Here is a 47381-nt window from a genome sequence, read left to right as displayed (position 1 = left end):
CTGCCCTTGGGTCGAGCGGATCGCCTGACAGAGGTTGGTCTTGGGATGCAGGCAATAGTCGCATTCGCGGCATTCAGGCGTATAGAGCGGAATGACGTGATCACCCACCTCGAGGCTCGTCACCCCCTCGCCGACCTCGATCACCACACCGGCCCCCTCATGGCCCAGAATGGCCGGGAAAATCCCCTCCGGGTCGTCGCCCGAGCGGGTGAACTCGTCGGTATGACACAGCCCCGTCGCCTTGATCTCCACCAGAACCTCACCCGCCTTCGGGCCGTCCAGCTCAACCTCCATGATCTCCAACGGTTTCCCGGCCTCAACGGCCACGGCAGCACGTGTGCGCATGATCTGTCCTCTCGATTGATTTTCCCTGATTTTGGGCGAAATGCCGCGAGGTTTCAACACAATGTGCGACACCTGCTTGCGCGTGGCCGACGAATGCCGTTCTCTCCGGTCGGGGGCCAGATCGGAGGGCTGGATATGCGTTATATTGTTGTCTTCATGGTCGGAACACTGGCGCTCGCCGCCTGCAAAGCTGACCAGTCACCACCCCCGGACCAAGCTGAAAGCTGCGGCGCAGAGGCCCTGCAGCACCTTGTCGGTCAGCCGCAAGCCGCGCTCGAGGACGAGACGATCAGTGCACCAACCCGCATTCTGCCGCCCGGTGCGATGAGGACAATGGATCACCGCCCCGAGCGCCTGAATGTGGATATCGACGACACCGGCACGATCCTGCGCCTCTGGTGCGGCTGACATCGGGACCGGGCTCAGGGCAGGACTCGACTCCACATAGCTGCCGTTCTAATTTAGAACAAATCATGAACATGTGCTGCCATGCCTGCCCGCCGCATTCTCTCTGTCTGGTTTCCCCGGCTCGGGGCCGAACGTCTCCTGCGTCGCCAGGGCGATGCGGGCGCGCGGCCCTTTGCCGTGGTCGCCGATGACGGTCAGCGGCAGGTGCTCTCCTCGCTCTCGCTTGAGGCCGAGGCGGCAGGGCTGACCCAAGGCCAGCCCCTGCGCGAGGCGCTGGCCCTCTGCCCCGATCTGGCCACCCAAACCCAGCACCGCGCCGCCGAATCCGCCTTCCTGCGCGCGCTCGCCCGCTGGGCGGATCGCTTCTCGCCGCTGGTCGGCGTCGACGGCACCGACGGGCTGCGCCTCGATATCACCGGCTGCGCCCATCTCTTCGGCGGCGAGGCGGCGCTCGTGGACAGCCTGACAGACGAGGCCACGGCCCTCGGCCTGACCACCCGCTGCGGGCTCGCCGATACGCTCGGCGCAGCCTGGGCGCTCGCGCGGTTCGCGGGTCACCGCACCGCACCGGGCCGCTCCGGCGACGCCATCGCGCAAGAGGCCCGCGCCACCCGCTCGCGCGCGGCCAAGCGGCGGCCATGGCAACACACCCGCCCCCAGACCCTAAGCACCTCAAAAATCGCCCCGCCCGGACAGATGCACGCCGCCCTCGCCCCCCTGCCCGTCGCGGCCCTGCGCCTGCCCGAGGCCACGCTGCACGATCTCGGCCGCCTCGGGCTGCGCCGCATCGGTGATCTCATCGGCCAGCCCCGCGCCGGGCTGGGGCGGCGCTTCGGCCCGCATCTCATGCAGCGGCTCGATCAGGCGCTCGGGCTGGTGCCCGAACCGCTCTCGCCCGCCGCCCCGCCGCCGCAGTTCGCCACCCGGCTGAGCCTGCCCGACCCGATCGGCCTGACCGAGGATATCCGCGCCGGGCTCGCGCGGCTGACCGACCGGCTCTGCGCCCGGCTGCGCGAGCAGGGACAGGGCGCGCGCCACCTGCGATTCGAGACGTTCCGCAGCGATGGCAGCCTGCAGGTGCTCGACCTGCGCCTCGCCCGCCCCAGCCACTCAGCTGAGACGATTCTGCCGCTGATGGAGGGCCAGCTTGACCGGCTCGACGCGGGTTTCGGCATCGACGTGATGCGGCTCGAGGCGCGGGTGACAGAACCCGTCGCCGCCCGCCAGCTACGCAGCCCCGAACACGACCCCGAGGCCGGGCACAGCGCGCAGGCGGCACTTGATGACCTCATCACCCGGCTGGGCGGGCGCATCGGGCTCGACGCGATCACCCGCCGCCACCCCGCCGAGAGCCGCATCCCCGAGAAAACCGCCGCCACCCTCGCCGCCGCCTGGTCCGAGCCCGCCTCCGGCCCCTGGCCCGCGCCCGAACATCCCCGCCCGCTGTTGATTTGGCGGCCCGAAGCCCTGCGCGTGCTGGAACCCGCCCGCCCCTGCGCCGCCTTCCACTGGCGCGGGCGCGCGCATCACGTCACCGCCGCCATCGGCCCCGAACGCATCGCCCCGGAATGGTGGTTCGACGACTCCGACTGGCGCAGCGGGCTGCGCGATTACTGGCAGGTCGTCACCACCCGCGGCGAGCGGCTCTGGCTCTTTCAGGCGCATGGCGGCCAGGTCTCTGGCGGCTGGTTCTGTCAGGGGCGGTTTGCGTGAGAGATATGAAATCGCTTGATTCGCGCCGTATTTGACGCAAGTCTGAGAGCATGAGCCTGCATCCCCTCGGCCCCCTCCCCGGCAATCAGCCCCAACCCGAACAGGTGGCATTCCAGCGCGACGAGTTGGGCGTGATCCTGTCGCTTTACGGGCGCATGGTGGCGGCAGGGGAATGGCGCGATTACGGCATTTCCTGCCTGCGCGAGGTGGCGGTCTTCTCGATCTTCCGCCGCACCGCCGAACAACCGCTCTACCGGGTCGAGAAACGCCCCAAGCTGCGCGACAAGCAGGGCCAATACAGCGTCATCGGCATGGATGGCCGGATCCTGAAACGCGGCCATGACCTGCGCACCGTGCTGCGCGTGCTGGAGCGAAAGCTGATCCGCGCGGTCGACTGATCCCCGGAGCCGCCCGCGCCTTATCCCACATCCGTGCGCCCGCGCCGGTCCGGGCGCAGCGCGGCATAAAGAACGTGGGTCCGCCAGCGCCCGTTGATCTGCAAATAGCTTTGCGCGACCCCCTCATACTTGAAGCCGCATTTTTCCAGCAACCCGCGCGAGGCGTGGTTCTCCGGCAGGCAGGCCGCCTCGATCCGGCTCAGGTCCAGCCGGTCAAAGGCGTAATGCACCACCCCCGCAATCGCCTCGCCCATGTAACCCTGCCGCGCATGCGCCTGCCCGATCCAATAGCCCAGCGTGCCCGCCTGCGCCGGGCCACGCCGGATATGATCCAGCGTGATCGCCCCCAACAGCACCTGATCCTCGCGCCGGATCAGGAACAGCGGCAGCGCCGAGCCGCTCGTGATCGACCGCTGCGCCCAGAACACCCGGTTGGAAAACCCCTTGCGCGCCAGATGATCGGCGGCCCAGGCCGGCTCCCACGGCATCAGGAAATCGGCGCTCTGCGCGCGCAGGCTGCTCCACTCCCGGAAATCGCTCATCGCCGGTTGCCGCAGGGTCAGACGCTCGGTCTCGATCCTGAGCTTCCGGCGTGGCAAGAGCAGCATCAGGCCGCACGCCTCGCATTGAGGCTGTCGAGCGTCGGCGATTTCGACACCGGCCCGTAAAGCGCCAGCGCCGAAGGCGCGCGCGTCACCGTGTGTTCGGCCAGACGCCGCACATCCGCCAGCGTCACGCTGTCGATCCGCTCCACCACCTCCGGCAGATCGGGCACCCGGCCCCAGATCTGCAGCATCCGCGCCAGCCGTTCGGCGCGGTTGCTCGGGCTCTCCAGCCCCATCAAGAGCCCCGCCTTCATCTGCGCCCGCGCCCGCTCGACCTCCGCGTCACTCATATCCTCGGCGGCGCGCTTCATCTCGTCCACGGTGATGCCCGCCAGATCGCCCATCTGATCCTCGGAGGTGCCCGCATAGATCGTCATCATGCCGGTATCGGCATAGGCCCCCGCCTGCGCAAAGATCGTGTAGCACAGCCCCCGCCGCTCGCGGATCTCCTGAAACAGGCGCGACGACATCGACCCGCCCAGCGCAGAGGCGTAGATCTGCGCGGTGTAGATATCGGGATGCCCGTATTCGGGGCTCTCGAACGCCAGCGCGAAATGCGCCTGCTCCAGATCCTTGACATGCCGCGTCTCGCCGCCCGCAAACCGCGCCTTGGGCGGCTCTATCGTGTCGCTCGGGATCATGTCGCCATAGGTCGCCTCGGCCATCTTCACCAAGGCGTCATGGTCCACAGCACCTGCCGCCGCCAGCACCATCTGCCCGGGCCGGTAATACTGATCGACGAACCCTTCCAGATCGGGGCGGCCAAAGCCGCGCACCCGCGCCTCGGCGCCCAGAATGGTGCGGCCCAGCGGATGGTTAGGGTAGGCCTGCTCCTGCAACCAGTCAAAGATGATGTCATCGGGCGTATCGGCGGCCTGCCCGATCTCCTGCAGGATCACGCCCCGCTCCACCTCGATCTCGCGCGGATCGAACACCGGGTTGCGCAGGATATCGGCGACCACATCCATCGCCAGCGGCACATCGTCCTTCAACACGCGGGCATAATAGGCGGTCACCTCGCGGCTGGTATAGGCGTTGATATAGCCGCCCACATCCTCGATCGCCTCGGCGATCTGCAAGGCACTGCGCCGCTTGGTGCCCTTGAAGGCCATGTGCTCGAGAAAATGCGCGATGCCGTTCTGCTCGGCCCGCTCATGGCGCGCCCCGGCCATGACCCAGACACCGATAGCCGCCGATTCCAGTCCGGGCATATACTCGCTCGCGATGCGAAATCCGTTCGGCAGCGTGGTCAGTTCTACACTCAATGCGTGATCCGTTCCTTGATCAATGTTTCGATAGCGCCAAGGTCATTGGCAATGCGCGTCACGCGCTCGTCCCGCTCATACAGGTCCGCCATACGCTCGGGCAAGGGGGGGTGAATGCCACTCGCCTCTTCCACCGCTGCCGGAAACTTGGCCGGATGCGCCGTGGCCAGCGTGATCATCGGCACGCCGGGGTTGCGATGCGCCTCGGCCACGTGCACGCCCACGGCGCTATGCGGACAGAGCAACTCGCCGGTGCGGTCCCATGTCTGCCGGATCGTGGCGCGCGTGGCATCCTCGTCGCTGCGCCCGCTCTCAAACGCCTCACGCAGAGCCTGCAACGCGCCCTGACTGACGGAGAATCCCCCGGCCTTCAGCTCGTCCATCACCTGCGCCACGGCCCCGCCATCCTGCCCATAGGCATAATAGAGCGCGCGCTCGAAGTTGGAACTGACCTGAATATCCATCGACGGGCTGATCGACGGGATCACCCCGTCGGGCCGATAGTCCCCGGTGCTCAGGCAGCGATGCAGGATATCATTCTGATTGGTCGCCACCACCAGCCTGTCGATGGGCAACCCCATGCGCCGCGCGATATAGCCCGCGAAGATATCCCCGAAATTGCCGGTAGGCACGGTGAAACTCACCTTGCGGTCCGGCGCGCCGAGGCTGACGGCAGAGGTGAAATAATACACCACCTGCGCCAGCACCCGCGCCCAGTTGATGCTGTTCACACCCGCCAGCCGCACCCCGTCGCGGAACTCGAAATCGTTGAACATGTCCTTCACGCGCGCCTGCGCATCGTCGAAATGCCCGTCGATGGCGAGCGCATGGACGTTGCTCTCACCCGGCGTCGTCATCTGCCGCCGCTGCACCTCGGACACACGGCCATGCGGATAGAGGATGAACACATCCACCGCATCCAGACCCCGAAACGCCTCGATCGCCGCCGACCCGGTATCGCCGGAGGTCGCGCCGACGATGCTCACCCGGCTCCCTGACCGCTTCAGCGAGAATTCGAACATCTGCCCGATCAGCTGCATGGCGAAATCCTTGAACGCCAGCGTCGGGCCGTGGAACAGTTCCAACAGGAAATGCCCGCTATCCAGCTGCTTCAACGGTGCCCGGGCCGCATGGCCGAACCCCGCATAGGCCCGAGCGATGATCCCGCGAAACTCCTCGTCGGTAAAGGCATCGCCGATGAACGGCCGCATCACCCGGAACGCGGCCTCCTCATAGCTCACCCCCTCCAGCGCGCGGATATCCCCGGCGCTCATCACCGGAATGCTCTCCGGCAGATAGAGCCCGCCATCGCGCGCCAGCCCGGTCAGCATCGCCTCTTCAAAGCTCAAGCTTGGCGCACGGCCCCTCGTCGAGATGTATTTCACCGCTGCTGCCCTTTCCCGGATTGGCGCATCCGCCAGATGAAAAAACCGGTCATCGCGGCCCATATGGCGGCCAGCGAAAACCACGTGATCGCGTAACTCAGGTGATCGTTCGGAATCCCGCTCGTGTCTACCGGCAGCGGCGTCACGCCCTGTTCCGGCGGCGACACGTCCCGCGCGATGATCATCAACGGCTCGGTCTCCAGCACCTCCGCCATCTGCGAGATATCCCGGGCGAACCACATGTTGCCCGGCACATCGTTCTCGGGCGTCGAACTCAGCCGGTCATCGGGCCAGTGCAGGTTGCCGACAACACGTCGCTCGCCTTCGGTCTCGGGGATCTCTCCCGCCACCTTGACGAAGCCGCGATCCAGCAGCACCCGCCGCCCCCCGGTCTCGAAGGCCGAGATCACCCGGTATCCCGCGCCCACCTGCTTCTGACTGACCAAGACCCGCAACGCCCGCGCGCCGATCTCACCCGTGGCCTGAACCGGCAGATAGCGGTCGGCCTCGGGGTCCGCTGCCTCGGGCAGCGGCACCGGCGCGGCGGAAATCCGGCCCTCAATCTCGGCCAGCACGCCCTCTTTCCAGGCCAGCCGCTCGACCTGCCACTTGCCCAGCGACACCAGCACCACCACACCGGCAATGCCAAAGATCAGCGGCACCAGAACACTCTTTCGCATGGGTCCCTCTCAAAAGGAAAATGCGGGAGGGCCAAATCCCCCCGCATCTTCATCTTGCCGAAAATACTCGCGCCTGCCGGGCCCGATTTTTCGCCGAAAAATCGTCACCCGCCCCAGACGTAAACCGCAGCGAACAGGAACAGCCAGACCACGTCGACAAAGTGCCAGTACCACGCCGCCGCTTCAAAGCCGACATGCTGCTCGGGCGTGAAATGGCCCTTCATCACCCGGATCAGGCAGACAAACAGAAAGATCGTGCCGATCACCACATGCGCGCCGTGAAAGCCGGTGGCCATGAAGAAGTTGGCCCCGTAGATATTACCCGAAAAGCCGAACGCCGCGTGGCTGTATTCATAGGCCTGGAACACGGTAAAGATCGCACCCAGCGCAATCGAAATGATCAGGCCCCACTTCACGTCGTTGCGGTTGTTCTCATGCACCAGCGCGTGGTGCGCCCATGTCGCCGCACAGCCCGAACACAGCAGGATCAGCGTGTTGATCAGCGGCAGGTGCCAGGGGTCAAAGGTCTCGATCCCCGCCGGCGGCCAGACCGCATCGACCATCGGGGAATTCTCGCCCATCGGATACATGGCATGCTTGAAAAAGCTCCAGAACCACGCCGCAAAGAACATCACCTCGGACATGATGAACATGATGAAGCCATAGCGCAGGCCGATCCGCACCACCGGGGTGTGATCGCCGGTCTCACCCTCATGCACGACATCGGCCCACCAGCCGAACATCACGTAAAGCACACCGATCAGGCCCGCCAAAAGCATCCAGGGCCCGTGATCATGGAAAAACAGAACCGCCCCGAAGAGCATGACGAACCCCGCCAAAGAGCCAAGCAGCGGCCAGATGGAGGGGGGCAGAATGTGGTAATCGTGGTTTTTCGCGTGTGCCATCTTGGTTTTTCCCTCGTCGAAGGCTCAGTTCAGGGTTTTATCGGTTTTCTTGGCAGGCTCAAGCGCCGCCTGCTGGTCGGTCTCGGGCAGGTCGATCTCGTGGAACGTGTAGGACAGGGTGATCGTGTGGATATACTGTCCTTCGCGATCCTCGACAATCTCGGGATCGACATAAAAGGTGACCGGCATCTGTACCCGCTCACCCGGTTGCAGTACCTGCTCGGTAAAGCAGAAGCAGTCGATCTTGGTGAAAAAGCCACCCGCATCATAGGGTGTCACGTTGTAATTGGCGCGCCCCGCCACGACGCGGTCGGTCGGGTTGTAGGCCTCATAGAACGCCAGCCCGGTCTCGCCGATGCGCAATTCCATCTCGCGCTCGACCGGCTTGAACTCCCACGGCATGCCACGCTCACGGCTGGCATCGAACCGGACCTTGATGGTCTGATCGAGGATATCATCGCTCGCCACGTCCGACACGCCGGTCACGCCGCCAAAGCCGGTAACGCGGCAGAACCAGTCATAAAACGGCACCGACGCCCAGGCGAGGCCGCCCATCAGCACCACCACACCCACGGTCTGGGTCAATGTCTTGATCTTCGGATCAAGCGCCATCACTTCCCCTCCTGCTGCTGTGTCGGCACCATGAAATCGTCATCGGTCACCTTGGCCACGGTCAGGCCAAAGATCAGCGCCACAAACCCCGCCAGCACCAGCCCAAGGCCAAGATTGCGGCCAAAGCGGCGCTTGTGCAGCTCATGTTCCTCGCGAAAGCTCATGCCCAACCCCCAAGGCCAAAGCCCGACAGCGCCGCCTCGGCCAGAATGGCGGTGAAATGCGCGAAAAGATACCACAGCGACAGCCGGAAGGCGCGCTTCTCAACCCGGTAATTGTCGGCCTCCGCCTGATCCTCGTCGCGCCGCCAGATCGCCACCGCGTCGCGCAGGAAGAGCGCGTTGAAGACCAGCGCCACGCCCAGATAAACCGGCCCGCCGATACCGGTGAACGCGGCCCCGATCGCCATGATCGCCAGCAACACCGTGTAGACGAGGATATGCATCCGGGTCGACTTGCGGCCATGCGTGACCGTCAACATCGGCACACCCGCCGTGTCATAATCACCCCGCATGAAGAGCGCGAGCGCCCAGAAATGCGGCGGCGTCCACATGAAAATGAGCGCAAACATCAGCACCGACTCGATGCTGACCGTGCCGGTCGCGGCGGCCCAGCCGATCATCGGCGGAAACGCCCCTGCAGCGCCGCCGATCACGATATTCTGCGGCGTCCAGCGTTTGAGGCCGATGGTGTAGATCACCACATAGAAAAAGATGGTAAACGCCAGAATCGCGGCCGCCAGCGCATTCGTGGCCAGCCACAGCATGACAACCGAAAACACCGCCAGCGTGATGCCAAAGGCAAACGCCTCGTCGCGGCTCACCTTGCCCGCCGGAATCGGCCGCTTCGCGGTGCGCTTCATCACCGCGTCGATGTCCGATTCCCACCACATGTTGAGCGCGCCCGCCGCACCGCCGCCCACGGCAATGAACAGGATCGCAGCCAGCCCGACCACCGGATGCACCGCCACCGGGGCAGCAAGCAGCCCGACCAGCGCGGTGAACACCACCAGCGTCATCACCCGCGGCTTCAGGAGCGCGAAGAAATCGCGAAACCCGGCCTCGCCGGTCTGCGCGGCGGCGGCTTGGCTGGCTGTGTTCAGGCTGGCATCGCTCATTTCGGTCTCCTGTCAGGCGGCGCATCGGCGCGCCCGCCCGGCGGGGTCATTTCGGGCGCGCCGCTGCGGCGCGCCCGGCTCACGTCACTCGGCAGCAGCCACCTCAACGGCGCGCGGCGTACCGGCATATTCCTCGATCGCCCCGTCGAGCCATTGGTCATACTCGTCCTGGCTCACCACCTTGACGGTGATCGGCATATAGGCATGCGCCTGCCCGCAAAGCTCCGAACACTGGCCGAAATAGACGCCTTCCTTCTCGGCCTCGAACCACAGTTGCGCCAGACGCCCCGGCACCGCATCCTGCTTCACGCCAAAGGCGGGGATCGTCCAGCTATGGATCACGTCCGCGCCGGTCACGGTCATCACCACGGTCTTGCCCACCGGCACGACCACGGCAGTATCGGTCGCCAGCAGGAACTCGTCGCGGCTATAGCCCGCCTCGACCAGCTGTTCCTCGACCTCGGGCGTCAGGCGATTGTCGCCCCCGGTCGCCGGAGAGCCGATCATGTAGCTGTCAAAGGCAAACTCGTGATCGGTATACTCATAGCCCCAGTACCACTGATAGCCGGTCACCTTGATGTTGATGTCACCCTCAGGAATTTCCTGCTGCTTGAACAGGATCGGCAGCGAGAACGCCCCGATGAACACCAGGATGACAATCGGGATGATCGTCCAGGCAATCTCCAGCGGCGAATTGTGGGTGAACTTCGCCGGGGTCGCATTGGCGCGGCGGTTGTACCGCACCGCCGCAAGCGCCAGCAGCGCGGTCACGAACAGCACGATGGCGATGATGATCACGTTGATCATCCCGTCCAGCCATTGCAGATCGCGCGCCAGTTCGGTCGCGGCCGGCTGAAAGCCCATCTTGCCCTGCTCGGGCTTGCCGACGATCTCAAGACCTTCCTGCGCGGCGGCAGGAAGGGTGGAAAGGGCGGCCAGAACGGCCAGAAGGCTGGAAGTTAGTCGCATTTTACACCCTGATCGGTTGAAGCGGTTCATGTCTTTATGGCAGGTCTTGCGCCGCATGCGGCGGAATCCCGTTGTCTTGGTGCTGTCTAAAACCATATTCTGCCGCAAACGACAAGAAAGAGCATTGCGGCAAACGGACGCTTTTTTTGATCTGGATCAAATCGGCACGGCCCCCGCTCTGCGCCATCATATAGGACCCGCCCCCATGAATGACACCGCCTTTCGCCCCTTCGACAGCCTGCTTGACCGGGATGCGGCGCTGTCGCACCTGCAAGAGGCCACGCGCGGCGCCGATGACGGAGAGCTCTTTCTCGAACGCCGCCGCGCCGAGGGGCTGAGTTTCGACGATGGCCGGGTCAAGACCGCCTCCTACGACGCCTCCGAGGGTTTCGGCCTGCGCGCCGTGCGCGGCGAGGTCACCGGCTACGCCCATTCCTCAGAGGTCAACGACGCCGCCCTCAAGCGCGCCGTCGAGACCGCCCGCCTCGCCGTGGGCGACGGCGGCGGCACTCTCGCCGCCGCCCCCGCCCGCACCAACCGCCACCTCTACACCGATGACGACCCGATTGCCGGGGCGTCCTTCCCGGTCAAGCTCGACACTCTGCGCGAGATCGACGCCTTCGCCCGCGATCTCGACCCCCGCGTCGTGCAGGTCACCGCCTCCATCGCCGCCTCGTTGCAAGAGGTGGTGATCCTGCGCCCCGACGGCACAGAGGTGGGCGACATTCGCCCAATGACCCGCGTCAACGTCTCGGTGATCGTCGAACAGGACGGCCGCCGCGAGAACGGCAGCGCCGGGGGTGGCGGGCGCATTGGCCTCGACGGCCTGCTGATGCCCGCCGACTGGCAGGCCAAGACCCGCGAGGCGCTGCGCATCGCGCTGGTGAACCTTTCCGCCGAGGCCGCCCCCGCAGGCGTGATGGACGTGGTCCTCGGCCCCGGCTGGCCCGGCATCCTGCTGCACGAGGCGATCGGCCACGGCCTTGAGGGCGATTTCAACCGCAAGGGCTCCTCGGCCTTCGCCGGTCTTATGGGGAGCCGCATCGCCGCCCCCGGCGTCACCGTGCTTGATGACGGCACAATCCCCGACCGGCGCGGCTCGCTCACCATCGACGATGAGGGCACCCCCTCGGCCCGCAATGTCCTGATCGAGGACGGCATCCTTGTGGGCTACATGCAGGACCGCCAGAACGCCCGCCTGATGGGGGTCAACCCCACCGGCAACGGCCGCCGCGAGAGCTACGCCCACGCCCCCATGCCGCGCATGACCAACACCTACATGCTGGGCGGCGACGCCACGCCGGGCGATCTTGTGGCGGAAATGAAGGACGGCATCTACGCCGTCGGCTTCGGCGGCGGGCAGGTCGACATCACCAACGGCAAGTTCGTCTTTTCGTGCACCGAGGCCTACCGCGTCAAAAACGGCCAGATCGGCGCGCCCGTCAAAGGCGCCACCCTGATCGGCGACGGCGCCACCGCCCTGCAACAGATCCGGGGCCTCGGCAACGACATGGCCCTCGACCCCGGCATGGGCAATTGCGGCAAGGCCGGGCAATGGGTGCCGGTGGGCGTGGGTCAACCCACGGTGCTGATCGGCGGGCTGACGGTGGGAGGATCTGCGGCGTAGGGGGGAAGTGACACGGTACCGCAGCTCACTTTATTATCGGCATTGCCTGCGATGAGCGGGGAGAACGGAGCAGTGGTAGCAAAGTTCACTCTTTGCCGTAGGCGCGGTTGATCAGGTCCTTAGCCTCAGGCAGCTCAAACTTCATAAAAGTTCTTCCGGCATCGATCAAAATTGGTGGACCCGGTAAACTTGGACAAACACTGAGTAACAGGTGCCCAAGAGCTTCTGACGAAAAAACAATTGCCATCATGATCCAATTCGTTGTTTCAGCAAGTCCTTTTTCGGGTGTGCCGTCTCGTGGCTGATCAGAGTAAAGAATCGTCGAAAGGTAACTACCATGAACAATTTCGGATGATAATGAATACCCCGCTTGCTCTACCGACTGAAAATGTAGTCCCGCTCTCTTGCTGACATTACCGATGATCTCGCAGCGTTCAGATCGATCGTGCTCAAATTCTCGGACTCTCTTGGCTTTCTTGAAGTATTCCAACGCCTCAACAACTTCTTTGGCTTCTCGTGAAACCTTCAAACTGCCGGGAATTACCTCTTGGTAACCGCCAGCGGAGAACAGTCTCTTCTGGTTTTTGAAAACACTGTAGACGGCATAATGGATCGCTTGCTTTGCCGCAGCACCATCATCCGACAAGACATATGCAGCCGAGAGCAGTCTCTCATAGTACATCCTTGTTAAGGGGAGCGCGTAAGGCAGCCTTATTGATTGTTCCTTTATGAGCTCAGGTAAGATTGTACCAACTCCACAGGCTGAATGGATCAACCGAACAGCCACTCGGAATTGATCTTCACTTATCGACCTATTGCGCTGGCTCTCTAATGTAAGCTCAACAGAAACGCGGTTTAGGACAAAGAGTATGATGTCGATAAGTTGAGAACACTCTTCCGACTCGTTGGTGGGATTTGTTTGAAAATGAACTTTTTCCACGCATCTTCTCCAGTAGCGAATAAACAGGCGACATTGGCTTCGGTCTCGCGGGTTGCTTCAAAAGTCCCATTCGTCACTACCATCTACCATGCCTTTCATACCATCCGCCGAGGGGCGGAGAACATCCAGTATTACGAACCGCAGGTCCATCCCACCAACCGGGCCACCCAAGCCCCCCCTTTCACCTTTCCCAAAATACTCACATCCCCCCACCCAAGCCGGGCCACCCCGCCCGCCTTCATCTTGCCAAAAATATCCAAATCCCGCTCGGGGCCGCCCGGCACACCCCTTGCCATCCCGTGCCCGCACCGCGCGCCCCGGTCACACCCGGCCCCTGTCAGCCCCGCCCGCATCCGCCACCGACGCGATACCGACAGGATACCGACGCGATACAGACACCAGCCATCTCCCAACCACAAAAATAATTAACCCCATATCTCAACAACTTAGACGAAAAACCCGAAAAACCTGCGACTCACCCGATTTCGGTTTACCGGGCATTAACCTTGCCCGCGCTATCCATGATCCTGCAAGCAGGCGAGGTCACGGATGCCCGAGGATACACATCCTTCCACTCACCCCCCACTCCCACCCACCACGGAAGATGATTGGGTGTCATGGCTTCGCCTCTTGCGCTCCCGCCGGGTCGGCCCGGCAACCTTTCACCGGCTGATCTCCGAACACGGCACCGCCCAGGCGGCGCTCAACGCCCTCCCCGAGGTCGCCCGCGCCGCCGGTGTCACCGACTACACCCCCTGCCCTGTGGGCGTCGCCGAGGCCGAATTGCGCGCCGGAAAAACGGCGGGCGCGACCATGCTCACGCACGCAGATGCCAACTATCCCAAGGCCTTACGCGATCTGCCCGACGCCCCGCCCGTCCTCTGGGTGATGGGCGATCTTACAGTTCTCGACCGCCCGATGATCGCCCTCGTCGGCGCGCGCAACGCCTCCTCGCTCGGCACCCGCATGGCCCGCGCATTGGCCGCAGAACTCTCCGAACAGGGCTATACCATCGTCTCCGGCCTCGCCCGCGGCGTCGATACCGCCGCCCATCTGGCCAGCCTCAAGGGCGGCACCGTGGCCGTCATGGCCGGCGGCGTCGACGTGATCTATCCCGCCGAAAACACCCCCCTTGCCGCCGATATCCTCAAGACCGGCCTGCGGCTCTCCGAACAGCCCCTCGGCCTCATCCCCCAGGCCCGCCACTTCCCCAGCCGCAACCGCCTGATCAGTGGATTGGCACATGCTGTGGTCGTGGTCGAGGCCGCAACTAAATCCGGGTCCCTGATCACCGCTCGCACCGCTCTCGATCAGGGCCGCGAGGTGCTCGCCGTGCCCGGCCACCCCATCGACGCCCGCGCCAGCGGGTGCAACATGCTGATCCGCGACGGCGCCACACTGGTGCGCAGCGCCGCCGATGTGATCGAGGCACTGCCATCTGACAAGCCACAGGAAACACAGGCGGAAATGCCTCTGGAAGCCAAACCGGAACCCGCCCCTCGCAGCCTGCGCAACACCGCCGCCCTGCATCAGCAGATCCTGCAACGCCTCGGCCCCTCGCCCCTGGCCGAGGATCAACTGATCCGCGACCTCGGTGCACCGGCACGCAGCGTAGCCCCGGTACTGGTCGATCTCGAACTCGACGGTCGCATCACCCGCCAACCCGGCGGCTTGCTCTGCCTCGCCCGCTGACCCCGCGTCGGCAGGTCACAAGGGCCACATTGACAATTCCCCTTGCCAGCCCACATGTTGCGCCGCCATAAGCCTCGACCTGAGTCGGAAGGAGTGTCCATGCCCGTTGTCGTTGTCGAATCGCCCGCCAAAGCCAAGACGATCAACAAGTATCTGGGCGACGGCTACACGGTTCTGGCAAGCTATGGTCACGTCCGCGACCTGCCCCCCAAGGACGGCTCGGTCGATCCCGAAAACGGCTTTGACATGACATGGGAGGTGGGGGCCGACAGCCGAAAGCACGTCAAGGCCATCGCCGACGCGCTCAAGGATGACAACGCCCTCATTCTCGCCACCGACCCCGACCGCGAGGGCGAGGCGATCAGCTGGCATCTCGAGGAAACCCTGCGCAAGCGCAAGGCGATCAAGAAGGACACGCCGGTCAGCCGCGTGGTGTTCAACGCGATCACCAAGACGGCCGTCACCGAGGCGATGAAGAACCCCCGGCAGGTCGATGCGCCGCTGGTCGAGGCGTATCTCGCGCGCCGCGCGCTCGATTATCTCGTTGGCTTCAACCTCTCCCCGGTGCTCTGGCGCAAGCTGCCCGGCGCGCGCTCGGCGGGCCGTGTGCAGTCGGTCTGCCTGCGCCTCATCGTCGAGCGCGAGATGGAGATCGAGGCGTTCAATGCGCGCGAATACTGGTCCGTGAAGGCGCTGCTCGCCACGCCGCGCGGTCAGGAGTTCGAGGCGCGGCTGGTGACACTCGCTGGCAAAAAGCTCGACAAGTTCGATCTGGAGAACGCGACACAGGCCGAAATGGCCGTACAGGCCGTGGCCTCACGCGCTCTGACAGTAACCTCGGTCGAGGCCAAGCCCGGCACCCGCAACCCCTCGGCCCCGTTCATGACATCGACCCTGCAACAGGAGGCGAGCCGCAAGTTCGGCATGGGCGCCAAGCAATGCATGAGTGCCGCGCAGCGTCTCTATGAGGCGGGCTACATCACCTATATGCGGACCGACGGCATCGACATGGCCCCCGAGGCTGTGATGTCCGCGCGCGACGCGATCAAGGACCGCTACGGCGAAGACTACCTTCCCAAAAGCCCGCGGATGTACAAGAACAAGGCCAAGAACGCGCAGGAAGCACATGAATGCATCCGCCCCACCGAGATGACGCGTGACGCGGGCAAGATCAAGAGCACCGACGCAGATCAGCGCAAGCTCTACGATCTGATCTGGAAGCGCACGCTCGCCTGCCAGATGGCCGCCGCGCGGCTGGAGCGCACGACGGTCGAGATCGGCAGCGAAGACGGTCAGGTTGGCTTGCGCGCCACCGGGCAGGTCATGCTCTTCGACGGCTTCCTCAAGGTCTATGAAGAGGGGCGCGACGATGTCGTGGGCGACGAGGACGACCGCCGCCTGCCGCAGATCATGCAGGGCGACAAGGCGGTCTTCGCCAAGTCCTCGCTGCGTGCCGAATTCGCCAAGGCGCAGGACGGGGCCGAGAACCCAGCTGCCGTGATGTCAGACAATGAATCCGTCCTCAGCCTGCAACATTTCACCCAGCCCCCGCCCCGCTATACCGAGGCGACGCTGGTCAAGAAGATGGAAGAGCTGGGCATCGGTCGCCCCTCGACCTATGCCAGCGTGCTGGGCACGATCCAGGATCGCGAATATGTCCGCAAGGAGCAGAACCGCCTCTACCCAGAGGACAAGGGGCGGATCGTCACGATCTTCCTGATCAACTTCTTCCGCAAATATGTGGGTTATGAATTCACCGCCAATCTTGAAGAAGACCTCGACCGCGTGAGCGCGGGCGAGGCGGATTATAAGGACATCCTCTCACGCTTCTGGCGCGATTTCTCGGCGGCCATCGCCGAAACCTCGGAGCTCAGGATCTCAGAAGTGCTCGATGTGCTCGACGACGCGCTCGCCCCGACGCTCTACCCAGCTCGCGAAGATGGCGGCGACCCGCGCCAATGCCCGCTCTGTGGTACTGGGCAGTTGCATTTGAAAACGTCCCGCTCGGGCGGCTTCGTGGGCTGTGGCAATTACCCCGAATGCCGCTACACCCGTCCCATCGGCGGGGACGCGGCGGAAAACGGCGACCGGATCCTGGGCGAAGACGAAGACGGCAATGAGATTTCCCTGCGCTCGGGCCGGTTCGGCCCCTATGTGCAACGCGGTGAGGCCACCGAAGAGAACAAGAAGCCCGACCGCGCCAGCCTGCCCAAAGGGTGGAAGGCCGAGGAAATGACGCTGGAAAAGGCGCTGACCCTGTTGAGCCTGCCGCGCGAGGTGGGCGAGCACCCCGAGGGCGGTACGATCAAATCGAATTTCGGTCGGTTCGGCCCCTATATCATGCATCAGGGCCCCGAGGATGCGAAGCCGGTCTATGCCAATCTCAAGGATCCGGCGGATGTGTTCGAGATCGGCATGAACCGCGCGGTGGAACTCTTGGCCGAAAAGCGCGCCAATCCCGGCGGGCGCGGGCGGGCGGCGGCCAAGCCGCTGCGCGATCTCGGCGAGCATCCCGGCGAGGGTGGCCCGATCCACATCATGGACGGGCGCTTTGGCCCTTATGTCAAATGGGGCAAGGTCAATGCGACGCTGCCCAAGGACGTGCAGCCCGATGATGTGACCTCAGAGATGGCGGTCGAACTCATCGCCGAGAAGTCGGCGAAAAAAGGCAAGCCCCGCAAGACGGCGAAAAAGCCTGCCGCCAAGAAGCCCGCCACTCGCAAGAAAACCGGCTGACGCAGGGCGAGCCCGGAATCTTGGAAAGATTTCTGTCCGCGTTCTTTGCAAGAACGCGATTTCTTCCAGCGTCTACGTAGTAATCCCTATTTCGTGGCATTTGGCCGCCGCCCCGCGTTGACTCCACCCCGCGATCCGCCTGATACCGGGGACGATCAAGCTTCAGGAGGAGTTTCGCAATGAACAAGGTCTATGGCTCGGCCGCCGAGGCGCTGGACGGGCTGCTATTCGACGGGATGACGATTGCGGCGGGGGGCTTTGGCCTCTGCGGCATACCCGAATTGCTGTTGCAGGCGATCAAGGAGGCGGGCACGCAGAATCTGACCTTTGCCTCCAACAATGCGGGCGTTGACGATTTCGGCATCGGCATCCTGTTGCAGACCAAGCAGGTCAAGAAGATGATGTCGTCCTATGTCGGTGAAAATGCCGAATTCATGCGACAGTATCTGAGCGAAGAGCTCGAGCTCGAATTCAACCCGCAAGGCACACTGGCCGAGCGCATGCGCGCCGGCGGCGCGGGCATCCCGGGATTCTACACCAAGACCGGGGTCGGCACTCAGATTGCCGAGGGCAAGGAGCACAAGGACTTTGACGGCGAGACCTATATTCTGGAGCGCGGCATCTTTGCCAACCTCTCGATCGTCAAGGCGTGGAAGGCCGACACCACCGGCAACTGCATCTTCCGCAAGACCGCGCGCAACTTCAACCCGCCCGCCGCGATGTGCGGCAAGACCTGCATCATGGAAGTCGAGGAAATTGTCGAGCCCGGCGCGCTCGACCCCGACAACATCCATCTGCCCGGCATCTACGTGCATCGCCTGGTTCAGGGCGAACACGAGACGCGCATCGCACACCGCACTGTGACGGAGGCCTGATCATGCCCTGGGATCGCAAACAGCTGGCCGCGCGCGCGGCGCGGGAACTCGAGGACGGTACCTATGTCAATCTCGGGATCGGCATCCCGACGCTGGTGCCCAATTACATCCCCGAGGGCGTGCATGTCACGCTGCAATCGGAAAACGGGATGCTGGGCATGGGGCCGTTTCCGGTCTCGGGCACCGAGGATCCGGATCTCATCAACGCGGGCAAGCAGACCATCACCGAACTGCCCCATACCAGCTATTTCGACAGCGCCATGTCCTTCGGCATGATCCGTGGCGGCAAGATCGCGATGGCGATCCTCGGTGCGATGGAAGTGGCCGAGAACGGTGATCTGGCGAACTGGATGATCCCCGGCAAGCTGGTGAAGGGCATGGGCGGCGCGATGGATCTGGTCGCGGGCGTGCGCCGCGTGGTGGTGGTGATGGACCACACCAACAAGCATGGCGACAGCAAGCTGCTGAAAGAATGCACGCTGCCGCTGACCGGCACCGGGGTGGTCAACCGGATCATCACAAACCTGGGTGTGTTGGATGTGGTCGAAGGTGGGCTCAGGATCGTCGAGACCGCCGAGGGCGTGAGCGAGGATGACATTCGCGCCGCCACCGAGGCGACCATCGTCAACTGACGGGGCGGCCCGGCCCTCGCGGGGCCGGGCCATCTAATCCGACGCGAGGGTCAGGGCGCAGGCGTCGGTGATCAACTCCGGCCGCGTCTTGCACAAACCGCGTGCCACCTCGTAGGCCGCAAGCACCTTTGGGATGTAATCCCGCGTCTCGGCGAACGGCGGCACGCCCGCATGCGATTTCACCGCGTTCTCGCCCGCATTGTAGCCAGCAAGTGCAAGCAGCACGTCTCCACCGAATTCCCCGATCAGCCAGTCGAGATAGGCAACCCCACCCCTGATGTTGTCTCCGGCCTCGAACACATCGGTAACACCGAACCGTGCTGCGGTGTCGGGCATGAGTTGCATGAGACCCTGCGCGCCTGCGCTGCTAACGGCTTCGGAGGTGCCCGAGGATTCGATCGCAATCACTGCTAGGACGAGGGCAGGAGAGACGCGGGTGCCAATGGTCGCGCGCAGGATATGCGCACCGTTGTCGCGCGCCACCCGCTGGATAGCCTGCAACCGTGGGGCCGCGACCCCTTTACCCTCAGGCGGGCGAGACAGGTGCTTCGTGGCGGCGGCGAGGCGCGTTGCGGCGTCGGTCTCAATCTGCCACGGTACCGCCTCCCAGAACCAGGCGTGCCGCGCCTGTTGAAGTGGCGCGTCCGCCTTGGGTGCCGGCCGGACCGTACCCGCGTTATCCTCAGGCGTGATCTGCACGAGTGGTTTGCGCCGCTCGCCTGGCTTCGGGGCCTTTTCGCGCTTGAAGGTAAAGTCCGGGAAAGCTGGCGCACCCTCGCCCCGTGCATCATGGCCCGCCACAAGGCATATCGCCACCACAGTCAGGATAAGGCTCTTCATCTGGGCTCTGCTCTGCCTCTCATTGATTGGTGAAAGGATCGCAAAAATCGATGCGCAACGCCAGTATTGTCTTTGATTGCGAGGAATGGTCTGGCGATTTGACGCCACATTTTGCACCCTATGCGTGTTCATCGTTGCATCTATGCTTTTTTATTTGTTAAATTTCATATGGTTGCCGGAACTCTAACAAAAATCTTAATATTCACGAAAATGGCTTTAATGCCGCCAAAATCCCGCCTGATTTGCTTGGCTATATGCAATCACACCACGACGGCAGCGGGCCATTAAAAATGAACGGGTCCAAAACCGGGGTGATGTGAAAACTGAGCAAATGATCCTTTGGAGGGACCAAAATGAACACCTTTATCCAGAACTTCCTGAAAGACGAAGACGGCGCCGTTACGGTTGACTGGGTCGTGCTGACCGCAGCAGTCGTGGGCCTGGGCATCGCCGGCGTGACCGCCGTGAACAACGGCATCGGCACGCTCGCCGGTTCGATCGGTAACGAAGTGGGCGGCATCACTGTTGACGCCCCCGACAACCTCGGCTTCACCGGTGCCGCAGCGACGACAGGCGGCTAATAGCCCCTTGGTGCATCAGGGTGGATATCGCGTCGCGTGACACGCCCCCGATGACCACGGTCTGACAAGACCACAGATGACCGCAGTTGCCTTGGGCTCTGCGGTCATTTGCGTTTGCAATACCGGGTGCTCGGCACGATTAGGCCAATGCACCTCCCTCATTTCGCCACATTGGGACGTTAACAAAGCTTGATGAGGGCACGCTGTCAGGGCATGCGCTTCTTTTGGACGAGAGGGATACACCATGCGTATGGTATTCGGATTGGTACTGGTTCTGGGCCTCGGGCTCGCGGGCTTTGCCGCATACATGGCGAAAACCTATATAGAAGGGTATCAGCGTCAGCTGGCCATCGAACGGCAGCAGCGCGCGCCCAACATCGAAACGGTGGATGTCTATGTCGCCGCGCGCCCGCTCGCCTTTGGCGAGAAATTGCGCGAGAAGGATGTGCGCCTGGTTGCCTATCCCAAGACCGCCCTGCCAGAGGGCGTATTCACCAAGCCCGAGCAATTGTTCATCCCCGGGGCCGGGATGGAGCGCGAAGTCTTGCGCAGCATGATCGAGCGCGAGGTGGTCCTTCCGATGAAGGTGACAAAACCCGGTGAGGACGCAGGCATCACCTCGCGCCTCGATGCGGGTATGCGCGCCTTTGCCATCAAGGTGGATGCGACAACCGGCGTATCTGGCTTCTTGCGACCAGGGGATCTGGTTGACGTCTACTGGACCGGTTCGGTCGGCAAGGGAAATGTACGAACCGAAGGGGATTCCTCGGGCGAGGTGACCAAACTGATCGAAACCCGAATGAAGATCATCGCCGTGGATCAGAACGCCGATATGGACAGCGCAGAGGCCCGCGTTGCCCGCACAGTGACCGTGTCCGCCACACCGCAAGAGGTTGCAGCGCTTGCTCAGGCACAATCGACCGGACGCCTTGCCCTGTCGCTCGTGGGCGCGCTGGACGAGTCCCTTTCCGAAGTGATCGAGGTCGATCAGCGGCGCCTGCTTGGGCTGCAGGCACAGGTCGTGGAAGAACCGGAACCCGAAGCAGCCCGCTGCACAGTACGTACAAGACGCGGCGCAGAGGTCATCGAAACACCCATCCCCTGTACGAACTGATAGGTTTGCTGCATGTCCGGAGAAGGGCGGCCGGACGGCCGCCCTTTCTCATTGCGACGTCAATACGCAACACAAGCGACAAAAAACGTGAAAATCGTATTGATTCTTGCAAAATTCGCGAAACTGCCTCAGAGTGCATGCAAATTCAGGCGTCAAGACCTGAGAAAATGAGGCGTGATCGGAAAGGCAGGTCACATGAAAATGAGAAATTACGCAATCGCCGCCCTATTCGGGCTGGCAGTAGGCGCGAGTCCGCTTGCGACCGTAGCGCAGGCGCAAGACGTGCGTGTCCTGCGCGGCGGCGCAACAAGCAACCTCAGTGTTTCAATGAGCCGCGCAGTTGTCGTCGAAAGCGAAGTCCCGTTCGCGGAACTCAGCATCGCCAATCCGGCGATCGCCGATTTCTCAACCCTGTCGGATCGCACCATCTATGTTCTCGGCAAGGCACCTGGGCGCACCACGCTGAGCCTGTTCGACGGAACGGGACAACTTATCACGAACATAGAAGTTCATGTCAGCACTGATATTTCCGAATTCAAGGAACGCCTGCGGCAAATCCTTCCCGGAGAGCAGATCGAAGTGCGCACCGCCAATGACGGCATCGTCCTGTCAGGCACGGTGTCAAGTGCAGGCCGTTTGGAACGCGCTTTGGAACTGGCCGAGCGCTACGCGCCCGAACGGGTATCGAACCTGATGTCGGTCTCCGGCAAGCAGCAGGTAATGCTCAAGGTGCGCTTTGCGGAGATGCAGCGCAACGTCGCCAAATCTCTGAGCGCCGCCCTTTCGGTGAGCAATCTCACCAACAGCGGCGTTTTTGGAGCAATCGAGTCCGGCAACCTTATTGCCAACAGCACGCCGCCCATAACATTGCAATCCTCGTCTCAGGCCGGTCTTTTCCTGGGGCTGGATATCGGGTCTACCGAACTAGGCATCCTCCTTGAGGCCTTCGAGCAAAAAGGCATCGTGAGAACACTCGCTGAACCGAACCTGACCGCCCTCTCCGGACAACAGGCGAAATTTCTTGCCGGTGGCGAGTTTCCGATCCCGGTTGCGCAGGATAACGATACGACCGCCATCGAATTCAAACCTTTTGGCGTCGAGTTGAATTTCATTCCACGTGTTCTCGAGGAAAACGTCATCAACCTTGAAATGGCGGCGGCCGTGTCCTCTATCGACTCTGCAAACTCAATCACAACCAACGGAATTAACGTCCCGGCCTTCCGCCGTCGCGATACCTCGACCACGGTCTCGCTGCGCGACGGCGAGAGCTTTGCGATTGCAGGCCTTTTGCAGGACGATTTCCGTGACAGTAACGCGCAGGTGCCCTGGCTCGGTGACATTCCGGTGCTTGGTGCCTTGTTCCGCAGCGCAGAATACAATCGCTCGCAAACGGAACTGGTTATCATCGTCTCCGCGCATCTCGTTTCGCCCACACGGGGCGAGGCACTCGCACTGCCGACGGACCGGGTGAAACTGCCGACAGAGGCAGACCTGTTCCTGAACGGTCGTGTCGCGCGCGGTGCGAAACAGAGCGGCGCAGTCGGCGAGGTTGCCAAGCAGGACTTCACCGGCTCTTATGGCTACGTGATGGACTAGGGAAAGGGCTGGGGCGATGAAGAACTATCTTGCAATCACTGGCTTGATCGCCGTCACGGCCTGTGCGCCGCCCGACGGCGACGTCTACCGCTCCTACTTCGGAGAGGCGGGCTCTCTGGTGGATAACGGTGGCTTCGGCGCGGCGGCCATGAACAACCACATGGTCATGACCGGGGAACGCAGCTACGTGCATGACCTGTCGCGCCGATTTTCCAACGAGGTGCTGAGCACGGTGAATTTCGCCTTCAATTCGGCGATGCTCGACGAGGGCGCACGCGATACGCTGCGCGAGCAGGCCCATTGGATCAGGCAGTTCCCCGAGGTGCGGTTCCGCGTCTACGGTCACACCGATGCGGTCGGCTCAAACAGTTATAACAAATCGCTCGGCATGCACCGCGCGCAGGCGGTGGTGGCCTATCTCACCAGTCAGGGCATCAGCCGGTCGCGCCTGGAGGCGGTGGCCTCGTTCGGCGAAACGCAGCCGCTGATCGTCACCGATGGCCGCGAACGTCGCAATCGTCGCACCGTCACCGAGGTTTCGGGCTTCGTGCAATCGCACCCGATCATCATGGACGGCAAATACGCCTCGGTCGTCTACCGCGAATATGTCGAAAGCGCCACTGCACCTTCCAACGTACAGACGTCCAGCGCTGAGACCTCCGGAGAATAGACGCGAGTCCGCCAAAATCTCCCCGTCCGGTTTGGTCCGGACCACCTCGAACCTGCCCCAAACGGGCGGGTTCTTTTGTATCCATTGATCCAACAATTACGATCTTTTGGCCCAAATGTCGCCAATATTTCCAGTCATGTTCATCGGTATCGAGCGTCCCCGCCACATGATGCGCGCGACTCGGGCCATGCCGTGAAGGCTGGGCGATCCGCGTGGAACTCTCATTGAGTGGGGCAATTACAGGACGGATTCAATGACGAGTAGCGTGATGAAGCAGACCGATCCGGCACCGATCCTTGCCTGCACCATCAGTCGGGATGTGCAGAACTTTGATCTTTTGATCGAGGATATGGAGACCGCCCTTGGCGAGAGCTGGGGTGATCTCGGATTCGCCGAGGCCCTCGCCTTTCTCAATCAACCCGAGGCGGAATCTCTCGAATTCGTCGCTATCGCAATCGACCAGACGGATGAGGAAGACCTTTCCTTGCTGGGCGAAATCATTGCCCTTGCAAGCAAGAGCGGGATCAAGACCATTCTGATCGCCGAAGATGTGAGCCCGGCCGCCCTGCATCAGTTGTTGCGCAACGGGGCGGATGAATTCGTGCCGTACCCACTGCCCGAGGGCGAATTGCAGGCGGCGATTGATCGCCTCAAGAAACCCGCGCCGACCGTGGTATCCCACACGACCACCGCCCAACACGCCCCGCCGACCGAAGGCGATGGCGTGATTCTCGCCGTGCAGGGTCTTGCCGGGGGCACCGGGGCCACCACGTTTGCCGTCAATCTCGCATGGGAACTGGCGAATGCGGACAAGGCAAAACCACCGCAGGTCGGAATCCTCGATCTCAGCCTTCAGTTCGGATCTGTCTCGACCTTCCTCGACCTACCGCGCCGTGACGTCGTATTCGAGATGTGGTCAGATACCGAAATTCTGGACGATGACGTGTTCCGGCAGGCACTCGTCAGCTTTGAGGACAAGATGCGCGTGCTGACCGCGCCTGCGGATATCCTGCCTCTCGACATGATCAACTCCGAGGATGTGACGCGGGTCCTGAACATGGCACGCCGGCATTTCGACTATGTGATCGTCGATATGCCGAATACCCTGGTGCAATGGACCGAGGCGGTTCTCAACAACTGTCAGATCTACTTTGTCACAATGGAGCTCGACATGCGCTCGGCACAGAATGCGGTGCGAGTGAAACGCGCGCTGCAGTCCGAGGACCTGCCAATCGAGAAGCTGCGCTACTGTCTTAATCGTGCCCCGAAATTCACCGATCTCAATGGCAAGAGCCGCGTGAAACGCATGGCTGAAACCCTCGAGATCGCAATAGAAATCCAACTGCCCGACGGCGGGCGCGCGGTCTCGCAAAGCTGCGATCATGGTCTGCCACTCGCGTCGAGCGCCGCCAAGAATCCCTTGCGCCGCGAAATCGCCAAGCTCGCCGCATCGCTGCACGCGCTTGGCAAGGATGACGCCGAAGCGGCGTAAGAAAGGACTGAGCCGATGTTCTCGCGCTACAAGAAATCGACACCGACAAAGGTCGCGACCGGATCTCCGGTTGCCGAAGTTCCCAAGACCGCGCCTCTCGAGGCAGCGGTGGCGCAGTCGTTTCGCAAACCCCCGCAAAAGCCTGCCGCCGTGCCAGAGCCGATGGACAAGGAGCGCAAGCGCAAGGAGCGGATGGGCGAGATCAAGATTGAACTGCACCGCGCGCTTCTGGACCACCTGAATCTCGCCGCGCTCGACACCGCGACGGAAACCGACCTGCGCGCCGAGATCAGTTCCATCGCCGGAGAAATCCTCGAAGAAAAGGGCATCGTCTTCAATCGCGAGGACCGGGCCGTTCTCACGCAGGAACTCTACGACGAAGTCAAGGGGCTTGGCCCGCTTGAAACCCTGCTCAAGGACGACACGGTCAACGACATCCTCGTGAACGGACCACATCAAATCTTCATCGAGCGGGCGGGTAAGCTTGAACTCAGCGACGTCACCTTCAAGGACGAACGCCACTTGCTGCGCATCATCGACAAGATCGTCAGCGCCGTGGGCCGCCGCGTCGATGAATCGAACCCCTATGTAGACGCACGCCTCGCGGACGGTTCGCGTTTCAATGCCATGGTGCCGCCGGTGGCCGTCGATGGCAGCCTCGTGTCGATTCGTAAGTTCAAGAAAGACAAGCTGGGGATCGACGATCTGGTACGCTTCGGGGCCTTCTCCGAGGAAATGGCCGCCTATCTTCAGGCCGCCGTCGCCACGCGACTGAACATTGTCGTGTCTGGCGGTACGGGCTCAGGTAAGACCACGACCCTCAACGCACTGTCGTCCTTCATCGACAATGCGGAACGTATCCTCACCATCGAGGACACCGCCGAACTCCAACTGCAACAGATCCATGTCGGCCGGATGGAAAGCCGCCCGCCGAACGTCGAAGGCAAGGGCGAGGTGAGCCCGCGTGACTGTCTCAAGAACGCACTGCGCATGCGCCCCGACCGCATCATCGTCGGTGAGACGCGCGGCGAGGAAGTGATCGACATGCTGCAAGCCATGAACACCGGCCATGACGGCTCGATGACCACGATCCACGCCAACAACCCGCGCGATGGTATCAGCCGGATGGAGAACATGGTCGCAATGGCGGGCATCGAGATGCCGCTCAAGGCCGTGCGCAGCCAGATTGCGAGCGCCGTCAACCTCATCGTGCAGGCTAGCCGCCTTCAGGATGGCTCGCGCCGGATGACCTCGATCACCGAAGTCACCGGGATGGAGGGTGACGTGATCTCGATGCAGGAAATCTTCCGCTTTCAGCGTGTTGGCCTGACACCGGACAACAAGATCATTGGCCATTTCACCGGCACGGGCGTGCGCTCAAACTATTCCGAGCGCTTCCGCCTTTGGGGTTACGACCTGCCCCCGGCCATCTATGAACCGATTGCAGCGGAGTAACGCAGATGGCCCTCAATGCAGAAGTGATCATCTACGGCCTGATCTTCATCGGCGTTCTCGTCCTTGTCGAAGGCATCTACCTCACGGTTTTCGGGCGCTCCATCAGCTTGAACAATCGGGTCAACCGGCGTCTGGAAATGCTGGACAAGACCGGTAACCGCGAAGAGGTCATGGAGAAGCTGCGCAAGGAGATGCAGCAGCATCTCAAGGCGCGCAAGGTACCGCTATATTCAATCCTCTCGAACAAGGCGCAGAAGGCGGCCATTGCCTTTACCCCGAAACAGCTGATCCTGCTGATGATCGGGGTCAGCATTCTTGCCTTCCTTGGCCTGACCATCGGGACCGGCACGGCACTTCCGGTTCGTATCCTTGTATCCATCGGCATGGGCGTGGGCGGCATATTCACCTGGATCAACATGAAGGCCGGTAAGCGTATGGCCCTTCTGGAAGAACAACTGCCCGATGCGATCGAACTGATGGTGCGAAGCTTGCGCGTGGGGCATCCGTTTTCGTCTGCCGTGGCTATCGTGGCCAATGAGGTATCCGATCCTCTCGCCACCGAATTCGGCATCATCGCCGATGAGGCGACATATGGCCGTGACATGGGCGAGGCGCTCAAGGATATGGCCGAACGCCTTGACATGCAGGACGTGCGCTTTCTCGCGGTTGCGGTGACCATTCAGCAGCAATCAGGCGGCAACCTCGCAGAGATCCTGGCCGGTCTGGCCAAGGTGATCCGGGCCCGGTTCCGGCTTTTCCGCAGGGTCAAGGCAATCACCGCCGAGGCGAAGTGGTCGGGGAATTTCCTCTCGGGGTTTCCTATCATTGCCCTGATCGGCATCCAGCTGCTCAAGCCTGATTATTATGACGAGGCGATGCTGCACCCGTTCTTCATCCCCGCCGTTCTAGTGGTTGGCACGTTCCTTGTGCTTAATCTGATCGTCATGCGTGCACTCGTGAACATCAAGGTCTGAGGATCCCAAAATGCAATTCCTGACCACAATCAACACTATGCTGACCGATACGTTTGGCGACTTCGGCCCGATGATCGCCATTGGTGCACTCGGGCTGATGCTGGTGCTTCTCGTCATTCCCCTGATGATCAACGAGCGACAGGACCCGCTTGAGAAGCTCAAGAAGAGCAACGCCGCAGGCACAACACAAGATTTGGGCAAAGCCAGCCTCCGCGCCGGGGCAAAGAACAAGAAACTCGACAAATATGCCGGGTTCCTCGAACCACAGGACGCCAAGCAACTCAGCGCGATGCGCCTCACGCTCATGCAGGCAGGGTATCGGCATCGCGACGCAGTGCGTTACTTCCACTTCGTGCAATTAACGCTCGCTCTCGGGCTGCTCGTGCTCGGGCTGATCTATTTCCTAGTGTTCGTGTCGGGCGACGACACCGGACCGAAAGAGATGGTGCTCTACGTTCTCGGGCCTGGCGGCGTGGGATACATGCTGCCGAAATATTGGGTGACCAAACGCCAGCAACAGCGCCAGGAAGAGATTCAGGATGGCTTTCCCGACAGCCTCGACATGATGCTCGTGTGCATCGAGGCGGGACAGTCGCTGGATCAGGCAATCATCCGCGTCTCGAAGGAGATCGAGGCGTCCTACCCTGCCCTGGCCGAGGAATACGAGATCGTGGCCTTGCAGATCAAGGCCGGCCGGGACAAGGCATCAGTGCTCAACGAGATGGGCGAACGCTGCGGCGTGCAGGATATTTCGAGCTTTGTCACTGTTCTGATCCAGTCGCAAACCTTCGGCACATCGATCGGCGAGGCGCTGCGCGTCTATGCCGCGGAGATGCGTGACAAACGGGTCATGCGCGCCGAGGAAAAGGCAAACAAGCTGCCGACCAAGATGACATTGGCGACGATGATGCTTACAGTGCCGCCATTGCTGATCATTCTGGTCGGCCCATCCGCGCTCGGGATCATGGAACTGTTCGCGATGGCCGAAAGATAAAAAATGGGGCGACATGGCAGGGCATTTTCGGAGAGGGCGGCAAGGGAATTTCCGCGCGAAAATGCAGCAGGCCAGCCCGAAAGTGGCGCTTGTCCTGCTCACCTGCCTCTTTCTTGCCGGGTGTCTGGGCCAGCCGCAGGATAATGGCCCCTTCGCCCCTGGCCCCGCACCCGGCGCAACGGGCGTTGACGGCCTTCTCGTTGGGCATCGATTGATGGATGCGGGCGAGTTTGAACTGGCGCAAAAGGCCTATAGCCGCGCCGCCCTGGACCAAGGCATGACAGCGGATGTCCTGGCGGGACTGGGCAGCGCCAACCTTGCCCTCGGGCGGCTTGGCAGCGCAGAACGGCTCTTGCGGCGCGCGATAGAGAGCGACGGTGCAACACCGGAAACTTGGAATAACCTCGGTGTCGTTCTTGTCGAACAGGGCAATTATCCCGAGGCGGAACAGATTCTGAGGCGGGCCTATGCGCTCGATGATGGCGAAAGCGACGCAATTCGCGACAATTTGCGTTTGGCGCTCGCAAAATCGGAAAAATCCGAGTATGGTATTGACGAAGAACAAGATTACAAAGTGGTACGGCGGGGCAGTAGCGAATACCTGATCCGCAAGATACCATGACGAGGTCGAGGCAGTAAAAGGACGCAAAAATGCGCCACCCTATCCTGATTTTCCTGTGTGCAGCGGGTACATTCGCCCTGTCTGCATGTGAGCAAACCGCTGGCAATGAGGTTGATCGCGCCTTTCAGAACATCAACGTCATTGATGAAACCAATCTCAACGATGTGATGCTGACAGCCTCCGATCCCAATGAGGCGGTATCATACTTCCAGCGCGCCGTTGGAGAAAAGCCTGACCGGCTTGACCTGCAGCGCGGTCTTGCCAGATCGCTTGTCAGGGCGAAACGCAACACCGAAGCCGTTGCCGCATGGGCCAACGTGATCAAGCACGAGGACGCGACCCAAGCCGATCACGTGCACCATGCCGATGCGCTGATCCGCAATAACGAATGGGAGCGTGCGGGCGAAGTACTTGACGGCGTTCCGCCAACCCACGAGACATTCAAACGCTATCGCCTCGAAGCGATGATCGCCGATAGCGAGAAGGATTGGAAAAAGGCCGACAGTTTCTATGAGACGGCCGTCGGGCTGACGACACAGCCCGCCAATGTGATGAACAACTGGGGATATTCCAAGCTCTCGCGCGGGGATTTAAAAGGGGCCGAGCGGCTCTTTACCGACGCCGTACGCCAGGATCCGTCACTGTTCACTGCAAAGAATAATCTCGTTCTGGCACGCGGGGCACAGCGCAACTATGCCCTGCCCGTTCTGCCGGTCACGCAGGTGGAGCGCGCGCAGTTGCTCTACACGCTCGGTTTGTCCGCAGTGAAACAAGGTGACATTACCATTGGACAGGGTCTGTTGAAGGACGCGGTCGAAACCCATCCACAGCATTTCGAGGAGGCGGTGCGCAGCCTGCGGGCGCTTGAGAACAAGTCCGGCTGACAGACGCCATGACGCTCGAGATCACCGCCCACGCCGCGCTCTGGTTCCTGCCATTTGTCGTGCCGATCTGCGCGTGGGTTGCCCTGAGCGACATGCGCAGCATGAAGATTCCCAACATCGCGGTTCTGGCGCTGCTGGCCACCTTTGTACTGGTTGGTCTTTGGGTTTTGCCGCTGCCGGACTATGCGTGGCGCTTTTCACATGTCGCGGTTCTGTTGGTGGTGGGGATGCTGGCCAATGCGATCGGTATCATGGGGGCTGGGGATGCCAAGTTCATCGCGGCCGCAGGTCCCTTTGTCGTGCTGGGTGATGCGGCACTCCTCTGCCTGCTTTTCGCGGCGGTGCTGATTGCCGCTTTTGCAGCGCACCGGATCGCGATGTATAGCCCTTTACGCCGGATCACGCCGGACTGGACAAGCTGGCAGATGACCAAGAAATTCCCGATGGGACTGGCACTTGGCCCGACACTCGCGCTCTACCTCGGGCTCGGTGCCATGTACGGAAGCTGAGCGCCCCCGATCTGCCCGATGCTCTCCTTAATTTCTGCACGATTGGTAGTCATGGTGCTCGCGAGTCGATGACCACGCAGGGCAGGCAGATACCATGAACATGCAAGTCTCCACGGGCGTGCAGCCCCCACCGCCACCGACCAGCATCGAGGACATGCAAATTCCTGTCGTGATGATGCGCGACATTCTTCTCAAGACAATGTTCCGCAAGAACCTCGACATGGTCAGCGACCTGGCCGAAGCGATCTGCCTGCCGCGCGCGGTCACGCAGGAACTGGTGGACATGGCACGCACGCAGCGCCTTCTGGAGGCGACCGGCACACTCAACGCCAACTCCGGCGGCGAAATGGGCTATCAGCTGACCGACGCGGGCAAGGCCCGCTCGCTTGATGCCCTTAGTCAGTCGGAATATTTCGGCGCAATGCCTGTCCCACTTGCAGTCTACCGCGAACAGGTAAAGCGCCAGTCGATCCGCAACATCCAGATCACCCGCGAGCAGCTGACCAATGCCATGGGGCATCTGATCCTGCCCGAATCCCTGCTCGATCATCTCGGGCCGGCTGTGAGCGCCGGGCGCTCGGTGCTGATGTATGGTCCGCCGGGCAACGGTAAATCCTCGATCTCGAACGGTATCCGTGACGCCATGGGAGACAAGATCTACGTGCCCCGGGCGATCGAGTATTCCGGCCAGGTCATCACAGTCTATGACCCGATCGTGCATTCAAAGGCCGAGGTCGAGGTGGACGACCCCAACTCGCTGCGTCGCAAACGCACCTTTGACACACGCTATGTGCGCTGCGAACGGCCCACGGTGATCACCGGCGGTGAACTCAGCCTGTCGATGCTCGATCTGGTCTACAACCCGACCGCGCGCACCTATCAGGCCCCGCTTCAGCTCAAATCGACCGGCGGCATCTTCATCGTTGACGACCTCGGCCGTCAGGCGGAGCCTCCGCAATCACTGGTCAACCGCTGGATCGTCCCGCTGGAGGAATCCAAGGACATTCTCGCCCTCCAATCGGGCGAGAAGTTCGAGGTACCGTTCGACACGCTGGTGATCTTCTCGACCAACTTCCACCCCAACAAGATCTTCGACAAGGCCGCGCTGCGTCGGATCTTCTACAAGATCAAGATCGACGGTCCCTGCCAATCGGATTTCCTCAAGATCTTCGCCATGGTGGCGCGCAAGAAGGGCATGCCGCTTGACGAGGAGGCACTTATCCACCTGATCAAGGAAAAATACCCGACCATCGACAACGTCTATGCCAACTATCAGCCGATCTTCCTGATCGACCAAATGATCGCCATCTGCGAATTCGAGGGCATCCCCTACCAGATGTCACCTGACCTAATCGACCGGGCTTGGGACAACATGTTCGTGCGTGAGGAAGAGATCATCCACTGACGGCGATCAGTGGACCAACTGCCCGCGCCTGCGTCGCGCGGGCCGCGCGCCGATAGAGGCGCAGGCCTCTTCGAGAAACCCCACAAAGGCCCGAGCAGCGGCGCTTTTGGGGGCCTGTGCCGCTGGTTCGGCAAGCGCCTCACGGGCCATCTGCGCGGTCACCGGCCCCGGCGCGTCGAAAACCCACTCCAGAAATCCCAATCGCCCGGCCGCACAGGCCTGTGCCCCCGCTGCGGGGCTTTCTTCGAGGGCGTCGATGATACGTGTTACAGTCATGGCTTCTACTCCCCGGCCACACCCCGGGCCGGATGGGGCGAAGAGCAGGCTGAGGGTCGCGGCGCACGGCGCACACGCCCGCATCGCCCCCCGCGATTCGACGTTTACCATGGCTGGTTTCCGGGCTTGGGTGGCGGGCAATCAACCCATGCATCACGGCACCTTCCCAAACCTTTGCGCGGCTCAGTGGCATATTGCCGTGATGCCCTCCCTTACCGTTGCGGGGGCAGCGCCGGTCTCTCACCGGCTTCCCAATTCTCCACCTCGGGGGCGGCACCATGATGTTTCGAGATTAACAGCACACCGTGACCTCGCAAGACCAAATGCGAAACCCTCGGTTGAAAACCGGCACGCCGCGTGATCCAGAGGCGCGCGCCGCTGTCACCGAGAGCCCGCTATCCGCCTTGTCCTGCCCCGTCCTGACGTTCCAGAAGGCCCGCGTCCTCCAGCCTCACGCGATACTTGCGGCTGACCGGAACGCGATCCCCATTGCGCAATACCACATGGATCTTTCCTGAATCGCGCTCAATCCGGTCGATTGCCCGCAGCGCGACCCAATGCGAGCGATGCGTGCAGACCCCTTCGACTGGCTCCATCTCCGCAATCGCATCGCTGAGCCTGAGTCGCAGTGTCTCTACGCCATACGGCGTCGCGACGTCGACAAAATGGTCATTGGCCGAGAGGCGCATGATCTCGGCATTGGGCCAGTCGGACATGCGTCGATGCAGACGGGTCACCGGCACATCTGACACACGGGCCCGCCGCGCATAGCTGGCCGGTTGCTCCGCCCCGATCTGGCGACGCAACACGAAAATACCGATAACGATCAGCAGGGTATTGAAACCGATACTGACAATGCTGAGATCCGCGTGCGACATCATAGGGTCGAGATTGCCTCGAAGGAACCAGATGACCGGGGCGAGAGCGACGCTGGTCATCACGCCTGCGCCGATGTCGAACATCGCCGGGTGACTTGAATAACAAACCGTTTTCTTGATTGCCCGCACGACGCCGCCAATCAGAATACCAAGCCCGATCACGAGGCCCCAATAGGCAAGACGCGTCGGCCACATCATCGTATCGTACGTGCCGAACGGCCCGGCGACCACCGCAATTGCGCAGGCCGTTGCCAATATCGACAGCGTCAACGGAGAGACCAACCCGGCCCAGGTCTCTGACATATGCTGCCTGAACTCAGACCACTTCAAACCAAGACCCTTACCATATATCGCTAAACGTGCATTTATCAGCGACGAAGTCCAAATCCAAGCGTTCACACGATTGCTTGACCACAATATCGTGACATCTGATACGAAAGATCGGCAATGGGAATTGATCAGAAATTATCCCCTGACACAGAGGCGGCCATTCATCGCAGCTTTGAGGCACAGGCGATGATGGCCACGCTCGGCGCGAAACTGGTGGCTGTGACGCCGGGATATGCCCGGATTGAAGCACCGATTCTGCCAGGCAGCCTGCAACAGCATGGCTATGCTCATGCAGGGCTGACCTTTGCCATTGGCGACAGTGCGGCGGGCTATGCCGCGCTTGGTGTCATGCCCGAGGGATCCGAGGTTCTGACAACCGAAATGAAGATCAACCTGCTAGCGCCGGCGCGGGGCGATCGCCTGATCGCGCGGGGCCGCGTAATCAAGCCGGGGCGTCGCCTCGTGATCGTGCAGGCGGATGTGCATGCTGTGGAAGACGGGCAAGAAACCCACGTGGCCCTTCTCACGGGCACGATGATCCCCCTGTTGCCGGGCTAGCCTCTTTCCCCCTTGCCACCAATCGGTTAAGCCTGCCACATTGCCCAGTCCGGAGCACCGCCCATGAAACCCGTCCGTCTGCTTTCCGGCATCCTGACCGTCGGTGGCTGGACCATGATGAGCCGCATTCTGGGCTTTGTCCGCGACGTGATGATCGCCAGTTTTCTGGGGCCGGGCGTCTTGATGGACGCCTTTGTCGCCGCGTTCCGCCTGCCCAACATGTTCCGTCGCTTCTTTGCGGAGGGTGCCTTCAACGCCGCCTTTGTGCCGATGTTCTCCAAGCGTCTGGAGGGCGATGAGAACCCGTTGGGCTTTGCCTCACTCGCACTTTCCGGGCTGGGGCTTGTCCTTTTGGCACTGACCGGGCTGGCAATGGTATTCATGCCCGCGCTGGTCTGGGCCACCGCCGAGGGCTTTGCCGGAGACGTGCGTTTCGGGATCACAATCGAATACGGGCGTATCGTTTTTCCCTACATCCTGTTCATTTCACTGGCAGCGCTTTTTTCCGGGATGTTGAATGCCGCCGGACGCTTTTCGGCTGCTGCAGCGGCACCTGTTCTTCTCAACGTGATGCTCATCGCCGCCATGGGGACCGCCGCCTTTTTCGGGGGTGGGGTCGCCAATGCTCTGGTCTGGACGATCCCTTTCGCAGGGATCGCGCAACTGGCTCTGGTCTGGCACGCCGCCAACCGCGCCGGTCTGCGCATCCGCCCGGTGCGTCCGCGATGGACGCCCGAGATGGCGCAACTGGTGCGCATCGCGGTGCCAGCGGCCCTCGCCGGTGGCGTGGTGCAGGTCAATCTGGTGGTTGGGCAGCTTGTCGCCTCGAACTACGACAAGGCGGTCAGCTGGCTCTATTCCGCCGACCGCCTTTACCAGCTTCCTCTCGGGGTTGTCGGGATCGCGGTTGGCATTGTCCTGCTGCCGGATTTGTCCCGACGGCTCAAGACCGGGGACGATACTGGCGCGCGCTACGCGCTGTCGCGGGCAGGCGAGGTGGCACTTGCTCTGACCGTGCCATGCGCCGTCGCTCTTGTCGTCATCCCGCTGCCACTTGTGACGGTGTTGTTCGAGCGCGGCGCGTTCAGCGCCGATGACAGCGCGGCCACGGCGATCGCCGTGGCGATCTACGGCCTTGGACTGCCTGCTTTCGTGCTGCAAAAGATCCTGCAACCGGTGTTCTTTGCACGCGAGGACACCAAAAGCCCGTTTCGCTACGCGGTCGTGGCAATGGTCGTCAACGCGGCCCTCGCTGTCGGCCTTTCATTCGTGATGGGCTGGATTGCCGCGGCGCTGGCGACCACAGTCGCGGCCTGGGTCATGGTCTGGCAACTGGCAATCGGCGGGCGGAGCTTTGGTGAGGTTGCGCGCTTTGACCTGCAATTCCGGCGGCGGCTGTGGCGGATCGTTTTGGCCTCGGCCCTGATGGGGGCCGCAGTCTGGGGCGCAGGTGCCGTGCTCGGGCCCCTTTTCGCCGTAGCCGGATGGCGTTGGCTGGCGCTATTGCTGCTGATCACCGTCGGCATCCTGTCCTACGGACTGTTCGGGCAGGCACTGGGGGCATTCCGACTACAGGAAATCCGGGGACGTCTGCGCCGCTGACGCATCAGCGCCCGCCAGCAGCGGTTTGCGACCCGACATGAAAAAGGGCGGCTGAAACCAGCCGCCCCACTCCGTTCCGTCACACCGTTCAGGACAGCGTGCGGGTAATTTCCTCGCGCTCGAAAATCTCGATCACATCGCCTTCGCGGACATCCTCGTAGGCCTCGAACGCCATGCCGCATTCCTGACCCGATTGCACCTCGGCAACCTCGTCCTTGAAGCGCTTGAGCGTTTTGAGCGTGCCTTCGTGGATTACCACGTCGTCGCGCAGCAGACGCACACCGGCAGACCGGCGCGCCACGCCTTCGGTGACCAGACAGCCCGCGACGCGGCCAACCCCGGAGACCTTGAAGACCTCCTTGATGGTCGCATAGCCGATGAACTTCTCGCGGATTTCCGCGCCCAGCAGACCGCTGGCGGCCGCTTTCACATCGTCGACGAGATCGTAGATCACCGAGTAGTAGCGGATCTCGACACCCTTCTGATTGGCGCTGTTGCGCGCGGGCGCATTGGCCCGGACGTTGAAGCCCAGAACCGGCGCGCCCGAGGCCTCGGCCAGGCCGATATCGGATTCGGTGATCGCGCCGACACCCGAATGCAGCACGCGCACGCGCACCTCCTCGTTGCCGATCTTCTCCATTGCCTGCACGATCGCCTCGGCCGAACCCTGAACGTCGGCCTTGACCACGATCGGCAGTTCCTTGAGGTTCTCGTCTTCCTTGGCCTTGGCCAGAAGCTGCTCCAGCGAGGTGCCCGCCCCGGCAGCAGCGCGTTTTTCCTTGGCCGCGTCGGCGCGATATTCGGCAATCTCGCGGGCCTGGCCCTCGGTCTCGACGACGTTGAGAACGTCTCCCGCTTCCGGTGTGCCGTTGAGGCCCAGAACCTCCACCGGCACCGACGGCCCGGCTTCTTTAACCCGCTCGCCCCGGTCGTTGATCAGCGCACGAACCTTGCCATACTGCTCACCCACGACAAAGATATCGCCCTGCCGCAGCGTGCCCTTCTGAACGAGCACGGTCGCCACTGGGCCACGGCCCACGTCAAGCTGCGCCTCGATCACGGCACCCTCGGCGGCGCGGTCCGGATTGGCCTTGAGTTCGAGGATCTCGGCTTGCAGCGCGATCGCTTCGAGCAGCTCTTCCAGACCCTGACCGGTAACCGCCGACACTTCGACATCCTGCACATCGCCCGACATCGCCTCGACGATCACCTCGTGGCGCAGCAGATCAGCACGCACCTTGTCGGGGTCGGCGGCAGGCAGATCGACCTTGTTGATCGCCACGATCATCGGCACCTTGGCCGCCTTGGCATGGTTGATTGCCTCGACTGTCTGCGGCATCACGGCATCATCGGCTGCGACCACAAGCACGACGATATCCGTCACCTGCGCCCCGCGAGAGCGCATCGAGGTAAAGGCCGCGTGGCCCGGCGTGTCGAGGAAGCTGAGCACGGCACCGCTGTCAGTCGTGACCTGATAAGCCCCGATATGCTGGGTGATGCCACCGGCTTCACCAGCGACGACCTTGGCATCTCGAATCGCGTCCAGAAGCGAGGTCTTGCCGTGGTCCACGTGACCCATGATGGTGATCACCGGAGGCCGCGACAGGAGGTCCTCGGCCTTGTCCTCGACCTGTGCGATGACGTCCTCGACATCCGCGTCGCTGACACGCACAACGCGGTGACCGAATTCCTCAATGATCAACTCTGCGGTATCGGCATCGATCGACTGGTTCTGCGTGACCATCATGCCGTTCTGCATGAGGGCCTTGACCACGTCACCGACGCGCTCGGCCATGCGGTTCGCCAATTCCGAGACGACGATCACCTCGGGCAGCTGTACGTCGCGAACAACCTTTTCGCGCTCTTGTGCACCACCCATGGCCTTTTGACGCGCACGCTCCTGCTTGCGCTTCATCGCCGCCATGGATTTCTGGCGCCCGCCTTCGCCGCCCGAAAGCGCTTGGTTGAGCGTCAGTTTGCCAGAGCGACGGGCATCCTCTCCGCCACGACCCTTGCCACGGCGGTTGCTCTTGTCGTCGTCCTCACGCTTGCGCGGTGCCGGGGCCGCCTTGGAGGGTGCCTGACGCGCGGGTCCGGGGGCCACGTCCGGCTCTGCGGGCGGCGGTGTCACCGCCTGAACGGCAGCCTGCTCGGCTTCGAGCTTCTTGCGCTGGTCTTCTTCTGCCTTGGCGCGGGCACGCTCTTCGGCCTCGCGCTGCTCGCGCTCCTTTGCCTCGGCTTCTTCGCGACGACGCAGACGCTCTTCCTCGCGGGCCTTTTCCTCGGCCTCGCGCTTGGCGGCATCTTCGGTCTCGCGTGCCTTGGCGGCGGCGAGCGCCTTCATCCGGCGTTCCATCTCGGCGTCGGAAATCCCGGCAGGACGCTTGGCAGAGCTTGCCTGGCCAGCGGATTTCTGCGCCGCGCCTGCCGCACCGGGCGCGGCGCTAGGCTTCGGCACCACCACGCGCTTGCGCTTGGTTTCCACCACGACGTTCTTGGTCCGGCCATGGCTGAAGCTCTGCTTCACGTTCCCCGGCCGGGACCCGCCGCCACGCACACCCAAAGGTTTCTTTCCGTCGTTGTCGCTCATATTCTCTTACTTTCCTTTCCGGCGCGCAGTCTCGCCGTCCGAGACGCGCAGACCTTTCAGTCTTGCCGCCTCCTCTACAACACGTTTGCACAAACCTCCAGCACCCAGTGCCGCATGGATTGTGCTTTGACGCCCAAAGGCCTGACCCAGTTCATCCGCCGTCAGCCAGCCGATAAACGAGCCGCCATAGGGCGTGCTCAGTTTCGATTTTCCGCGCTCCGAGCCGTCGCTGGCCTGAATCAGAACCTCGGCCTCGTCCTTGGCCAGCCAGTCCTTGACCCGCTCATAGCCTGAGATCGCCGCCCCGCCCTTGCGCATGAGGCTGATCAGGTTCAGCACCCTTTGCGTCAGAAGCGCCTCGACCTGATCCACTATGTCTTCGGGCACGTTCACCGGCTGCCGCGCAGCGCGGGCGAACAGCCCTTTCTTGGCGGCCTTGGCCAGTGCCGCACGATCCGCGGACACCCAGATGCCACGCCCGGGCAGCTTTTCGGCCAGGTCAGGGGCGATCTGGCCCTCGGGGCCGATCACGAATCGGATCAGCCCGTGTTTTGGCTGCACCTCGCCCGTGGCGATGCATTTACGCTCTGGACCGTCGCTCCGGTCTTTGGGTTGCCCGCTGCGCCCCATCAGGTGCCTCCGAGGCCTGATAAATCAGGCCTCAGCCTCCACGTCGTCGCCGTTGGTCTCATCAACCTCAGGCTCCAGATCCGCAGGATCGACCCAGCCAAGCATGACACGTGCCGTCATGACCATATTTTGCGCCTCTTCGAGCGAGACGTCAAACTTCTCCAGAATACCTTCGTCCTTGACGCGCTCACCGTTCACGGTGGTCCAGCCACCTGCCAATTCCCAATCGGCACAGGTTGCGAAATCCTCGAGCGATTTGACGTCGTCCTCTGCCAAGGCTTGCACCATCTGGGGTGTCAGGCCCTCGAATTCAATGAGGCTATCCTCGACCCCCAACTCGCGCGCCTTGGCGAGTGCCGCGGCGGCCTGCGCCTCAAGCACGTCACGCGCCCGCGCCTGAAGCTCGCCGGCCGTGTCCTCATCGACACCGTCGATCACCAGAAGCTCATCCAGTTCGACGTAGGCGACTTCTTCCAGCGTCGTGAACCCTTCGGCCACCAGCAACTGTGCGAAAAACTCGTCGAGATCGAGCGTGTCCATGAAGAGCTTGGTCCGCTCTTCGAATTCCTTCTGACGGCGCTCGCTGTCTTCGGCCTCGGTCATGATGTCGATGTCGAGCGCGGTCAGTTGGCTGGCCAGACGCACATTCTGACCGCGCCGCCCGATGGCGAGGCTCAGCTGCTCTTCGGGCACCACGACCTCGATGCGCTGCGCGTCCTCGTCGATCACCACCTTGCTGACCTCGGCGGGCTGCAACGCGTTGACGAGGAATGTCGCCTGATCCTCGTTCCACGGGATGATGTCGATCTTCTCGCCCTGAAGCTCGTTGACCACCGCTTGTACGCGGCTGCCGCGCATGCCGACGCAGGCCCCGACCGGGTCGATCGAGCTGTCATAGGAGATCACGGCGATCTTGGCGCGGCTGCCGGGATCGCGGGCCACGGCCTTGATCTCGATGATGCCGTCGTAGATTTCCGGAACTTCCATCTTGAACAGTTCGGCCATGAACTGCGGCTCTGTCCGGCTGAGGAAAATCTGCGGACCACGCTGTTCGCGGCGCACGTCCTTGACATAGCAGCGGATGCGATCATTGGGGCGATAGGCCTCGCGCCCAATCTTTTCGTTGCGGCGCAGGATACCCTCGCCTGCACCCACATCGACGATGACGTTGCCGTATTCCTCGCGCTTGACGACACCGTTGATGATGGTGCCCGCGCGATCCTTGAATTCCTCGTACTGACGGTCGCGCTCTGCCTCGCGCACCTTTTGGAGGATCACCTGCTTGGCGCTCTGCGCGGCGATGCGGCCCATCTCCACGGGGGGCACCTCCTCGACGAAAGTGTCCCCGACCTTGGGGTCTTCGAGATACTGCTTGGCCTGCTCCACGGTCATTTCGGCCTGATAATTCTCAAGCTCCTCGTCCTCGACCACAGTGCGCACACGCGTAAACTTGGCGCGACCGGTCTTACGGTCGATGTTCACGCGGATATCCATCTCGCTGCCGTAGCGGCTCTTGGCGGCGCGGGCGAGGCTCTCTTCCATCGCCTCGACCACGAGGCCCGGATCGATCATCTTCTCGCGCGCCACTGCCTCTGCGGTCTGCAACAGCTCAAGCTGGTTGGCCGATGTGATTGCCATGGTCTCAGTCCTCCTCAGAACCGCTATCGGTTTCGATCTCGTCAAAATTGTCTTCGTTGATGGCACCTGCCGCCTTGCGCTGTCGCAGCATCTCGCGGATCAACTCATCGGTCAGCACCAGCTTGGCGTCGCTCAGCCAGTCGAAGTCGAGCCCGATGGTGCCCTCTTCGACATTGATCAGCACCTCGTTAGCCTCGATGCCGGCCAGCATTCCCTTGAACCGCTTGCGCCCGTCTATCATCTCCGAGGTCTCAAGCTTGGCCTCGTAGCCCTCGAACATCTCGAAGTCCTTGAGCCGGGTCAGTGGCCGGTCGATACCGGGGCTTGACACCTCCAGCGTATAGGCGTCGATGATCGGGTCCTCGACATCGAGAATGGCGCTGACGGCGGTGCTGATCTCGGCGCAGTCGTCCACCTCGATCCCGCCCTTGGGCTTGTCGGCCATGATCTGAAGCGTATGCGTCTTGCCGCCCATCAGACGAACGCGCACCAGTTCATAGCCCATGTCCTCGATCACCGGGGTGATGATCTCGGCCAGTCTGCGATCAATCGCGGCTTTGGCAATCAGGTCGTTGGTCATGGTTTCCAAGCACAAAAAAACGGGCGCGCGGCCCGTCACACTTTCCGGTGGAGCCTTCGGAGTGGACCCGAAAGCGCCGCTGTTGACGGGGATATAGGCGGCTTGGCGCGGATTTGCAAGCGGGGTTTTCGCGGCTACCGCATCGCGCCGCGCCAACGCCGATAAAGCTGCGCCGTATCGCGCACGACCGGCACACGGTCAAACCAGCGCAAATCATGGACATCGGTGCGCGACGGCCGCTGCACCCCAAGGGTCGGCGACACAGAGAGCGTCACCATCTGCGGATGATCTGCCCGGAAATGCGAATAGGCCCCATCGACATGCATCGGCCCACCCGCCAGATCGCCGACCTCGCGTTCGGTGATAGCCGTCAGGTAAGGCACCAGCGCATGGATCGCCGGACGACGCAAAGCCATGAAGTGACTGCACAAAACATTCTGCTTGGGGTCGAGGGTGATCAAACCGGGTACCACGTCCATGCCATGCGCCACGGCATCGAATCCACCATAGAACATATCCCAATCACGCGCAGCCAGCGTCTCCAGCAGATCCGGCGCGCGGCTTGTGAAATCGGCACTGAAATCAAGATCGTCCTCACAAATCGCGATGCTTGGCAGGTCTGCGTCACGGGCCGCACGCAGGATTTCGAGATGGCTCAGGAAACAGCCGCGCGCGCCAAGCGTGGGAAACCCGGCCAAACTTTCGGGCCGGATCGCATCGAAGATCGACACCTGCGGATGATCGAAGCCAAGCCCGATTCGCGCCAGTTGTGCGGCGAATTCACGGCGGCGGTCGGGGCGGGAGGGAAGATTGACGACGCGGATCGGGCCGAGGCACTCCACCATGCGTGATCCCAGAGACGTCATATCGCGGTCTTTCCTGCTCAGCCTGCGTCGGCACGACAATATGGCTCGTCAGCCCCCCGCACAAGCGGCGCCACGAAACCGCGCCTGCCACGACGGAAGGACGTCACCGGGCAGACTGCGCGCGCTGAACACCGCGCGCGCGATCGCCCGCGCCATGACACAGGCCGCCACATGTCCCAGCAACACCTGTGCCGCGAGATCGGGGGCGGGCCGCGGGCCGGTCGCTGCGGCAAAGATCAGGTCGCCATCCATCAGCGTATGCGACGGCATCAACGCCCGGGCAAACCCGTCATGCGCAGCGGTGGCGAGGCGGGTGCATTGCGCCTGAGTGAGGGCCGCATCGGTGGCGACGATGCCGATTGTGGTGTTGGCATGCTGTGCCAATTTCGTGGGGGCAAGCATTGGATCGGGATAGGTGCGCGCTGCGCCCAAGCCGCCGAATTCCTGTCCCACCTCAAATGGAGCAGCCCAGAACTCCGGGCTGTCTCCAACCGTCGCCGAACCAAGCGCATTTACCGCCACCAGCGCGCCTACAGTCGTGCCATCCGGTAAAACGACCGAGGCCGAGCCAAGCCCTCCCTTCAGGGTCGCCGTGGTGGCACCCGTGCCTGCCCCCGTGCTGCCGATCTCGAACGCGTCCGACGCCGCCTCAAGCGCCGCGCGGCCAAGCGCCTTGTAGGGGTTGTCGGACCAGTCCTTTTCGCCTCCGTTCAACAGATCGAACAGGATCGCCCCCGGCACGATGGGCACGCGCATATCCCCCACCGCAAAGCCGCGCCCCATGTCGCGCAGACCGTCCGCCACGCCCGAAGCGGCATCGAGGCCAAAGGCCGACCCTCCCGACAGCACCAGCGCATCGACCTGCTCGACCACCCGGTCGGCGGCCAGCAGATCGGTCTCGCGCGTGCCCGGCGCGCCGCCCATGACATGCACGCCGGCGGTGAAGGGGGTGTCGGCGACCAGCACCGTCACGCCGGAGCGCAAACCCATGTCCTGCGAATTGCCCACACGCAGTCCGGCCACATCGGTGATCAGATTTCGCGCGCCCGCCTGCGTTTTCATGCCGCAAATCTCCCTTTGGGTCGCAAATCATCTTGCCAGAGCGCGCGGGATAGGCAAGGACAGGTGTCAGGCCCGGGCGATGGCGTCGCTCCGATCAGGGCCTTTCCCAACAGTCCTGAACGCCGGGACCTTCTTTTGCAAGGAGGGCCACTATGACTGCACGTCCTGAATTTTATCGTTTCCACAATGGCGAAAAGGCTCCGCTGCCCTTTTCCATATCCGAATACGAGGCCCGGGTCGCGGGCCTGCGCGCGATCATGGAGGAGGCGGGGGCAAGCGCCGTTGTCCTCACCTCGATGCACAACATCGCCTATTACTCGGGCTTTCTCTATTGTTCCTTTGGCCGCCCCTATGGCCTTGTCGTCACTGAGACCGACTGCGTCACGATCAGCGCGGGCATCGACGCGGGCCAGCCTTGGCGGCGGTGCTTTTGCGACAACATCACCTATACCGACTGGCAGCGCGACAATTTCTGGCGCGCGGTGCGCGAGGTGGCGGGCGAGGGCGGTGTCATCGGCTACGAGGGCGATCACCTGACGCTGATGCAACGCGACAGGCTGGAGGATTTCCTGAGGCCCCTGACGATGGTGGACGTGGCCCCGGCCACGATGCGCCAGCGGATGCGCAAATCCGAGGCCGAAATTGCCCTGATCCGCTCCTGCGCGCAGGTGGCCGATGTGGGCGGCTACGCCATCCGCGACGCGGTAAAGGTCAGCTCGCGCGAGATCGACGTGGCCATGGCGGGACGCGACGCGATGGAGGTAGAGATCGCAAAGCGGTTTCCCGACGCCGAATATCGCGACACATGGGTGTGGTTCCAGTCGGGCATCAACACCGACGGCGCGCATAACCCTGTGACGGCGCGGGCAATCGAGCGCGGCGATATCCTGTCGCTCAACACCTTCCCGATGGTCTCGGGCTATTACGTGGCGCTGGAACGGACCATGTTCGCCGGAGAGGTGGACGCGGCCAGCCGTGCGATATGGGAGGCCAATGTCGCCGCCCATGAATACGGCATGTCGCTGCTAAAGCCCGGCGTGAGTTGCGCCGAGGTCACGAACAAGATCAACGCGTTCCTCAAAGAGCGCGACCTGCTGCAATACCGCACCTTCGGCTATGGCCACAGCTTTGGCATCCTGAGCCACTACTATGGCCGCGAGGCGGGGCTGGAGTTGCGCGAGCATATCGACACGGTGCTGGAGCCGGGCATGGTCATCTCGATGGAGCCGATGCTGACGCTTGGCGCGGGGCAGCCCGGCGCGGGTGGCTACCGCGAGCACGACATCCTCGTGATCACCAGGGACGGCAACGAGAACATCACCGGCTATCCCTATGGCCCGGAGTTCAACGTGGTCGGCTGAAACATTTGCGGGGCGGCACAGTGCCGCCCCGCACGCCATATCACGCGAGGTGATCGACCACCTGCAAATGCTGCGCAAGGTGGCCGACCTCATCCAGATAGCGCGTGAGCAGTTTCGGGTCGTGCGGGGCCGGGCTGACGCCTGCTGGGATTTCGCGGTTGAGCACCGATTCTATAGCCAGCGACACCGGGATGGACACCAGCCGCGCCATCGCGGTGCCGCGTGCGTCGCCCCAGGCGTCCATCACGTAGGTCTTGTGCCAGACCGGCTGACCGGCCTTTTCGGCCTTGAGATCGACGCAGAGCACGACGCGATCTGCCTCGCCTTCATCATAGGCATGCTCTTGCCAGAACTGATCCGACATTTCCTTGAGCCGGGCCTCGCCCGCTTCGCCCTCAAGCGTTTCGATCTCTGCAAAGATGTCCTTCCACGCCTCGGACCAGCCATTCAGCCGCAGCGTGCCGCGCACGAAATCCTTGATCCGCCAGTCCGGATCGAACCGGTAATCGGAGATGAAGGGGATCGAATCGCGGTTGGGATAGACTTCGAAGGTTTCGGGCGTCGGCAGTGGCGCGTCGTAGGATGAGAGCGCATCCCAGGGGCGCGCGACGTTCAGTTCCGAGAAGTCGCTGATCGAGCGCGAGGGCGAGCGCAGCGCCTTGAGCACGCCGAGGGGCGACCAGCTGAACTTGTAGCGGAAGGGGTTCGGTACTTTCGGCACCCCGCCACAATAGGAGGTGAACGACAGATCATTGCCCGCATCAAACGCCTCCGATGCGCGATACTCGGCCACCAGGTGATGCGCCATCAGGTGGTCGATGCCGGGATCGAGGCCGATCTCGTTGACAAGGCACAGGCCCTTGTCGCGTGCGGTGGCGTCCAGCGCCCGCATCTCGGGCGCGATGTAGGAGGACGAGACGAAATGCGCATCCTTGGACAGGCACAGTTCCGCCAGCGGCACGTGCCAGTCACCGGGCAGCATCGAGACGACCACGTCACCGGGCTTTAGCGCCTCGGCCAATGCCTCCTTTTCAAAGGCGTTGATCCTGTCGGTCAGGTCGCCCACGGCCGCCTCTGCCTTGTCGGTCGAGCGGTTCCAGACCGTCACGTCATGGCCCGCCTCGATCAGCCGCCGCAGACCGGGAATGGCCGACAGGCCGGTGCCGCACCAATGGATTGTCATGTCTCAGACCTCCTTCATATGTGTCGTGTAGGTTTTCTCGGCCCGCGCCCAGACCCCGTGATCGAGCGCGTCGAAGGTCAACAGGGATGGCAGTAATTGCCCTGCGTAATCCTGCGAGGATTCCACCGGCAGGAGCGAGGGCAGGTTGTCGATAGCCATCACGTCGAGCGGCGGGTCCTCGTGTACGCGTACCGCCGGTTCGGCCCATGTGGTGGCGTGGTCGTAGACCGGCACCGGGTTGTAATCGCTGTCGGGGTCGCAGGCGACATCGCCGATCACGGTCAGGCGGCGGGGTTCGGTCAACGCGGATTTCGGCACGAAGGCCGGCGTGCCGGGGCGCGCGAAGATGCAGTTGAGGAAAATGTCGTGGTCGAGGATTTCCGGGAAAGGCCCGCCCTTGGCGGTCTCGGCCATGTCCCACCTTGTGACGGTCACGCCCATGGCCTCGCACAGATCCGCCGCGCCGGTGCCGACGCGGCCAAGCGCGCCGATGACGATGGCTGTAGGGCGCTCCTTGCCCGCTCTATCAAGCTGCTTGCTGAGCGCCGCAAGAAGCGCATCGCGCCCCGGATAGGTCGCGACGGCTGGGCAGGTGCCGCCGCCCCGTTGCGCGGCCCATGTCATCAGCGACACGGCCGCCCCCGCATAGCCCGCCCAATAGCCGAAGGCGGCGACGCGCCGCCCGTCCTCATCCACCAGATATTCCAGATCGTAGAGCGTGCCGCCGCCCTCCTTGAACCGCTCGAGCAGGCGCTTGCCCGCGTGCTGCCCCTTGAAGGCATGGCCGAACATGATGTGGCGATGCGGCAGGGGGGTGCCGTCTTCGGGCAGTTCCTTGAGGCCGAAGATGATCGCGTCAGACGGGGCAGAGGGCCAGGAATTCTCCGCCGCAATCTCGCAGCCCGCCGCCCGGTAGCCGTCAATCGGGATGGCACGGGTGTGGCTGTCCTCCACCGTCACGCGGATGCCCTTGGCGATCAGTTGCGCGGCCCCCTCGGGCGTTAGCCCGACGCGTTCCTCGTTCGGCCGCTGTTCGGCCCGGACCCAGAGATGTGTCATGCGGCAGCCCTCAGATCATGTTGTCGGCAATGACCTGCGCCACCGAAGCACGGCCGCGCATCGCCTCGATGAAGGCCACGATCTTGGGGTAATCGGCGACGGTCACGCCGTCGCCCTCAAGCCAGTTGCAGGCGACATAGAGGTAAGGGTCGGCCAGCGAGAACGTCTCGCCCAGAACATAAGGCCCCTTGAGGATGTGATTTTCCACATGATCGGCGCTGTCGGTCATGGTCTGCACCGATTTCGCCTTCATGTCGTCGAACGAGCTTTGCTGATCGGCCCACCGATGCCCACGCATCTTATGGGCGTGGTTCACATGCATGGTCGAGGCGAGATAGCACATCGCCTCGCGCATCTTGGCGGCCTCATAGGGGTCCGAGGGGCGCAGCCCGGCAGCGGGCGCGATATCGGCGATGTAATCAAGGATCGCGCCGGTTTCGGTCAGGATGCCCTGATCGGTGACAAGCGCCGGGACACGGCCCTTGGGATTGATCGCCTGATACTCCGGCCCGGTCTGCTCTCCGGCGCGGAAATCGAGGCGGACCGGCTCGAAATCGAGCCCAGCCTCGTGCAGGGCAATAGCGGTGGCAATGGCGATGGTGCCCTTGGCGTAATAGAGTTTCATGGCGCGTTTCCTGTTGTTCAGATGAAGGTACGGGCATGCGCCCGGTCGGGTGTGTCGAGATGGGGCGTGGCGTTGAAGGTGCCCAGCATCAGCATATCGTGGA

General features: G+C 62.6%; 47 protein-coding genes and 1 riboswitch (1 of these 48 cut by a window edge). Of the genes, 23 read left to right on the top strand and 24 right to left on the bottom strand.

Annotation, left to right across the window (positions count from 1 at the left end; genetic code table 11):
- A partial coding sequence (locus RID11_RS10615; RefSeq protein WP_350135600.1) for an alcohol dehydrogenase catalytic domain-containing protein occupies positions 1–345 on the bottom strand: 345 nt, incomplete at its 3' end.
- A gap of 135 nt (positions 346–480) precedes the next feature.
- Between RID11_RS10615 and RID11_RS10610 the strand changes: the two genes are divergently transcribed.
- The 3 genes from RID11_RS10610 (at position 481) to RID11_RS10600 (ending at position 2864) form a co-directional block, all read left to right on the top strand.
- The gene (locus tag RID11_RS10610) at positions 481–753 is read left to right on the top strand and encodes an I78 family peptidase inhibitor (protein ID WP_350138716.1); all 273 of its coding nucleotides are present in this window, start codon (positions 481–483) and stop codon (positions 751–753) included.
- A gap of 81 nt (positions 754–834) precedes the next feature.
- Positions 835–2466: a Y-family DNA polymerase gene (locus RID11_RS10605; protein ID WP_350138713.1), complete on the top strand. Its 1632-nt coding sequence runs from the start codon at positions 835–837 to the stop codon at positions 2464–2466.
- A 50-nt stretch (positions 2467–2516) separates the two neighbouring features.
- A complete protein-coding gene (locus RID11_RS10600) occupies positions 2517–2864 on the top strand; it encodes a DUF2794 domain-containing protein (protein WP_350138711.1) in 348 nt (115 codons plus the stop codon).
- A 20-nt stretch (positions 2865–2884) separates the two neighbouring features.
- Here RID11_RS10600 and RID11_RS10595 read toward each other — a convergent pair whose 3' ends face one another.
- From RID11_RS10595 to coxB, 9 genes are all read right to left on the bottom strand, one after another.
- A complete protein-coding gene (locus tag RID11_RS10595; RefSeq protein ID WP_350138709.1) occupies positions 2885–3472 on the bottom strand; it encodes a GNAT family N-acetyltransferase in 588 nt (195 codons plus the stop codon).
- Positions 3472–4734: a M16 family metallopeptidase gene (locus tag RID11_RS10590; protein ID WP_350138707.1), complete on the bottom strand. Its 1263-nt coding sequence runs from the start codon at positions 4732–4734 to the stop codon at positions 3472–3474. Before RID11_RS10590 ends, RID11_RS10595 begins: the two co-directional genes overlap by 1 nt.
- On the bottom strand, positions 4731–6119 hold the full coding sequence (gene thrC, locus RID11_RS10585; RefSeq protein WP_350138704.1) for a threonine synthase: 1389 nt from the start codon (positions 6117–6119) through the stop codon (positions 4731–4733). The genes RID11_RS10590 and thrC overlap by 4 nt, the downstream gene beginning before the upstream one ends.
- A complete protein-coding gene (locus RID11_RS10580) occupies positions 6116–6799 on the bottom strand; it encodes an SURF1 family protein (protein WP_350138701.1) in 684 nt (227 codons plus the stop codon). Before RID11_RS10580 ends, thrC begins: the two co-directional genes overlap by 4 nt.
- A 104-nt stretch (positions 6800–6903) precedes the next feature.
- A complete protein-coding gene (locus tag RID11_RS10575; protein WP_350138697.1) occupies positions 6904–7704 on the bottom strand; it encodes a cytochrome c oxidase subunit 3 in 801 nt (266 codons plus the stop codon).
- A gap of 24 nt (positions 7705–7728) precedes the next feature.
- Complete coding sequence (locus RID11_RS10570) at positions 7729–8316, bottom strand: cytochrome c oxidase assembly protein (protein ID WP_350138695.1); 588 nt, start codon at positions 8314–8316, stop codon at positions 7729–7731.
- On the bottom strand, positions 8316–8480 hold the full coding sequence (locus tag RID11_RS10565; RefSeq protein ID WP_175477385.1) for a cytochrome c oxidase system small membrane protein: 165 nt from the start codon (positions 8478–8480) through the stop codon (positions 8316–8318). The genes RID11_RS10570 and RID11_RS10565 overlap by 1 nt, the downstream gene beginning before the upstream one ends.
- On the bottom strand, positions 8477–9433 hold the full coding sequence (gene cyoE / locus RID11_RS10560; RefSeq protein ID WP_350138691.1) for a heme o synthase: 957 nt from the start codon (positions 9431–9433) through the stop codon (positions 8477–8479). Before cyoE ends, RID11_RS10565 begins: the two co-directional genes overlap by 4 nt.
- Positions 9434–9517: 84 nt before the next feature.
- Complete coding sequence (gene coxB / locus RID11_RS10555) at positions 9518–10402, bottom strand: cytochrome c oxidase subunit II (protein ID WP_350138689.1); 885 nt, start codon at positions 10400–10402, stop codon at positions 9518–9520.
- Positions 10403–10607: 205 nt separating this feature from the next.
- Here coxB and tldD point away from each other — a divergent pair, with 205 nt between their 5' ends.
- Positions 10608–12029, top strand: a complete 1422-nt coding sequence (gene tldD, locus RID11_RS10550) for a metalloprotease TldD (protein ID WP_350138685.1) — start codon at positions 10608–10610, stop codon at positions 12027–12029.
- 85 nt (positions 12030–12114) lie between these two features.
- Here tldD and RID11_RS10545 read toward each other — a convergent pair whose 3' ends face one another.
- The gene (locus RID11_RS10545) at positions 12115–12969 is read right to left on the bottom strand and encodes a hypothetical protein (RefSeq protein WP_350138683.1); all 855 of its coding nucleotides are present in this window, start codon (positions 12967–12969) and stop codon (positions 12115–12117) included.
- Between the two features lie 549 nt (positions 12970–13518).
- On the opposite strand from RID11_RS10545, the gene dprA reads away from it, so the two are divergent.
- The 4 genes from dprA to RID11_RS10525 all read left to right on the top strand — a co-directional run bounded on the left by dprA (position 13519) and on the right by RID11_RS10525 (position 18904).
- A complete protein-coding gene (gene dprA / locus RID11_RS10540) occupies positions 13519–14661 on the top strand; it encodes a DNA-processing protein DprA (protein WP_350138681.1) in 1143 nt (380 codons plus the stop codon).
- Positions 14662–14760: 99 nt separating this feature from the next.
- On the top strand, positions 14761–17397 hold the full coding sequence (topA, locus tag RID11_RS10535) for a type I DNA topoisomerase (RefSeq protein ID WP_350138679.1): 2637 nt from the start codon (positions 14761–14763) through the stop codon (positions 17395–17397).
- Between the two features lie 179 nt (positions 17398–17576).
- Positions 17577–18272 carry a CoA transferase subunit A gene (locus RID11_RS10530; protein ID WP_350138676.1) on the top strand — a complete coding sequence of 232 codons (696 nt, stop codon included), beginning with the start codon at positions 17577–17579 and terminating at the stop codon, positions 18270–18272.
- Positions 18273–18274: 2 nt separating this feature from the next.
- Complete coding sequence (locus RID11_RS10525) at positions 18275–18904, top strand: 3-oxoacid CoA-transferase subunit B (protein ID WP_350138675.1); 630 nt, start codon at positions 18275–18277, stop codon at positions 18902–18904.
- 33 nt (positions 18905–18937) lie between these two features.
- On the opposite strand, the gene RID11_RS10520 is transcribed toward RID11_RS10525, so the two are convergent.
- Positions 18938–19744, bottom strand: a complete 807-nt coding sequence (locus RID11_RS10520; protein WP_350138673.1) for a lytic transglycosylase domain-containing protein — start codon at positions 19742–19744, stop codon at positions 18938–18940.
- Positions 19745–20097: 353 nt separating this feature from the next.
- Here RID11_RS10520 and RID11_RS10515 point away from each other — a divergent pair, with 353 nt between their 5' ends.
- The 12 genes from RID11_RS10515 (at position 20098) to RID11_RS10460 (ending at position 32040) form a co-directional block, all read left to right on the top strand.
- Entirely contained in the window at positions 20098–20325 is a 228-nt protein-coding gene (locus RID11_RS10515) for a Flp family type IVb pilin (RefSeq protein WP_350138670.1), read from the top strand.
- A 244-nt stretch (positions 20326–20569) separates the two neighbouring features.
- The gene (cpaB, locus tag RID11_RS10510; RefSeq protein WP_350138668.1) at positions 20570–21439 is read left to right on the top strand and encodes a Flp pilus assembly protein CpaB; all 870 of its coding nucleotides are present in this window, start codon (positions 20570–20572) and stop codon (positions 21437–21439) included.
- 195 nt (positions 21440–21634) lie between these two features.
- On the top strand, positions 21635–23035 hold the full coding sequence (locus tag RID11_RS10505) for a type II and III secretion system protein family protein (protein WP_350138666.1): 1401 nt from the start codon (positions 21635–21637) through the stop codon (positions 23033–23035).
- 16 nt (positions 23036–23051) lie between these two features.
- On the top strand, positions 23052–23705 hold the full coding sequence (locus RID11_RS10500) for an OmpA family protein (protein WP_350138663.1): 654 nt from the start codon (positions 23052–23054) through the stop codon (positions 23703–23705).
- A 253-nt stretch (positions 23706–23958) separates the two neighbouring features.
- A complete protein-coding gene (locus RID11_RS10495; protein WP_350138661.1) occupies positions 23959–25197 on the top strand; it encodes a CpaE/TadZ family protein in 1239 nt (412 codons plus the stop codon).
- A gap of 15 nt (positions 25198–25212) precedes the next feature.
- On the top strand, positions 25213–26652 hold the full coding sequence (locus RID11_RS10490; protein WP_350138657.1) for a TadA family conjugal transfer-associated ATPase: 1440 nt from the start codon (positions 25213–25215) through the stop codon (positions 26650–26652).
- Positions 26653–26657: 5 nt separating this feature from the next.
- Positions 26658–27626, top strand: coding sequence for a type II secretion system F family protein (locus RID11_RS10485; protein ID WP_350138654.1), 969 nt, complete (start codon positions 26658–26660; stop codon positions 27624–27626).
- Positions 27627–27636: 10 nt separating this feature from the next.
- Positions 27637–28620 (top strand): type II secretion system F family protein, encoded by a 984-nt coding sequence (locus tag RID11_RS10480; protein ID WP_350138652.1) that lies wholly within the window; start codon positions 27637–27639, stop codon positions 28618–28620.
- A 61-nt stretch (positions 28621–28681) separates the two neighbouring features.
- Positions 28682–29242, top strand: a complete 561-nt coding sequence (locus tag RID11_RS10475) for a tetratricopeptide repeat protein (protein ID WP_350138650.1) — start codon at positions 28682–28684, stop codon at positions 29240–29242.
- Positions 29243–29271: 29 nt separating this feature from the next.
- Positions 29272–30126: a tetratricopeptide repeat protein gene (locus RID11_RS10470; RefSeq protein ID WP_350138648.1), complete on the top strand. Its 855-nt coding sequence runs from the start codon at positions 29272–29274 to the stop codon at positions 30124–30126.
- Positions 30127–30134: 8 nt separating this feature from the next.
- A complete protein-coding gene (locus tag RID11_RS10465; RefSeq protein ID WP_350138646.1) occupies positions 30135–30635 on the top strand; it encodes a prepilin peptidase in 501 nt (166 codons plus the stop codon).
- Positions 30636–30729: 94 nt separating this feature from the next.
- The gene (locus RID11_RS10460; protein ID WP_350138644.1) at positions 30730–32040 is read left to right on the top strand and encodes a DUF8689 domain-containing protein; all 1311 of its coding nucleotides are present in this window, start codon (positions 30730–30732) and stop codon (positions 32038–32040) included.
- Positions 32041–32046: 6 nt separating this feature from the next.
- Here the strand turns inward: RID11_RS10460 and RID11_RS10455 are convergent, their stop codons facing one another.
- On the bottom strand, positions 32047–32316 hold the full coding sequence (locus RID11_RS10455; RefSeq protein ID WP_350138641.1) for a hypothetical protein: 270 nt from the start codon (positions 32314–32316) through the stop codon (positions 32047–32049).
- 94 nt (positions 32317–32410) lie between these two features.
- Positions 32411–32612: riboswitch (cobalamin riboswitch) on the bottom strand.
- Positions 32613–32711: 99 nt separating this feature from the next.
- On the bottom strand, positions 32712–33464 hold the full coding sequence (locus RID11_RS10450; RefSeq protein ID WP_350138639.1) for a LytTR family DNA-binding domain-containing protein: 753 nt from the start codon (positions 33462–33464) through the stop codon (positions 32712–32714).
- Positions 33465–33641: 177 nt separating this feature from the next.
- Here RID11_RS10450 and RID11_RS10445 point away from each other — a divergent pair, with 177 nt between their 5' ends.
- Together RID11_RS10445 and murJ are read left to right on the top strand one after the other, a co-directional pair.
- Entirely contained in the window at positions 33642–34082 is a 441-nt protein-coding gene (locus tag RID11_RS10445; protein WP_350138636.1) for a PaaI family thioesterase, read from the top strand.
- A gap of 63 nt (positions 34083–34145) precedes the next feature.
- Entirely contained in the window at positions 34146–35684 is a 1539-nt protein-coding gene (gene murJ / locus RID11_RS10440) for a murein biosynthesis integral membrane protein MurJ (RefSeq protein WP_350138634.1), read from the top strand.
- Between the two features lie 88 nt (positions 35685–35772).
- Here the strand turns inward: murJ and infB are convergent, their stop codons facing one another.
- The 6 genes from infB to RID11_RS10410 form a co-directional block, all read right to left on the bottom strand.
- Complete coding sequence (gene infB / locus RID11_RS10435) at positions 35773–38274, bottom strand: translation initiation factor IF-2 (RefSeq protein ID WP_350138630.1); 2502 nt, start codon at positions 38272–38274, stop codon at positions 35773–35775.
- A gap of 6 nt (positions 38275–38280) precedes the next feature.
- A complete protein-coding gene (locus RID11_RS10430) occupies positions 38281–38904 on the bottom strand; it encodes an RNA-binding protein (RefSeq protein WP_350138627.1) in 624 nt (207 codons plus the stop codon).
- A gap of 24 nt (positions 38905–38928) precedes the next feature.
- Positions 38929–40542, bottom strand: coding sequence for a transcription termination factor NusA (nusA, locus tag RID11_RS10425; protein WP_350138624.1), 1614 nt, complete (start codon positions 40540–40542; stop codon positions 38929–38931).
- Between the two features lie 4 nt (positions 40543–40546).
- Positions 40547–41122 carry a ribosome maturation factor RimP gene (gene rimP / locus RID11_RS10420; RefSeq protein WP_350138622.1) on the bottom strand — a complete coding sequence of 192 codons (576 nt, stop codon included), beginning with the start codon at positions 41120–41122 and terminating at the stop codon, positions 40547–40549.
- Between the two features lie 134 nt (positions 41123–41256).
- Positions 41257–41988: a glycosyltransferase family 25 protein gene (locus tag RID11_RS10415; RefSeq protein ID WP_350138620.1), complete on the bottom strand. Its 732-nt coding sequence runs from the start codon at positions 41986–41988 to the stop codon at positions 41257–41259.
- A gap of 48 nt (positions 41989–42036) precedes the next feature.
- Positions 42037–43050, bottom strand: coding sequence for a P1 family peptidase (locus tag RID11_RS10410; protein ID WP_350138617.1), 1014 nt, complete (start codon positions 43048–43050; stop codon positions 42037–42039).
- A 152-nt stretch (positions 43051–43202) separates the two neighbouring features.
- On the opposite strand from RID11_RS10410, the gene RID11_RS10405 reads away from it, so the two are divergent.
- Positions 43203–44411, top strand: coding sequence for an aminopeptidase P family protein (locus tag RID11_RS10405; protein WP_350138614.1), 1209 nt, complete (start codon positions 43203–43205; stop codon positions 44409–44411).
- Between the two features lie 40 nt (positions 44412–44451).
- Here the strand turns inward: RID11_RS10405 and RID11_RS10400 are convergent, their stop codons facing one another.
- The 4 genes in view from RID11_RS10400 to RID11_RS10385 are tightly spaced (at most 17 nt apart) and all read right to left on the bottom strand, a layout consistent with a single transcriptional unit that may run on beyond the window.
- The gene (locus RID11_RS10400) at positions 44452–45594 is read right to left on the bottom strand and encodes a saccharopine dehydrogenase family protein (protein ID WP_350138611.1); all 1143 of its coding nucleotides are present in this window, start codon (positions 45592–45594) and stop codon (positions 44452–44454) included.
- Between the two features lie 3 nt (positions 45595–45597).
- On the bottom strand, positions 45598–46653 hold the full coding sequence (locus RID11_RS10395) for a saccharopine dehydrogenase (protein ID WP_350138608.1): 1056 nt from the start codon (positions 46651–46653) through the stop codon (positions 45598–45600).
- A 10-nt stretch (positions 46654–46663) separates the two neighbouring features.
- On the bottom strand, positions 46664–47278 hold the full coding sequence (locus tag RID11_RS10390; RefSeq protein ID WP_350138606.1) for a glutathione S-transferase family protein: 615 nt from the start codon (positions 47276–47278) through the stop codon (positions 46664–46666).
- A 17-nt stretch (positions 47279–47295) separates the two neighbouring features.
- Positions 47296–47381 carry the 3' portion of a histidine phosphatase family protein gene (locus tag RID11_RS10385; protein WP_350138604.1) on the bottom strand. It continues 565 nt past the right edge of the window, so only the last 86 of its 651 coding nucleotides appear in the window; its start codon lies off the right edge, out of view — the gene reads right to left on this strand; the stop codon is at positions 47296–47298.

Origin of the sequence: Roseovarius sp. (assembly GCF_040219995.1) — a bacterium.
Taxonomy (GTDB): Bacteria; Pseudomonadota; Alphaproteobacteria; order Rhodobacterales; family Rhodobacteraceae; genus Roseovarius.
This window is presented reverse-complemented; position numbering and strand designations above follow the sequence as displayed.

Excerpts from the sequence above, each read along its gene's own strand:
- RID11_RS10575 (WP_350138697.1), bottom strand. The coding sequence starts at position 7,704 with ATGGCACACGCGAAAAACCACGATTACCACATTCTGCCCCCCTCCATC.
- RID11_RS10530 (WP_350138676.1), top strand. The coding sequence starts at position 17,577 with ATGAACAAGGTCTATGGCTCGGCCGCCGAGGCGCTGGACGGGCTGCTA.
- RID11_RS10485 (WP_350138654.1), top strand. The coding sequence starts at position 26,658 with ATGGCCCTCAATGCAGAAGTGATCATCTACGGCCTGATCTTCATCGGC.
- RID11_RS10475 (WP_350138650.1), top strand. The coding sequence starts at position 28,682 with ATGCAGCAGGCCAGCCCGAAAGTGGCGCTTGTCCTGCTCACCTGCCTC.
- RID11_RS10390 (WP_350138606.1), bottom strand. The coding sequence starts at position 47,278 with ATGAAACTCTATTACGCCAAGGGCACCATCGCCATTGCCACCGCTATT.
- rimP (WP_350138622.1), bottom strand. The coding sequence starts at position 41,122 with ATGACCAACGACCTGATTGCCAAAGCCGCGATTGATCGCAGACTGGCC.
- dprA (WP_350138681.1), top strand. The coding sequence starts at position 13,519 with ATGCCCGAGGATACACATCCTTCCACTCACCCCCCACTCCCACCCACC.
- RID11_RS10505 (WP_350138666.1), top strand. The coding sequence starts at position 21,635 with ATGAAAATGAGAAATTACGCAATCGCCGCCCTATTCGGGCTGGCAGTA.
- topA (WP_350138679.1), top strand. The coding sequence starts at position 14,761 with ATGCCCGTTGTCGTTGTCGAATCGCCCGCCAAAGCCAAGACGATCAAC.
- RID11_RS10405 (WP_350138614.1), top strand. The coding sequence starts at position 43,203 with ATGACTGCACGTCCTGAATTTTATCGTTTCCACAATGGCGAAAAGGCT.
- cpaB (WP_350138668.1), top strand. The coding sequence starts at position 20,570 with ATGCGTATGGTATTCGGATTGGTACTGGTTCTGGGCCTCGGGCTCGCG.
- RID11_RS10490 (WP_350138657.1), top strand. The coding sequence starts at position 25,213 with ATGTTCTCGCGCTACAAGAAATCGACACCGACAAAGGTCGCGACCGGA.
- RID11_RS10605 (WP_350138713.1), top strand. The coding sequence starts at position 835 with ATGCCTGCCCGCCGCATTCTCTCTGTCTGGTTTCCCCGGCTCGGGGCC.
- RID11_RS10395 (WP_350138608.1), bottom strand. The coding sequence starts at position 46,653 with ATGACACATCTCTGGGTCCGGGCCGAACAGCGGCCGAACGAGGAACGC.
- cyoE (WP_350138691.1), bottom strand. The coding sequence starts at position 9,433 with ATGAGCGATGCCAGCCTGAACACAGCCAGCCAAGCCGCCGCCGCGCAG.
- tldD (WP_350138685.1), top strand. The coding sequence starts at position 10,608 with ATGAATGACACCGCCTTTCGCCCCTTCGACAGCCTGCTTGACCGGGAT.
- infB (WP_350138630.1), bottom strand. The coding sequence starts at position 38,274 with ATGAGCGACAACGACGGAAAGAAACCTTTGGGTGTGCGTGGCGGCGGG.
- RID11_RS10580 (WP_350138701.1), bottom strand. The coding sequence starts at position 6,799 with ATGCGAAAGAGTGTTCTGGTGCCGCTGATCTTTGGCATTGCCGGTGTG.
- RID11_RS10595 (WP_350138709.1), bottom strand. The coding sequence starts at position 3,472 with ATGCTGCTCTTGCCACGCCGGAAGCTCAGGATCGAGACCGAGCGTCTG.
- RID11_RS10430 (WP_350138627.1), bottom strand. The coding sequence starts at position 38,904 with ATGGGGCGCAGCGGGCAACCCAAAGACCGGAGCGACGGTCCAGAGCGT.
- RID11_RS10415 (WP_350138620.1), bottom strand. The coding sequence starts at position 41,988 with ATGACGTCTCTGGGATCACGCATGGTGGAGTGCCTCGGCCCGATCCGC.
- RID11_RS10495 (WP_350138661.1), top strand. The coding sequence starts at position 23,959 with ATGACGAGTAGCGTGATGAAGCAGACCGATCCGGCACCGATCCTTGCC.
- RID11_RS10515 (WP_350138670.1), top strand. The coding sequence starts at position 20,098 with ATGAACACCTTTATCCAGAACTTCCTGAAAGACGAAGACGGCGCCGTT.
- RID11_RS10480 (WP_350138652.1), top strand. The coding sequence starts at position 27,637 with ATGCAATTCCTGACCACAATCAACACTATGCTGACCGATACGTTTGGC.
- RID11_RS10520 (WP_350138673.1), bottom strand. The coding sequence starts at position 19,744 with ATGAAGAGCCTTATCCTGACTGTGGTGGCGATATGCCTTGTGGCGGGC.
- RID11_RS10410 (WP_350138617.1), bottom strand. The coding sequence starts at position 43,050 with ATGAAAACGCAGGCGGGCGCGCGAAATCTGATCACCGATGTGGCCGGA.
- RID11_RS10465 (WP_350138646.1), top strand. The coding sequence starts at position 30,135 with ATGACGCTCGAGATCACCGCCCACGCCGCGCTCTGGTTCCTGCCATTT.
- RID11_RS10470 (WP_350138648.1), top strand. The coding sequence starts at position 29,272 with ATGCGCCACCCTATCCTGATTTTCCTGTGTGCAGCGGGTACATTCGCC.
- RID11_RS10600 (WP_350138711.1), top strand. The coding sequence starts at position 2,517 with ATGAGCCTGCATCCCCTCGGCCCCCTCCCCGGCAATCAGCCCCAACCC.
- RID11_RS10445 (WP_350138636.1), top strand. The coding sequence starts at position 33,642 with ATGGGAATTGATCAGAAATTATCCCCTGACACAGAGGCGGCCATTCAT.
- RID11_RS10400 (WP_350138611.1), bottom strand. The coding sequence starts at position 45,594 with ATGACAATCCATTGGTGCGGCACCGGCCTGTCGGCCATTCCCGGTCTG.
- RID11_RS10565 (WP_175477385.1), bottom strand. The coding sequence starts at position 8,480 with ATGAGCTTTCGCGAGGAACATGAGCTGCACAAGCGCCGCTTTGGCCGC.
- murJ (WP_350138634.1), top strand. The coding sequence starts at position 34,146 with ATGAAACCCGTCCGTCTGCTTTCCGGCATCCTGACCGTCGGTGGCTGG.
- RID11_RS10610 (WP_350138716.1), top strand. The coding sequence starts at position 481 with ATGCGTTATATTGTTGTCTTCATGGTCGGAACACTGGCGCTCGCCGCC.
- RID11_RS10500 (WP_350138663.1), top strand. The coding sequence starts at position 23,052 with ATGAAGAACTATCTTGCAATCACTGGCTTGATCGCCGTCACGGCCTGT.
- RID11_RS10455 (WP_350138641.1), bottom strand. The coding sequence starts at position 32,316 with ATGACTGTAACACGTATCATCGACGCCCTCGAAGAAAGCCCCGCAGCG.
- RID11_RS10460 (WP_350138644.1), top strand. The coding sequence starts at position 30,730 with ATGAACATGCAAGTCTCCACGGGCGTGCAGCCCCCACCGCCACCGACC.
- coxB (WP_350138689.1), bottom strand. The coding sequence starts at position 10,402 with ATGCGACTAACTTCCAGCCTTCTGGCCGTTCTGGCCGCCCTTTCCACC.
- nusA (WP_350138624.1), bottom strand. The coding sequence starts at position 40,542 with ATGGCAATCACATCGGCCAACCAGCTTGAGCTGTTGCAGACCGCAGAG.
- RID11_RS10525 (WP_350138675.1), top strand. The coding sequence starts at position 18,275 with ATGCCCTGGGATCGCAAACAGCTGGCCGCGCGCGCGGCGCGGGAACTC.
- RID11_RS10570 (WP_350138695.1), bottom strand. The coding sequence starts at position 8,316 with ATGGCGCTTGATCCGAAGATCAAGACATTGACCCAGACCGTGGGTGTG.